This window comes from Erythrobacter litoralis, assembly GCF_029760855.1.
Lineage (GTDB): Bacteria > Pseudomonadota > Alphaproteobacteria > Sphingomonadales > Sphingomonadaceae > Qipengyuania > Qipengyuania litoralis_A.
Genome location: NZ_SOSI01000002.1, coordinates 229,140 through 285,849, shown reverse-complemented (window position 1 = coordinate 285,849; position 56,710 = coordinate 229,140). Strand labels below are relative to the sequence as shown.

Sequence of the window (56,710 nt, the reverse complement as noted above, 5' to 3'; positions counted from 1 at the left end):
ACCGATGGTCGGGGGTACCTGACCGGTGAAAACGTCTACATGTATCGCGATGTCGGAGGGCGAAGCTGGGACCGGTTCGGCTCGGTGCAAGTCGATGGCGTCACAAGAAACGTCCGTCCTGTGGCTGTTGATGCTGGCCGAAACGTTGCTTACGGGTTCGACGAAATCGACGGATTTAAGGCTGCGATTGAAATACCGTTGGACAGTTCTCAGACGGCCAAAGTCGTGATGGCGCGCGACGATGTTGACGTTGATCAACTTATTCACATCGGGCGACAAAGGCGCGTGGTCGGAGCCACTTACGCTACTGAAAAGCGGTCCATCGAATATTTCGATCCAGAACTACAGGCGTTGGCGCGAGGATTAAGCAATGCTTTGCCGGAAAAGCCACTGGTCAATATCGTCGGTGCGAGTGCCGACGAAAGTCAGCTGCTGCTTATAGCGTCTAGCGACACTGATCCTGGGATGACTTACCTTTACGATAAGTCATCACGGCAACTCGAACCGCTACTGCCGATCCGTGAACTTCTGTCTCATCGCGAGATGGGCGAGATGACGCCTGTAACCTACACGGCTTCGGATGGAACTCGGATCCCTGCATATCTCACCTTGCCGCCCGGATCTGACGGGAAAGGTTTGCCTGCTGTCGTACTTCCCCACGGGGGGCCCGCCGCCCGCGACGAATGGGGATTTGACTGGTTGCCACAGTTCTTCGCTGCGAGAGGATATGCGGTTTTGCAACCAAACTATCGCGGTTCGGCTGGCTATGGAGAAGATTGGTACGGACGCAACGGATATCAGGCCTGGGAAACTGCTATTGGCGACGTAAACGACGCCGGCAGGTGGCTTATCTCGCAAGGGATCGCCTTACCGAATAAGATTGCGATCGCAGGATGGTCTTACGGCGGATATGCCGCCCTCCAATCACAGGTGATTGATCCAAACCTCTTTAAGGCGGTTGTTGCGATTGCGCCGGTTACCGATCTCGAGCTTCTTCGTGACGATGCCCGACGCTATACCAGTTTCGAATTGCGGGACCGTCAACTTGGGCAGGGGCCTCATATTGCCGCGGGCAGTCCGCGTCGGCACGCCGGTAACTTCAAGGCGCCGGTTGCGTTATTTCACGGCGATTTGGATCTGAATGTCGACGTGCGCCATTCGCGTCTGATGGAAAAAGCCCTTCGCGATGCGGGAAAGCAAGTTCGCTTAACGGAATTCGATGGCTTGCAGCACGATCTCGGTGATAGCCGCGCACGAAGCGAGATGCTTCTGGAGATCGACCGCTTTTTAAACGAGGCTCTTGAACAACAGTAATAAAAAGGGCGGCGTTGTGAACGCCGCCCTTCTTGCTCGTTTGTGAATTCTTAACGCGAGTAGAACTCGTGAATTCTTAACGCGAGTAGAACTCGACGACCAAGTTCGGTTCCATCGTGACCGGATAGGGCACTTCGTCGAGCTTCGGTACGCGCGTGAAGGTGATTTTGTCCGTGCCATCGGGCGAGACGTAATCGGGAATGTCGCGCTCGGGCAGGCTCTGGGCTTCGATGACCAGCGCCATGTCCTTCGCCTTGCTGCCGAGGCTGACGACGTCGCCGACCTTAACACGGGCCGAAGCCACATTGGTCTTCACGCCGTTGAGATAGATATGGCCGTGCGAGACGATCTGGCGCGCGGCGAAGATCGTCGGCGCGAACTTGGCGCGATAAACGACCATGTCGAGCCGCTGCTCGAGCAAGCCGATCAGGTTCTGGCCGGTATCGCCTTTCATGCGTGACGCTTCGGCGTAGGTGCGCTTAAACTGCTTCTCGGTCACATCGCCATAATAGCCCTTGAGCTTCTGTTTGGCGCGAAGCTGCAGTCCGAAGTCGGACATCTTACCTTTACGACGCTGGCCGTGCTGGCCGGGCCCGTAAGAGCGCTTGTTGACCGGGGAATTCGGGCGACCCCAGATGTTCTCGCCCATCCGGCGGTCGAGTTTGTACTTGGCGCTTTTGCGCTTCGACATAAGTCGTATCCTTCGATTTGCTGAGCTATCCCATCGATAGCCATTCAACCCGGCATCGCACCGCAGACCGTGTCGGTCGGCGCGGCCACTGCTTCACCGGGGTGCAGGGCCCATTCGCGAAGGCGCGCACATAGCGGATTTCGCCCAAGCGTCAAGCGTTACGGGCGGTGGTGCAGAATGCTCGTATGAGATCGGAATCCTTAATGCCCGGCGCGGTTTCCACGCCCGACGACGTATCAATCAGCGGGGGCCTTGCCTGCGCGATGGCATCCCGTACATTTCTGGTGGTCAGCCCTCCTGCAAGCCCCCATCCGGATCGACCGACCCACGGTGCCAGCAACGACCAATCGAAACGAAGGCCCATACCACCGGGCATGTTCGCGTCTTTCGGCGTTTTGGCATCGAACAGAATGAGGTCAGCAGTATCGCGATATTGCTCAGCCCGTGCGACATCCTGTGCGGCCGCTACGGAAATCGCCTTCCATACAGGAACGCCGTATCTCTCGCGTATCTCGGCCGTACGCCTTGGGCTTTCGGAGCCGTGCAACTGGATCGCGTCGAGCGAACCGGCAGCAATGGCATGACTCAACAGGTTATCGTCAGGATCGACGAAAAGACCGACCCGTCTAATTTTGGATCCCGCCCGTGCGCCAAGCATGCTCGACTCTGCGGTACCCACATTGCGGGGGGATGGGGGAAAAAATACGAACCCGACGAAATCCGCGCGCGCTTCGATAGCTGCATCGAGACTTTGGGGTGTCGAAATTCCGCAGATCTTGATCGAAGGGGATGGCACTTTGGAGTCCAACTATTTGAAAAGTGATGCCGAGTTTGGTAAGACGGAAAGTATGAAAACGTTTGTAGATAAAATTCGCGAAGGCTCGTCCGGCGAGCTTACCCTGGCAATTTTCTTCGCTGCGGTCATGCTTTTTACAGCCGGTATTATGATTGGTCGAGCAATCGGGTCCGTCTTTTAGGCTCCATCACAGGGTCGCTTCGATTTCCCTAGCGGCGGACGCTGGATCGTCGGCGCGGGAGATCGGGCGACCGATTACGAGAACGCTCGCGCCATCGTCACGCGCTTGCCGCGGCGTGGTTACGCGTTTCTGATCGCCGGGACTTCCGCCGCCGAGGCGAAGTCCCGGAACCACGAAAAAGCCGTGCCTCCATTGGTCGTGCACCGCTTTGACCTCCTGACCCGAGCAGACGATGCCGTCCAGTCCGGAACGGTCCGCAAGTTCCGCAAGGCGCAACACCTGGTCGTGCGTAGAGCCAACGACGCCCGTAGCCGTAAGATCGCGTTCGTCCATGCTGGTAAGCGTAGTCACTGCGACCACCTTGGTATGCTCGCCGGCTGCCGCTTTGGCGTCTTCCATCATGGCCCTGCCGCCGCTGGCGTGAACGGTCACGATGGAGGGCTCGAGCGTACCGATCGCGCGCATCGCTCCGGCTACGGTATTGGGGATATCGTGCAGCTTAAGATCGAGGAAGATAGGCAGCTTCGCTTCGTGCGCGAGTTCGAGAACGCCATGGTGACCGTGGGCGCAAAAGAATTCCAGCCCCAGCTTGATACCGCCGATATGCGCGCGAACCTTGTTCGCAAGCGTCACGGCATCCGGCAGCCGCGGCAAATCCAGCGCCAGAAATACCGGATTGCTCATGGCCGGGTGATCGGTTCGGGATCGATCGGGCTGCGCGGCTCGTCGGGCCGCGTCGGATGCTCGCTGGGAGCGTAGCGTTCCGAAGTTGATGGGCGGGCGGCGGCAGCCTCTTCCTCACGCTGCGTATTAAGCCGGCTTGTAGCCGCTTCGAGCGCGGAATTGCGGCGCTGGAGGCGCCATCTCACGCTGCGGTGATAAAGCCAGGTTGGAACGAGGCCGATCAGGAAAGCGACGATGACGAGCGCCGGCACCCTCGTGTCCCAGACGATGCCGGGCCAGATGCGAACGTCGATTTCCTTGTCCCAGTTGCCGAACGAGAAGGCGAGCATGCCCACCAGCAGCAAGATCCAAAGTATCGTCCGCACGATCTGCATTGCTTATGCTCCCACCAAAGTTGCCGACGAATGCTAGGCGCGAGCCCGCTTCACGGCAAGCGGCCTAGGGAAACACGCGTTCGAAAACGGTGTCGACCTGCTTGAAGTGATATTCCAGATCGAACTTGTCTTCGAGCTCGGCCTCGCTCAGCGCCGCCATCACCTCCTCATCCTGCTTTAAAAGATCGAGCAATCGTAAGCGGCCGTCCGATTCCCACACCTTCATCGCATTGCGCTGAACGAGCCGGTATGCATCCTCGCGGCTAACGCCGTTCTGCGTCAGGGCTAGCAGGACGCGCTGCGAATGAATGAGGCCGCCCATCCGGTCCATGTTCGCCCGCATCCGCTTGGGATAGACCAGCAGTTTATCGACCACTCCGGTTAGGCGTGCGAGCGCGAAATCGAGCGTTATGGTCGCATCCGGTCCGATGAACCGTTCGACGCTCGAATGGCTGATATCCCGCTCGTGCCACAACGCCACGTTCTCAAGTGCGGGTAGGGCATAAGCGCGGATCATGCGCGCCTGACCGGTCAGATTCTCGGTCAGGATCGGATTGCGCTTGTGGGGCATGGCGCTCGAACCCTTTTGGCCGGGCGAGAAGTACTCTTCCGCTTCCAGAACTTCGGTGCGTTGCAAATGACGGATTTCGACGGCGAGCCGTTCGATACTGCCGGCGATCACCGCGAGCGTGGCGAAATACATCGCGTGCCGGTCGCGCGGGATGACCTGGGTGGAAACGGGTTCGGGCTTCAACCCCATCTTTTCCGCAACATACTCTTCTACCGAGGGATCGATATTCGCAAAGGTCCCGACGGCGCCGCTGATGGCGCAGGTCGCAATTTCGTCGCGCGCGGCGAGAAGGCGCATCTTGCAGCGGTCGAACTCGGCATAGGCCTGCGCTAGCTTCAATCCGAAAGTCACGGGTTCCGCATGGATACCGTGGCTGCGCCCGATGGTCGGTGTGTACTTGTGTTCTTTCGCCCGGCGCTCGATGGCGGCCAGCAGGGCATCAAGGTCTTCAAGCAGGAGGTCCGTCGACCGAGCGAGCTGAACGGCAAGTGTGGTGTCCAGCACATCGGAACTGGTCATGCCCTGGTGCATGAACCGCGCTTCTTCCCCGACGTTTTCCGCAACCCAGGTCAAGAAGGCTATCACATCGTGCTTGGTGACCGCTTCGATGGCGTCGATCGCCTCCACTTCGATCTTCGGCTCGGTCGCCCACCACTTCCACAGCGCATCCGCCGCGCTTTCCGGCACCACGCCGAGTTCGCCCAGCTTTTGCGTCGCATGCGCTTCGATCTCGAACCAGATGCGATATTTCGACTCGGGCTCCCATATCGCGGTCATGGCGGGGCGGGCGTAGCGAGGGACCATCGAATTTTCCTTCGGGGCAAACGGTCGGGGTGTGGAATGGGCCGCCGCTAGGCAAAGGGTAGGGAATTCGCAAGCATCGTAACCCAGGGCCAGCGGTGGTTCGCCGTCCCGTGCTGCGACGAAACGCTTATTTCCAGCGGCAGAACGTTGTTTCGCTTCGGCTTTTGAAGTAACTTCGCTGGAAACGATGAGGACCTGCCTGTGAACGTCAGAGTGTTTCTTTCCGCTGCGCCTATTGCGCTCGTTTCGACCGCAGCCTTTGCGGGCGAGGATGTTCGCTATGAAACGGCGCCCGCATGGGTCGTGCCAGCGGATATCGATACGGCAATGGAGAACCGGGAAGAACTGGTCATCTACGATCGGCAGATCAGGTTCGAGAACGGCGTCGTCCATCGCTATAACGACATCGCTTACGACCTTCGCAATCCGGAAATGCTTTCCAAGTTCGGGACGCTGCAACTCGGATGGATGCCGGACAAAGGCGATCTGATCGTTCACAAGCTCGAACTCCTGCGCGACGGCGAGACGATCGATCTTCTGGCACAGGGCGTCACGCCGGAAGTCATCCGCCGCGAAACGGAATTGGAGCGGCGATCCCTCGACGGCGCGCTGACCGCGCTGGTCAAAGTGCCGGGCGCAAAAATCGGCGATGTCCTTCGCTTCGCTGTGACTACTACCACGCGAGACCAGGCTCTCGACGGCGAGGTTCAGGCGATCGAGGGGTATTTCGAAGAGCCTGGCCGAGTGGGTTTTGGGCGGCTGCGCATGTCGTGGCCTGCCGATAGCGACATTCACTTTACCAGCATCGGCGATGTGGACCTGCCCGATCCGGTGACCGAAAACGGATTTACCGCCGTCGACGTCAGCATGCCCATCGTAAAGCAGGACGAAATGCCTAAGGACGCCCCGGGCCGCTTTCGGATGCAGCCCATGTTGATGGCGGGAAGCTTTTCTACCTGGGAAGACGTCGCAGCCGTCATGGCTCCGCATTATGCGACCGAGAATACAATTGTTGCGGGCAGTCCTCTCGCGAAAGAAGTCGCGCGGATCGAGAAGGTCGGATCGAACGATCTGGAACGTGCCGCCCTGGCGCTGCAAAGCGTGCAGGAAGAAATCAACTATCTGATGAACGGGATGAATGGTGGGAATTATCTCCCGCAGACACCCGCGGATACGTGGGAGCTGCGCTATGGCGACTGTAAGGCGAAGAGCATGCTGCTCCTCTCCATGCTCCACGAACTCGGGATCGAGGCCGACGCCGTTCTGGTGAAAACCGACAACGGCGACTCGGTTTCGCGATGGCAACCTTTGCCCGGCGCGTTCGACCATGTGATCGTGCGAGCTTCGATCGAAGGAAAGGATTACTGGCTCGACGGCACCAGCAGCGGGGCGCGCCTCGCGACGATCGACGAGGTTCCGGGCTTCGCCTACGGCCTTCCAATCGCGGAAAAGGGGGCCGAACTCGTCAAGCTGGAGCAGCGGTGGCCGTCGACACCTGATCGCACGATGTGGATCGTGTACGATTATTCCCGTGGCGTGGATATGCCCGGACTGGTCGAATTCAACGTCGAAACGCGCGGTTCGCTAGCGTCCTGGATGCAATCGAAGGTGACCGAAACCGAACTGCGCAGCCGCATCGGCTATGCGCAGCAGTATTTCGAGAACTTCATCGACGCTGTCTTTTACGATGCCGAATTCGGGTTCGATCAGGCGAAGGGCATCGGCACGCTGAAAGCCAAAGGGCTGGTGCTCGAACCGTTCGCCCTCGAACGCAACATGGCAAGCCTGCCGATCTATACCGCTTCGACCAATTGGGAGCTGGACGCTGATCGTTCGCGTGCGGCATGGCGCGAAATTCCGTACGCGCTTGGCGGACCGATGACCAAGCAATACGAAGTCACCTACCTGCTTCCCGATGGGACGAAGGCGAGCGAATTGCGCGGTGAGCCCGATCTCGAGGATCAAGTGGTTGCGGGAACGCGTTTCTGGCGCGATCTGGAGATGAACGGCGATCGGATCGTCGTGAAGGATTTCGCGAGTTACATTCCCGGAGAGATCGCACCGCAGGATATTGCCCCTGCGAAATCCGCCATGCGAACGCTGGCTAGCAAGGATCCGGTTCTTCGCCTGACCGATCCCGTGCGTAGCTGGGAACTGAGCGACGCCGAAATGCGGAAGCGGGCAGAGGGCCTGCTCGCTCCAGCGAACGCTCTGGTGGCGATGGCGGAGGATGAGGCTGCAATGCCTGCGTTCCGCGCGTATCTGCACATGACAGCACGCGATAACGCCTCCGCGCTCGCGGACGCCGAACGTGCAATCGATCAATCGGCATCGGCCGAAACCCACCAGTTGAAGGCCGATATCCTCTCCCGCATGGGTCGATATGAAGAGGCGGCGGAGGCCGCCGAAGCTGCCTTCGCCTTGAACAATGATCTCGCATCCGGGATCTATTATGCGACGTTGCTCGCGAACGCCGGACACGATGCCGAGGCGCTCGAGGTTTTGGACCAATACGATCTCGGCGGTGACGACGGAGCCGACATTGCCATGATCTTCGCTGAAATCGCGGGAAATACTCCGCGCGCCGACGAAGCGTGGGAACGGCTCGCAATTGTCGAGGCCGACCGGCCGGGCGATGGAAGCGTTCTCAATTCCCAATGCTGGTTCATGGCCACATGGTCGTACAATCTCGACGAGGGCGCCGAGGTCTGCGATCGGGCCGTGAAGGCTGGCGATTACGGACCGGCGGTGCTCGATAGCCGTGCCCTCATGTACCACCGTCTCGGCCGCGACGAAGATGCGCTGAAGGACATCGAAAGCGCGCTTCGGAAAAGTCCCGGCATGGCAGCCAGCATGTATCTGCGTGGTATTATCCAGACGAAGAACGGCAAAGCCGCAGAAGGCCGTCGCGATATCGAGCAGGCTTTGCGGATCGAACCGACCTTGGCCAAGCGGTATGAGAAATACGGTCTTACGATGAAGTGACGGTGCCGGGCGAAGGGCTCAGATCAGTCCTTTCGCCCGCAACGACACATGTAAGCCGCGGCCCACGATCACATGGTCGTGCACCGTCACGCCGAGCAGCCTTCCGGCTTCCGCGATGCGGTTGGTGATGGCGATGTCGGCCCGGCTCGGCTCCGGATCGCCGCTCGGATGGTTGTGAACGAGGATGAGCGCGCTGGCCCCGATATCGAAGGCACGGCGAATGACTTCGCGCGGATGGATCGCCGCTTCGTCGACCGAACCCTCTGCCGCCAGGTGGTCGAGGATCAGGCGGTTGCGCGTATCTAGATACAGTACGCGTACCCGCTCGTGCTTGAGATGAGCCATGTCGATCGCAAGATAGTCGAGCAGCGCCTGCCAGCTTCCGAGCACCGGTTGGTCCTGCACCGCGCCGCGCGCCATGCGCCGCGCAGCCAGCGATACGGCATAAAGCGATGCCGCACTCGCTTCGCCCATGCCTTTCACCTGTGTGAGGGCGGCAGGCTCGGCATTCAGTACCGCCGCGAACGATCCGAAATGCGCGATCAGCCGCTTCGCCAGGGGCTTCGTGTCCCCCTGCCGGATGGCAGCAAACAGCAAATATTCTAGCAGTTCGTAATCTGCGAGCGCCTCCGCGCCGCCGCTCAGAAGGCGTTGCCGCAGCCGTTCGCGGTGGCCCGCGCCGGGATGGGCGGAAAGTTGCCCGGATTGTCCTGACACGGTACTGTTTTCTCCTCCCGAACGGTTAAGCGCATTGCCTTTGAGAGGCGACTTGCGCAAGGGCGCGGATAGGATGGACGGGACCGATATCAGCGTCGAGCAAAAGCCCTTTGCCGCTGCCGGCGAGGATGAGCCCCGCCGCCGCCCCCGCTGGCGCAAGAAGCGCTGGGCATTTCCCGGTATCGCCTTCCTTGTTCTGTTGATCGTTTTCCTGATCGCATGGGCAAATCGCACCTCGATCGCCACCGATCTGATCGAGGACCAGCTCGCCGCTTACGATATCCCTGCAACTTACACGGTCGAAAGGATCGGTCCGCGCACACAGATCATTGGCGATGTCGTCGTCGGCGATCCCGAGAGTCCCGATTTTACATCGCGACGTGCGATCGTAAGGCTGCAACATCGGTTCGGTTTGCCGTCGATCGGATCGGTCGAACTCGTCGAGCCGCGTATATTCGGACGACTGGTTGATGGTCGCGTCAGCTTTGGCGCTTTGGATTCGCTGATCTACCAGGAGACCACGGGACCAGGCGGACTGCCCGGTATCGACCTCGCCATCCGAGATGGACGAGGACGGATCGCAAGCGAATTCGGTACGATCGGCTTCAAGGTAGACGGGCAGGGCAATCTCTCTGACGGCTTTTCCGGCATACTTGCGGCGACCATGCCGCAATTCGCATTGAACGGGTGCTTCAGCGAAAGCCTAACGGCATACGGCACGATCGAAAGCAACGGCGGAACGCCGAAGTTCAGCGGCCCGGTGCGGGCACGCGGATTATTCTGCGACGGGCAGGGCGCGGTCGCAGCGCTCGATGCCGACGTCGATCTCGAAAGCGAGGCGGACTTCAGCCTGCCGAAATTGGTCGCGAGGCTCGATGCGAGCGATGTCGAACTGGCGAATGCTTCGATCGATGGCCTCACGGGAACGGTTCGCGGGCAATACGGCAATGGCAGCTGGACTACGCGCTACAGCTTGGCCTCGCGCGGTCTTGCTACCCCGCAGCTGTTGATGGCTGCAGCAGCACTGGAAGGCTCTGCACGGTCCTTGCCCGGAGACCGCGTAGACGTCGCGGTCGAAGTCGACGGAGGCGGCCTGCGCCTCGGCGAACAACCGATACGGATCCTGCGCGAGGGCGAACGCGTATCGCGGGGAACTTTGGTGGCGCCGCTGATGGCACAACTCGCCGAAGCGCTGCGCCGGCAGACGCGCGGAAGCTCCTTGCTTGGCGAAGCGCGTTTCCGATCGTCTCCCAAAGGCTACAATGTCATCGTTCCGCGGGCGGAAATCACCGGTGGATCGGGCGAGCGCATTCTCTCGTTATCGCGAGTGGAACTGGCATCCTCCGATGGCGCACGGCCGACCGTTTCCGGAAATCTCGCCCTCGCCGGTACGAACCTTCCCCGCGTGACCGGGCGGATGGAGAGGGCGGCGGACGGATCGAGCGTCTTTCGCATCGCGATGCAACGCTATTCCGCAGGCGGCTCCGAACTGGCAATCCCCGATCTGGTGCTGCGCCAATCGCCGAGCGGACTGCTGCGGTTCGCCGGGAATGCCAGAGCGAGCGGGCCGCTGCCGGGCGGCTCGGTCGACGCGCTGGAACTCCCGCTTGACGGGCGCCTGTCGACGGGGGGCGCCTTCTCCTTGTGGAACAGCTGTATCCGCCCCCGCTTCAGCAGTCTGACCTATGCCAATGTGAGCTTGGAAGGGCAGACCGTGACGCTATGCCCTGCGCCGGGCAGGCCGATACTCGCCTACGGGAATGACGGATTGCGACTTGCGGCAGGTGCACCATCCCTGGACCTTGCGGGAAAGCTTGGGGAAACTCCTATCCTGCTCAGTACTGGTGCTGTCGGTTTCGCCTATCCCGGCGTCCTGCGTGCAGCGGAAGTCGATGTGGCCCTCGGCCCGCCGACTCGTCCGACACGGTTCCAGCTCTCGAACCTCGATGCCCGGCTCGGAGAAGCACTGGGAGGCACATTCGCAGGCGCCGATGTGACGCTGCCGGGCGTACCGCTCGATATTTACGAGGCGACCGGCGAGTGGACCTATGCCGGCGGGAAACTCAGCCTGTCCGATGGCGCGTTCCGCTTGCTAGACCGACAGGAGCCGGACCGTTTCAAGCCCTTGATCGCGCGTAAGGCCGAACTGTCCTTGCTCGATAACATCATTACTGCAGCCGCCGCGCTGCGCGATCCGCTGAGCGATCGTGTGGTGACCGACGTCGACATCCGGCACGATCTTTCGACCGGCGCGGGCTTTGCAAATCTCGTTGTTCCCGGCATCCTGTTCGACGAGGATCTGCAACCTGAACAGCTTTCACGCCTTGCGCTCGGCGTCGTGGCGAATGTTCGCGGCCTGGTCACGGGCAGGGGGCGGATCGACTGGTCGTCAAGCGGTGAGGTTACGAGCACAGGCAACTTCTCATCGGACGACCTCGATTTCGCCGCAGCGTTCGGCCCTGTCCAAGGCGCTAGCGGAACCATCGCGTTTTCCGACCTCCTGGGCTTGACCACTGCGCCGAACCAAAGGTTGCAAGTTGCCTCGATCAATCCCGGCATCGAAGTTCTCGGCGGTGAAGTTGCATTCGCGTTGCGGAACGGCGAGGTGCTGGCCGTCGAAGGCGGCTCATGGCCGTTCATGGGCGGGCAGCTGATACTACGTGAAACCGATCTCAACATCGGCGTAAGCGAGCAGCGCCGCTACACATTCGAGATCGTCGGGCTGGAAGCCTCGCAATTTGTCGCTCAGCTCGATCTCGAGAACATCTCGGCGACCGGTACCTTCGACGGCACGATCCCGATCGTCTTCGACCAGAGCGGGGACGGGCGGATCGAGGGTGGATTGCTCGTATCGCGGGAACCTGGCGGCAACGTCTCCTACGTGGGCGAATTGACCTACGAAGACCTTTCACCCATCGCCAATTTCTCTTTCGATGCGCTGCGCAGCCTTGATTACACGCAGATGACCGTCGGCATGGATGGGCCACTCACTGGCGAGATCGTGACGCGTGTGCGGTTCGACGGCGTGAGCCAGGGGGAGGGAGCAAGGCGCAACTTCATCACCCGCCGGCTCGCCGCCCTGCCGCTCCAATTCCGTATCAATCTGCGCGCGCCGTTCTACAAGCTGATCTCGTCGCTCAAATCGCTCTACGATCCGTCCGCCGTGCGCGACCCGCGAGCACTTGGCCTGCTTTCCGACGACGGAACGCGTCTGTTGCGGCAGGAAGTGACGGCCGAGGAGATGGAAGAGCAAATCGAGCAGGATGACCTCGTACCAGATGAGGAACCCGCCATTCAGTCAGAAGAAAGCGAAGGGGCGCTATGAAAATACCTATAACTTTTGGCAGAGGTGTGTGCGTTCTGCCGATCGCGATCGGGCTTGCAGGCTGCATCACCGTCAATGCTCCTGAAGAGCCCATCGTGATCGAACTCAACGTCAACATTCGCCAGGAAGTGATCTATCGGCTCGCCGAGGATGCGGGCACAACCATTGAAGAGAACGCGGACATATTCTGATGACTATGAACAGGGAAAACTCGAAGGCCTTCCGCCACGCTGTGATGGCGGCCATTGCTGCCCTTGCGATTACTGGAATGGCATCGCCGGCCTCGGCGCAGCGCGATCCGGCTTATGCGGAAGCGCGCGCATCGGGTCAGGTGGGCGAAAAAATGGACGGCTATCTCGGCATCGTCGGCGCAGAAACGCCTGCACTTCGCCGGATCGTGAACGATATCAATATCAAGCGCCGCGCTGTCTACTCGAAGCGCGCGCAGGCGAACAACGCGACCTTGGAGGAATATGCGCTTACGGCCGGATGCCAAGCCATTCTGGCGACGTCTCCTGGCGAGAAATATCAAGCGCCCGACGGCAGTTGGAAAACCCGCGGCAGCGGTGCGCCATTGCGCGACAGTCGCTGCCCCTGATCGTGTTCTTCGAAGGGGGCACGTTTTTCCGCAAGTTTCCGCGCTTACCGTTAGCCTCATCGTGTTGACTCGCTAGAACGCGGCTTCTAAGGGGGCGGCGCCCTTTGCGGACTGTTCCGCGTCCATACCGCGCACCCTTCGAAATGGAGCATGGCATGAGCGAGGAAAAGCCCGCACGGGAAACCATCGAGGAGGATGCGCGGATCGATGCGCTCGAGCGACGGCTTGCCGCCGCGCAGGAGCGGGAAGATCAACGCAACCGGTCGAAGTCGAAGGAATCCGATGCGGATTATCGCGCTGGAAACCGCGTTTTGGCCGATCTTCTCGGAGGTGTCCTGGGCGGTGCGGTCATCGGTTATGCCATCGGCTATTTCACCGATACCAATCCATGGGGTTTGTTGGTGGGGCTGTTCCTTGGGATCATCGTCGCCTTCAGAAACATATTTCGCGCTGCCGGAAACAGCTCCGGCAAGTAGAATTCCGGCCGATCGGGCCGCCAGGAATTGAGTAGGGACGGAACCGGACGTGGCAGCTGAAGCCAAAGTCGACCCGATGCACCAGTTCACGATCGAACCGCTTGCCGGTTCGCAGAACTGGGAGCTGGCAGGCTACAACATCGCCTTCACCAACAGTGCGCTGTGGATGCTCATCACCACCGTGGTGCTGTTCGCATTCGTGCTCGGCGGCATGAAGCGCGAGCTGGTGCCCGGACGTTGGCAGATGACGGTGGAGACCTTTACCGGCTTCATTGACCAGATGCTGGAAGCCAATATCGGCAAGGCTGGGCGCAAATACGTACCTTATGTCTTCAGCCTTTTCATGTTCATCCTGTTCGCCAACCTGCTCGGCCTGATGCCGCTCGGCGTCGTCGGGCTGCACCCCTTCACGTTTACCAGCCACTTCACCGTGACCGGCGTGCTGGCGATCATGAGCTTTTCGATCGTGCTGGCGGTCGGCTTCATCAAGCACGGCTTGCACTTCTTCTCGCTCTTCCTCCCGCATGGCACCCCGTGGTGGATGGCACCGGTAATCGCACCTATCGAATTCATTTCGTTCATGGTGCGCCCGTTCAGTCTCGGCCTCCGCCTGTTCGTGGCGATGATGGCCGGACACGTCCTTCTGGAAGTGTTGTCGAGCTTCGTGATTTCCGGCGGAAATGCCGGACCCCTGTTCGCGGTCGGCATCGGGATTCCCAGCATGGTTCTGATGATCGGGATCTGCGCGCTGGAATTGCTGGTCGCAGGCATCCAGGCGTACGTTTTCGCGTTGCTGACGGCGCTTTACATCAACGACGCTGAAAACCTTCACTGATTTTTGTTATAATTTAGCCATTTACCCAAAGGAGTTACTACAATGGACGCAGAAGCCGCAAAGCTGCTCGGAGCCGGTCTCGCCGCTATCGGAGCCGGTCTCGCCTCGATCGGCGTGGGCAACGTTTTCGCCAAGTTCCTCGAAGGCGCCCTGCGCAATCCGGGTGCGGCGGACGGCCAGCAGGGTCGCCTCTTCATCGGCTTCGCCGGTGCCGAGCTTCTCGGTCTGCTCGCCTTCGTTATCGCCGCGCTGCTGATCTTCCAGTAAGCAAGGCTTTCACTGTCGCCGTGCATCGCAAAGTGATGCGCGGCGATGGCCACCCTTTCCTCCGAGCCGCAGAGCGTTTCCGATGCCTCAGATCGCGCAATTGTCAGAAACCTTTTCCAGCCAGATATTCTGGTTGCTGGTTTTCTTCGGCATCACCTTTTTCGTGATCGGGCGCGGCATGGTCCCCAAGATCATGCAGACGGTAACCGATCGTGATAGCCAGATCAGTGCCGACCTCACGGCGGCGAAGGCTGCACGCGATGCGGCGGACGAGCAGGAAGAGGCGTGGCGTCGTCGCGAGAACGAAAATCGCGAAGCCGCGCAGGCCGTAATTGCGACGGCGAAGGACGACGCGGCAAAGCGTTCGGAAGAACGTCTCGCCGCGGCTCAGGAAGGGTTCGACCGGGATGTTGCCGCTGCGGAAACCCGGATAGAAACGGCGCGTAGCGAGGCCTTAGCCGAGCTCGAAGCCGTGGCAGCGGAAGCTGCGCAGGATATCGTGGCGAAGGTCGCGAATATCCAGGTTGCGCCACCTGCTGCGCATCGCGCCGTACAGGAGGCGCTGGCTCATGGCTAACGCGACACCCCCGGAAGTCTTCGCAACCGAACCGGCTGAAGTTTTCATCGAAGAAGGGCACGGTGGCGCGCCGGTCCATGTCGAACCCGAATTGCTCGGCTTTGCGCCCTTCCAGTGGGTTTCGGTGGCGATGCTCCTGCTGATCCTCATTGCCGTGTTCGGGGCGAAGGTTCACAAGTCCATTGCGGGCGGCCTCGACGGGAAAATACAGGCGATCAAGGACCAGCTCGACGAAGCCAAACAGCTTCGCGCCGAGGCGGAAACGCTTCGGGAGGAATATGCGGCCAAGATCAAGAATGCGGAAGCCGATGCCGAAGCCATGCTTGCATCGGCGAAGAACGAGGCCGACGCGATCCTCGAAAAAGCCGATGCCGACAGCCGCGCAATGGTCGCCCGCCGACAATGCATGGCGGAAGATAAGATCGCCGCAGCCGAGCGTGAAGCCGTGCAGGACGTTCGCAATCGCGCCGCGCGTGCTGCGACGGCCGCAAGCCGCAAACTGATCGCGGAGAATTACGGCGCTGACGCGGATCGGGCACTGGCCGATAAGGTTATTGCAAACATCTGATTTCTGTGCCGCAGAGGGCGGCTCAGGGCTCGAGTACGATCTTCCCGAAAAGATCGCCTGCCGCCATCTCGTCGAATGCATTGCGCCATTCCGCAATGGGCAAAACGCGGTGCACATGCGGGCGAATGGCGCCATTCTCGACAAGGCGATCGAGCGCTCGTGCGATCTCGACGGCTCGTTCGGGAAAACGTCGGGCGTACTCGCCCGCACGGACGCCCACGATCGAAAAGCCTTTAATCAGGGGAATGTTGACGCTGATCGTCGGGATACGTCCAGCGACGAAGCCGACGACCAGTATCTTGCCGCCGAATGCGACACAGCGCGTACTCTCATCGAACACGTCGCCACCGACTGGATCGAAGACGAGATCGCACAGCCGGTCGTCGGTCAGGCGCGCGATTTTCTCCCGGAAACGGCCTGTGTTTTTCATAGCGTGATCCGCTTCCGACAAAGCCGCCAGCGTCTCCAATTTGTCAGAACTATGCGTTGTAGCGATCACGGTAGCGCCTAAGGCTTTGGCAAGGTCGCACGCCGCGAGGCCGACGCCTCCGCTCGCCCCGTGGATCAGCACTGTCTGGCCCGCTTTCAATTGTCCAAGCTCGAACAGTGCGACGTAGGCTGTGTGGTATGCGACACCGAAGGCAGCGGCTTCCGCGAAGTTCAGACCTTCGGGGATACGGCGAACCGCTGAGGGGTCGAGAGCAATGCGTTCGGCGAAGGCGCCCGTCTTTGCGCCGCCCATGACCCGGTCGCCCTTTATAAAGCCGCAATCGGGTGGGGCTTCGACAATTTCGCCTGCCATTTCCATGCCGGCGATGAACGGTACCGCAGGTTTGAACTGATAGGCGCCGCGCGTCATCAAGAGATCGGGGTAATTGAGCGACGCTGCACGGACTCGTACGATGAGATCTGACGGCTTTGGCTCCGGTTCCTGGATCTCCTGATACTCGACACCCGAAAGGTCGTCGGACAGTCGATCAACGACGACGGCTTTCAACGGCTAACTCCTTCACCCTGAGACGTCAGAATGCATCCTTCGCCATGCGCAACGTGGCGAAAGTATCCGCTGGCGTCTCGCCGCCCCAACGGTCGCGCAGGCCGGCATCGTCCGCCCGCAAGAACGGATTGGTGGCCAGTTCGCGATCGAGCTTGGTCGGAACGGTTGGTTCGCCGCGCTCGCGCTTCTCATCCACCTCGGCGGCGTATTGCTGAAGGGCGACGTTATCAGGATCGGCGTGTAGCGCGAATTTCGCATTGGCCTGCGTGTATTCATGCGCGCAATAGAGCGTGGTTTCCGGCGGCAGATTGCGGATCCGGTTGAGACTGTCCCAGAACTGCTGCGGCTTGCCTTCGAACATCCGGCCGCAGCCGAGGGCGAAGACGCTGTCGCCGACGAAGGCAATGCCGTCCTGCGGAAAATGATAGGCAATGTGTCCGTTCGTGTGTCCGGACACATCGATAACCTGCGCTTCGTGCCGACCTATCGAAACCGTATCGCCATTCCCGACCTCGCGGTCGATCACCGAAAGCTTCTCGACTTCCTTCGGCGCGACCACCTTGGCACTGGTCGCCTCGACTATGGTTTTGTTGCCCCCGGCATGATCGGGATGCCAGTGGGTGTTCCAGATTTGGGTGATCCGCCAGCCCTTAACATTGGCCTGCTTCACGTATTCTTCGCCGTCGGGCGTATCGATCGCCGCGGTCTCGCCGCTATCGGGATCGTGGAGGAGGAAGCCGTAATTGTCGGACAGGCAGGGGAACTGATGAACTTTAAGCATGCCACCAACCTAGGCGTGGCAACCGCAAACGGAAAGGCCCGCCGGCTCGAACGAGCGGGCGGGCCTTTCGCAATGTCCCTTGATGAGGGGTGGGCGGCTTATTCGCCGTCCTTCTTCTTCAGCGCTTCGCCGAGAATGTCGCCGAGCGAGGCACCCGAATCGGACGAACCGAACTGGGCCACCGCTTCCTTCTCCTCGGCGATCTGACGCGCCTTGATCGAGAAAGTCGGCTTCTTCGAACGATCGAAGCCTGTGACCATCGCATCGACCTTCTGGCCGGGCTGGAACCGGTCCGAACGCTGTTCGTCGCGGTCGCGTCCGAGGTCGCTGCGCTTTACGAACCCGGTCGCGCCGTCTTCGCCGACCTGCACTTCAAGCCCGCCATCGCGCACTTCGAGGACGGTAACGGTGACGACCTGGTTCTTGCGAACCGAGCCAGCTGCACCCGCTTCGGTCGGCGCGCCTTTTTCGAGCTGCTTCATGCCGAGGCTGATACGCTCTTTGTCGACATCGACATCGAGCACGACGGCTTCGACCTGCTCGCCCTTGCGGTGCAGGGCGAGAGCGTCTTCACCCGAAATGCCCCACGCGATGTCCGACATGTGGACCATGCCGTCCACATCGCCCGGCAGACCGACGAAGAGACCGAATTCGGTGGCGTTCTTGACTTCGCCTTCGACTTTGGTGCCGACCGGATGCGCATCCGCGAATTCTTCCCAGGGATTGCGCTGGGCCTGCTTCAGGCCGAGCGAGATACGGCGCTTGTCGCTGTCGACTTCCAGCACCATCACTTCGACTTCCTGGCTGGTCGAGACGATCTTGCCCGGATGGACGTTCTTCTTGGTCCAGCTCATTTCGGACACGTGGACAAGGCCTTCGATGCCCGGCTCGAGTTCCACGAATGCACCGTATTCGGTGATGTTCGTAACCGTACCCGTCAGCTTCATGCCGACCGGATACTTGGCCGAAACGCCGTCCCACGGATCGCTTTCGAGCTGCTTCATGCCGAGGCTGATGCGCTGCGTATCTTCGTTGATACGGATGATTTGGACGGTCACGGTGGAGCCGATTTCGATCATTTCGCTGGGATGGTTGACGCGCTTGTAGCTCATGTCGGTAACATGGAGCAGGCCGTCGATGCCGCCCAGATCGACGAAGGCGCCGTAATCCGTGATGTTCTTCACCACGCCGTCGATTACCTGGCCTTCGGTCAGATCGTTGATCAGCTCGCTGCGCTGTTCGGCGCGCGTTTCTTCAAGCACGGCGCGGCGCGAGACGACGATGTTGCCGCGGCGGCGATCCATCTTCAGGATTTGGAAGGGCTGCGGCATGTCCATCAGCGGGGTGACGTCGCGCACGGGGCGGATGTCGACTTGGCTGCCGGGGAGGAAGGCCACGGCGCCGTCGAGATCGACAGTGAAGCCGCCCTTGACGCGGCCGAAGATGCGGCCTTCGACGCGCTTGCCTTCGCCGAATTCGTTTTCGAGCTTGTCCCATGCGGCTTCGCGGCGGGCACGGTCGCGGCTGAGCATGGCTTCGCCGTCGGCGTTCTCGATCCGGTCGACGAACACTTCAACTTCGGAGCCGACCGTGAGACCGTGCTCGTCGTCGACGCGCATGAATTCCTTGAGATCGATCCGGCCTTCGCTTTTCAGGCCGACATCGACATGAGCCATGCCGTTTTCGATGGAAGTGACAGTGCCCTTGACTACGCGGCCTTCGAAACCGCCATCGTCCGCATTGCCGAGCTGCTCGTCGAGCATTTTCGCGAAATCATCGCGCGTGGGATTGGCTGCAGTTGCCATGTATGGTGTAATCCTAACGTTCGTTTTGCTACCGGCCACCGGTTTTTCCGAGGTCTTATTCCGCTTCCATGCACCATTGCATGGGGTGTGCGGGGCAAGAGGCCGACATTCCCCCCGGGCCGTATGCCGCGATGGGAGTCCGCCATTCATCGCCGATCAGCGCGAGGTGTCGCCGATGGGCGAGCCTCTGCACAAATCCGGCCATGTCGAGCGAACCGCCGCCCCTTAGGCTCGAAATCGCAAAATAGCAATCGATTCCGAAAAGCAGAGAGGGCCGATGTCCTTTCAGACAACGGCCCTCTCCTTCGTCGGTATCCGAAACGGATTACATCGTTTCGGCGGTCTCCGTATTCATGTTCGGATCTTCAGCCGAATTTTCGTCCTTCCAGATGCGCATTGCATCCACGCTGACGTCGGCCATCAGACCTTCGGCGTTGAAGACATAAAGCTGCGTATCCGTGCCGGTCGCCTCGGCGGCGGCGTTTGCATCGGCATTTGCGATGACGAGGGCGGATTCAGCACCGATGCTCCATTCGCCGTCATCCTGCACGTCCTGAAGCGCGGCGTCGTCGCGAATGCGGAAAACATAGGATGCGGCCGATACGCCAGCCTGCAGGCCGATGCTCGCTTCGCCCATATTGTAATAGTCGACGATCTGGCCGTTCTGAACGAGGGCGCCTTCGCCGCCTTCACCGCCGACGCCCAGTGCGACCGAGGTCACATCGGGAAATACGAGATAGGCGGTCGAGGTTTCGCCGCAGGTCGGCTCGACTTGTTGGCACTGCTGGAGCGCCGCCATGACCTTCTGATCAAGATCGGCGTTGTCGCTCATCGCGCCCGTTTCTTCGGGCGTGGCTTCTGCGTTGGTTTCTTCGGCCTGCTGCGAGCAAGCGGCAAGAGCGCCGGCGAGAATAAGCGCGGAAATGCGTTTCATCATAATTCCCCTGTTGTGGTTTTTGTAATTAGGTGGATGGCCCCTTAACATGTTGGTGACAAAGGCGTTCCGACATACTGTTCCGGCTATTGCTTCGCAGCAATCTCTTGAACCACTTCGATAGCCGCTTCGATCGCCTGATCGCGGCCGAATGCCGTCGTATCGAGGATATACGCGTCTGGTGCCGGTTTGAGAGGTGAATCGGCGCGTTCCATATCGCGCACATCGCGCCGCGCGATATCCTTCTCGATTTCCTGCAGGGTTACCACGATCCCGCGTTCGCGCATTTCGGCGTGGCGTCGGCGGGCTCGGGCTTCCACGCTCGCGGTAACGAACAGTTTGACCGTCGCATCGGGCGCGATGACCGTGCCTATATCGCGCCCGTCGAGCACCGCCCCGCCGGGGCGTGTGGCAAACGCGCGCTGGCGATCGAACAAGGCTTCTCGTACGGCCGGATGGACGGAAGCGCGGCTTGCGAAGCCTCCCGTCTCTTCATTTCTCAGGGCAGGATCTTCGAGGAGGCTGTCAGGGAAGGCAGTGGCGGCCAAGGCGGTTTCAGCATCGTCGGGATTGCCGCCTTTCATTGCTACCTGGCGTCCGACCGCACGGTAGAGCAAGCCAGTGTCGAGATGGGGCAGGCCGAAACGCGTTGCGAGCGCCTTGGCAATCGTGCCTTTTCCCGAGGCGGTTGGCCCGTCGACTGCAATGATCATGCCTCACGCTCCTGTCCCTTGCGACCCGTCCTTATAGCTTTGACGAGGCCATAGATCGCAATAGCAGCCCAGAAGCCTTCGAGGACTAGGCTCGGCCAGTTCGTATGCACGAGCAGGGATACAGTGAGCAGGGCGGCGCCTGCGAGATTGGTGCCGTGGAGAACGAACGGGTTGGGCCGCTCGCTGAAGGTCAGATACGCATATGCAGCGATAATGCAGGCGGTGCCGATAAAGCCGACATAGCTGGCCCAATCCAGTTCAGTCACCGCTTGCCTCCGAAATCAGACTCACGAAGTTCGGAAAGCTCGTCGCGATCGGATCGGTGCCGTCGATTTCGACCCCGTTCTCGCTGGCGAGGCCCGCCACCGCCATGCTCATGGCAATGCGGTGGTCGAGATGCGTTGTCACCGGTCCTCCGCCAGACAGAGGTCTGCTGCTATTTCCTTCGATGATCAGTCCGTCCTCACGTTCTTCCACCCTTGCTCCCGCCTTTCTCAGCGCGGCAGCCATTGCCGAGAGGCGGTCGCTTTCCTTGACGCGCAACTCTTCGAGACCGGAGGTATTCGTCGTACCTTCCGCCAGCGCAGCGGCCACGAACAGCACGGGAAACTCGTCGATCATGCTCGGCGCGAGGGAAGGGTCAATTTCGGTGCCTTGCAGTCGTGCATGCCGCACCCGCAGATCGGCGACCGGTTCGCCGCCGACCTCGCAATGGTCGAGATATTCGATCTGGGCGCCCATCTGTTCGAGGACCCGATAAATGCCGTTGCGGGTTTGGTTGAGCCCGACGTTCTCGATGACGAGATCGCTGCCCGGAACGATGCTGGCGGCGACCGCGAAGAATGCTGCGGAAGAGGGATCGCCCGGCACCACGATGTCGCAAGGCGAAAGATCGACCGGACCGGTAATCGAAATGTGGTTCTCGCCGTTCACCTCGGTCGTTTGCACATCCACCCCGAACCCGCGGAGCATTCGCTCAGTATGGTCGCGTGTCGGTATTGGCTCGATCACGGTCGTGGTGCCAGGCGTATTCAGCCCTGCGAGGAGGACCGCGCTCTTCACCTGCGCGCTTGCGACCGGAAGGCGGTAAGTAATTGGAACGGCAGGTTGCATCCCTTCCATCATCAAAGGCAAGGTTCCGCCCGGGGAGGGGGTGAAGCTAGCACCCATTGTCGACAACGGATCGATCACGCGGCCCATCGGGCGCTCGGACAGGCTAGCATCGCCGGTAAATGCCGCGTGTATTCCGTGGCTCGCAACTAGCCCCATCAACAACCGCGTGGACGTTCCTGAATTGCCCATGTCGAGCGCCTGCTCCGGCTGCAGGAGCGTCCCAACGCCGACGCCATCGACGATCCAATCATCGCCCTCACGTTCAATCGTCGCACCCATCTGCCGAAGCGCCCCAGCGGTCGCCAGCACGTCTTCGCCCTCGAGCAGACCGGAAATCCGGCTCCGTCCGACCGCCAGCGCGCCGAACATCAGCGCGCGGTGGCTGATCGACTTGTCGCCGGGTACGCGGATGCGGCCTTTCAATGGGCCGGACGGCATGAAGCGATGCGGGGTCAAGCGGCTCTCGTCTCGGTTTAAGGGGTGGGTCGGGCGCGGCGTCTTTGACAGTGGCAATACCATCTGGCAAGGCGCGCGGCGCTGTTGATTCCCGGACCTCGGGATCCCATCATTACAGACACCAGAATTCATCTCACCGCTGCTAGGGCGGCGGGGAAGCAAGGCAAGGATTACCAATGGTCAAACCGGAATGGGGCACGAAGCGCACCTGCCCGAAATGCGGCACCCGCTTCTACGATCTGAACAAGGACGACCCGGTCACGTGCATCGAGTGCGGCGAGGAATGGTCGCCTGAACCGGTGCTCAAGTCAAAGCAGCCGATCCCGTTCGAAGAAGAGAAAGAGAAGAAGGACAGCGAGGCCGATAGCGATCTCGCTGATGACGATCTCGACGATATCGACGACGACGAAGATTCGCCCGACAACGAAGTCGATCTCGGCGGCGACGACGATCTCGGCGTCGAAACCAAGAGCAAGGGCGACGACGACGATACCGACGAAAGCTGATTTTTCGCTTGCTTTGCGGATGGTGCCTGCATAAACGGCGCCTCCGCAAACGGGCACGCCTCCCAGGGCGTGCGCGCTGATGAAATGGCACGGGGCCTTAGCTCAGCTGGGAGAGCGCTACAATGGCATTGTAGAGGTCAGCGGTTCGATCCCGCTAGGCTCCACCATTTCGAATACTGCAGGGTTTGGCGGTAGCAAGTCGTGGCGACGGCTGCGGCTTGCTTCCACCACACCCGGGCTTCAGTTTGGGACCATAGGGGCATCGCCCCACGCTGGCTGACGAGGTTTCGTCCGCCGGCGTTTTTCGCGTTTATCCCGCATCATAGCGGCGGGAGGGAGTAGAACGGCCATGTTCGACAATTTGTCCGACCGGCTCGGCACAGTTTTCGACAAGCTCAAGGGCCGCGGTGCGCTGTCCGAAAGCGACGTGCGCGAAGCAATGCGCGAAGTGCGGATCGCGTTGCTCGAAGCCGATGTCGCGCTGCCTGTGGTGCGCCGTTTCATCGACGCGGTCACCGAAAAGGCGATCGGGCAGGATGTGCTGCGCTCGGTCACGCCGGGGCAGCAGGTGGTCAAGATCGTCAATGACGAATTGGTCGCCATGCTCGGCGGCGGCGATCCCGATGCGCCGCCGGAGGGGTTAAACCTCAACGCCAAGCCGCCCGTCGTTGTGATGATGGTCGGGCTGCAGGGTTCGGGTAAGACCACCACGACGGCCAAGCTGGCACGGATGCTGCGCGAAAAGCAGGGCAAGAAGGCGCTGATGGCATCGCTCGATGTCAATCGCCCCGCCGCGCAGGAACAGCTTGCAGTGCTCGGTGAGCAAACCAGCGTCGCGACCTTGCCGATCATTCCCGGCCAGCAGCCGGTCGACATCGCTCGCCGGGCGATGGAAGCGGCGCGCCTTCAATCGGCGGATGTGCTGCTGCTCGATACCGCCGGCCGTCTGCACGTCGACGAAGCTCTGATGGCCGAGATGAAGGCGATCGCGGGCGTATCCACGCCCACCGAAGTGTTGCTGGTGGTCGACAGCCTGACCGGGCAGGATGCGGTCAACGTCGCGCAGAGTTTCACCGGCGAGGTGCCGCTGACCGGCGTTGTTCTCACCCGGATGGACGGCGATGCCCGCGGCGGTGCGGCACTCTCCATGCGCTACGTCACGGGCAAGCCGATCAAGTTCGCCGGCACGGGCGAAAAGCTCGATGCGCTCGAAGTCTTCGATCCCAAGAGGGTCGCGGGCCGCATTCTCGGCATGGGCGATGTTGTCAGCCTGGTCGAACGTGCAGCCTCTACCATCAAGGAAGAAGAGGCTGAAGCGCTCGCCAGGAAAATGGCGAAGGGCGAGTTCGACCTCGACGACTTGCGCATGCAGCTTAAGCAGATGCAGAACATGGGCGGCATCGGCGCGCTAGCCGGCATGCTGCCCGGCATGAAGAAGGCCAAGGCGGCGATGCAGGCGAGCGGGATGGACGATAAGGTCCTGTTGCGGATGGATGCCATCATTTCTTCCATGACCGCAAAAGAGCGCAAACTGCCCAAGCTGCTCAACGCCAAGCGCAAAAAGCGTGTGGCGGCAGGGTCGGGTACGCAAGTTCAGGATGTGAACAAGGTGCTGAAGATGCACCAGGAAATGGCCAAGGCCATGAAGCAGATCAAGAAGATGGGCGGGCTGAAGGGCCTCGGCGCGATGTTCGGCAAGGGCGGGCTGGGTGCGGCGATGCCCGGACTTGGCGGGCCGGGGGGTCCGGGCCCCCTTGGCGGACTGCCGGGCATGGGCGGCGGCAAGGGGCCGTCGGTCGATCCCGATACGCTTCCGCCCGAGCTCCGCGACATGCTCGACAAGAAATAAATTCAAGTATTTAATCCAGAAAGGTAACACTACATGGCAATTGCACTTCGTCTCTCCCGCGGCGGCGCCAAGAAGCGCCCCTATTACCGTATCGTTGCAGCCGACAACCGCAGCCCGCGCGATGGCAAATATCTCGAGCAGATCGGCACCTACAATCCGCTGCTCGCCAAGGACGATGAAAAGCGCGTTCAGCTGAACGAAGACCGCGCACGTCACTGGCTCTCGGTTGGCGCGCAGCCGTCGGACCGCGTGGCCCGCTTCCTCGATGCCGCCGGCATTCGCGAGCGTGCGGCCCGCAACAACCCGAAGAAGGGCGAACCGGGCGAAGCCGCCAAGGAACGCGCCGAGGAAAAGGCGACGAAGCAGGCCGAAGCGGAAGAAGCCGCGAAGGCTGCCGAGGAAGAAGCCAAGAACGCGACTTCGGAAACCACCACCGAAAGCAGCGAAGAGCCGGCCGAGGGCGGCGAAGCCGTGGTCGAGGAAGCGCTCGAAGAAAAGTCTGAAGGCTAAGCGCCTTTTATGTCGGACAAACCCGTCACGCTTGCCGCCATCGCCGGCGCGCACGGCGTGACGGGCGAAGTCCGGCTGAAGTTGCTGGGAGAGGGGCTCGAAGCGTTGAAGGCGCACAAGTCTTTCAACGATGGTAAGCTTACCATCAGTAATCTGCGGAGCGATAAGAAGGGCGGGGCAATCGCGCGGTTTACAGAGGTTTCCGACCGCACGGATGCCGAAGCCCTGCGCGGCACGACCCTGACGGTTCCGCGTAACGCCCTTCCCGAATTGGACGCGGACGAATTCTATTATTCGGACCTGCTTGATTTACCGGCTGAAACGGATGGTGGCGAACCTGTCGGCCGCGTCTGCGCCATCGAGCATTTCGGCGCGACCGAGATCGTCGAGATCGAGAAGCCGGACGGCAAGCGCTTCATGGTGCCGCTAACGAAGCAGGCGGTTCCGGAATGGGATGAGAACCGCCTAGTTCTAAATGCGGATTTCGTCGATTAGCGCCGGAGTGGCCGCTGCTCGGCCAAACGGTTGCGGATCGCGGTAGCCGCTACTCCGGCCTGACCCATCGCGTGGCTGATCTGGTCGAGGCCCACTACCACGTCGCCCGCGGCAAACAGACCGGGCACGCTCGTTTCCAGATGGTCGCCGACTTTGATGCAGCCTTCTTCGGTCGTTTTCGCGCCGCATGCCTGCGCCAGTTCCGAGCGGATGGTGGATCCCAGCGCCGGATAGACGCTGTCGAATGCCATGCGCCCCTCCGCCGTATCGAATGCCAGTTGCTTGCCTTCGAGGGCGAAGCCGCCACATGGCCCGGCGATGCGGACAATACCGGCCTCGTCGAGCTTGGCTGAGCAGGTGTCGTCGAGGTCGTGATCGCCATGCGGACTGACCAGGGCGAGGTCGCTCGTGTAGCCGCGAAGGAATTGGGCTTCCGAAGTGCCATGATCGCCGGTTCCGAGGACCGCCACCTTTTTGTCGGTTACTTCGTAGCCGTCGCAAATCGGGCAATAGCGAAGCAGGCCGGCCGCCAAAGCCTGCTGGTGCACGGCATCGTCTATGCCCTTGGGTCGGTGGTTGACGACACCGGTAGCGAGCAAGACGGTGTGTGCGTAAAACGTTTCGTTACCGCAGGTTACGAAAAATGCCTCACCATCCTTCGAAAGGTCGGTGACCTTTTTCGGCTCGCGCATCGCCCCGTATCTGGCCGCCTGTTCGCGCATCCGTTCGAGAAGTTCGTTGCCGTTGATGCCGTCCGGAAACCCCGCGTGATTGTGACTGGTCGGAATCCAGCTTGCGCGGCTCGTCCCGCAATCGAAGATGCGAATGGAAAGATGGAACCGGGCGAGGTAGATGGCGGCAGTCAGCCCGGCGGGACCGGCGCCGATGATGATGCAGTCGTCGGGTGCGCCGGTCATGGTAGGGGAACGCATAGGATAGCGTTCTGTTGCAGCCTGCGGTAGGCGCTTGATATGTTCGCTTTGGTAGCCATCGCCTTCGGTATAGCAATCGGAATAGGGCTTATCTCTCTACTTATCGCGATGATATTTTCTTCTGTCATTGGTCATTTTCGACCCGATATGCCTACCACGCGGGTTTCGCATATAGCTTCAGGATTCATCCCCGTTTCTCTCTCTTTACTTGGTTTAGCAAGTCTAGTCATAGTTGGAGATCCGGTAAGTGGTCCGGCCGCTCAAGGTATGCTCGTGGCATTCGTGATCTGCTGCGGACTTTTGTTTATCGTTTGGCCAATCAACAACAAATTGGTTTCTGTATTTTTGCGGAACCGTGACACGTGACCTTCGCCGCCACCATCCTCACCCTCTATCCTGAAATGTTCCCCGGGCCGCTCGGCGTATCGCTGGCGGGGCGGGCGCTGGAGCGGGGGGACTGGTCGTGCGAGGCGGTCCAGCTGCGGGACTTTGCGACCGACAGGCACCGTACGGTCGACGATACGCCGGCGGGCGGGGGCGCGGGCATGGTGCTCAAGGCCGATGTGCTGGGGCATGCTGTCGAGCAGGTAAAAACCTCTATTCCCAATATGGATGCGGGGGCAGGGCCAAGACCTATCCTCGCCATGACGCCCCGCGGCAAACCCATCACCCAGGCGCGCATTCGTGAGATTGCCGCCGGCCCCGGCGTCGCCATTCTGTGCGGGCGGTTCGAGGGCTACGACGAGCGGATTTTCGACGCCTACCCAGAGATCGAGCAGGTCAGCCTTGCCGACATCGTCCTTTCCGGCGGAGAGCCAGCGGCGCTGGCCATTCTCGATGCTTGCATTCGGCTCATTCCCGGCGTAATGGGCGCGCCTTCAAGCGGGCACGAGGAGTCGTTCGAGGACGGCCTGCTCGAGTACCCGCAATACACCCGACCTCAGGAATGGGAAGGGCGCACGATCCCCGAAGTGCTGCGATCGGGGGATCATGCGAAAATCGCTGCTTGGCGCAAGGCAAGAAGCGAAGACGACACACGGTTACGCAGGCCGGACCTTTGGGAGCGCCATGTCGGCGCTCGGGACCAGTCTGCCTCTGGCGCGCAGCATGAAACGAAGGAACCGGACCAGTGAACCTGATCCAGACACTCGAAGCCGAGGCGATCGAAAACCTCGGCAAGGACATCCCCGAATTTCGCGCGGGCGACACCGTGCGCGTCGGCGTGAAGGTCATCGAAGGCAATCGCGAGCGTGTGCAGAACTTCGAAGGCGTAGTAATCGCCCGCTCGAACCGTGGCATGGGCAGCAACTTCACCGTGCGCAAGATGAGCTTCGGCGAAGGCGTGGAACGCGTGTTCCCGCTTTACAGCCCAATCGTGGACAGCATCACCGTGGTCCGCCGCGGCATCGTGCGCCGCGCGAAGCTCTACTACCTGCGCGGCCGGACCGGCAAGCGCGCGCGGATCGCCGAACGCAGGGACAACGCCCCCAAGGCGTAAGCCTGCCGTTACAGCGCTGGAATATGAAAGGGGCGGTCCTGGTATCGGGGCCGCCCTTCTTGCGTCGGGATCGTAAGAGACTGCCTTCTACACCTCGGTTTTCGTTCCGCCGAACCAGTGAGCCGTATCGGCCCGGTCGGAACTCAGCCATAGTCCTTTGCCCACGGTAGCGATTTCGCTAAATTCGGGCTTAAGCTGAAATGTAGGCATAGTTGCGTTCGCGAAGGTTGCTTTCCACTGCTGTGCTTGCGAGGAATTCGATCATACGAACGGCCCGAACGCATGGGCATCTTCCTGGAGAGATCATGAGGTCGCTAACCCTTCTCGCTGCGCTGGCTCTTGGCACGTTGCTATCCTCGCCTGCTTTTGCCGACCGGCAGCTTGATCAAACGGAAAGCGCCGCCATGGACTTGACCTTCGAACGCGTCTTCGCCTCCCCTTCGCTCGACGGCCCGACACCCCGGCAGGCAAAGCTTTCGCCCGACGGCCGCTATCTCACCGTGCTGCGCAACCGGGTGGATGACCGCGAGCGCTACGACTTGTGGGCATACGATCGGCAGGCGAGCGAATGGTCGATGTTGGTCGACAGCGAGAAGCTCGGCTCGGGCCGCGAATTGTCCGAAGCGGAGAAGATGCAGCGGGAGCGGGCCCGGGTCGGCAGCCTCAAGGGAATCATCGCTTATCAATGGGCGCAGGACGGTTCGGGTGTGCTCGTACCGCTCGACGGCGACCTCTATCTCGTGCGGCTTGGCGGCGAAGTGGTGCGGCTGACCGATACGGAAGAGAGCGAACTCAATCCTGCGCTCAGTAACAGGGGGCGGTATGTTTCATTCGTGCGCGATGGGAGGTTATTCGTCGGCGAGATCGGCGCCGAAGCACAACCCGTCACACCGCAGGAAGAGAGCGACGCGATCCGCTGGGGCGAGGCGGAGTTCGTCGCGCAAGAGGAAATGGACCGCCTCACCGGGTACTGGTGGGGGCCGGACGATCGCCGTATAGCCGTCGAGCGGTTCGACGAAAGCGGCGTCGGCATCGTGACCCGCGCAGCTATCGGCGCGACCGGGACCAAGGTGTTCGAGCAGCGCTATCCCGTTGCAGGAAGCCCGAACGCTTTAGTCGAACTGTATGTCATGGACCCGGACGGCCGGAACCGCGTGAAGGTCGATCTGGGCGATGATGCGGACATTTATCTAGCCAGGGTCGATTGGGCACCGGACGGCAGCGCCGTGTATGTGCAACGTGAGAACCGGCAACAGACCAAGCTCGACATGCTGAAGGTCGATCCTGCGACCGGCGAGAGCGAAGTGCTCTTCACTGAGAACGCGGCACCGGATTACTGGATCAATCTGTCCAACAATTACAAATGGCTGGATGACGGGTCTCTCATCTGGTGGTCGGAACGCGACGGCTTCGGCCATCTGTATCGCTATGGCGACGGAGAATGGACCCAGCTCACCGAAGGAGATTGGGTCGTCACCAGCCTCGTCGGTTTGGACCAGCAGGTGGGCAAGGTGTTTTTCCAGGCGACGAAGGACGATGTGCTGGCACAGCAGGTCTATTCGCTCGATCTCGCAAATCCTTCTCAAATCAGCTTACTGACCGATCCCGGCTTCGCCAATTCGGCCAGCATGGACGGCAAGGGGCAGACCTTGCTCATCAGCCGTTCCAATGACGACACGCCGCCGCAAAGCTATATCGCGGATCAGCAAGGCAATCGTCTGGCATGGATCGAAGAGAACGCGCTCGACAGCGAGCATCCCTATTCGCCGTTTCTCGCGAGCCATCAGCCGACGCGATATGGTACGATCGAAGCCGAGGACGGCACGCCGCTCCATTGGGAAATGGTCACGCCCGAACTAGAAACGGGCAAGCGCTATCCGGTGTTTTTCTATCATTACGGCGGGCCCGGCCCTCAGATCGTCACCAAGGGTTGGGACGGCCCGCTGCGGCAGGCGATAGTCGACAAGGGCTATATCTGGTTCGCACTCGACAATCGCGGCAGCGCCAATCGCGGCGTCGCATTCGAACAGCCGATTTACCGCGCGATGGGCGGCGTCGAGGTACGCGACCAGAAGGCGGGGGCGGAGTATCTGAAAACCCTGCCCTTCGTCGATCCAGGCAAAATCGCGATCGATGGATGGTCCTATGGCGGCTATATGACGCTCAAGATGCTGGAAGCCGACCCTGGTCTTTATGCTGCAGGTATCAGTGGAGCGCCCGTGACCAAATGGGAGCTTTACGATACCCACTATACCGAACGGTTCATGGGTACGCCTAAGGCCGACGCGGCGGCCTATGCCAAAAGCGACGCCATCGCCGATGCGCCGAAGATCGCCGATCCGCTACTGCTCATCCACGGCATGGCAGACGACAACGTCGTGTTCGAGAATGCGACGGAGGTCATCGCAAAGATGCAGGAGGCAAACGTGTCGTTCGAGATGATGCTTTATCCCGGCTACACGCACCGCGTCTCGGGCGAGAACATCTCGCCTCACCGCTATAACACGGTGTTCCGCTTCCTCGAACGGAACGGGGTGACGCCCCCTGAGTAACGCTTCACCTGCGTCAAGCCGGATTGGCGTTGCGTGATGATGACCTGCGCTTATCTGGGGCGGGCGTAGAAATCGGAGAATGGCATTGGGTTATCGGGTAGTGGTCGTCGGCGCGACGGGAAATGTCGGGCGCGAGGTGATGCAGATCCTCGCCGAGCGCGAGTTTCCCGTGGACGAGGTGGCGGCGGTCGCCAGTTCGCGCAGCCATGGCACCGAGGTCGAGTACGGTGACAGCGGCAAGATGCTCAAATGCAAGAACATCGAGCATTTCGACTGGTCGGGATGGGATATCGCCCTCTTCGCGGCAGGCAGCGGCCCTGCCAAGGAATATGCCCCGAAGGCGGCGGCGGCAGGTTGCGTCGTGATCGACAATTCCTCGCTCTACCGCATGGAGCCGGACGTTCCGCTGATCGTACCGGAGGTCAATCCGCAGGCGATCCACGGTTATTCCAAGCGCAACATTATCGCCAATCCCAACTGCTCGACCGCGCAGCTCGTCGTCGCGCTGAAGCCGCTGCACGATGCGGCGACGATCAAGCGCGTGGTCGTCAGCACCTATCAATCGGTTTCTGGCGCGGGCAAAGCCGGGATGGACGAGCTGTTTCAGCAGAGCCGCGCGATCTTCGTCGGCGACCCGCTGGAGCCGGTGAAGTTCAGCAAGCAGATCGCATTCAACGTCATTCCGCACATCGACGTCTTCCTTGACGATGGCTCGACCAAGGAGGAATGGAAGATGGTGGTCGAGACGAAGAAAATTCTCGATCCCAAGATCAAGCTTTCGGCCACCTGTGTCCGCGTACCCGTGTTCGTCGGGCATTCCGAGGCGGTGAACATCGAATTCGAGAACGAGATTTCGGCCGAGCAGGCGCAGGATATTCTGCGGGAGGCGCCCGGCTGCATGCTCGTCGATAAGCGGGAGGACGGGGGTTACATCACGCCGGTCGAAGCCGCGGGCGACAGCGCGACCTATATCAGCCGCGTGCGCGAAGATCCTACGGTCGATAACGGCCTCGTCCTTTGGTGCGTGAGCGATAACCTGCGCAAGGGAGCGGCCCTTAATGCGGTACAGATCGCCGAGCTTCTGGGTCGCGAGTGCTTGAAGAGGGGCTGATGCGCTCCTTCGTTACCGGTTTGGGGCTGATCCTCTGCCTGTCGGCTTGCGGCGGCGAAACAGAGGAGCAGGGCGCTGCCGTAGTGGCGACGCCGACCGAGCGGGTGACGCCGACTCCAGATGCGGCGTCTCGCGGCAAAAGCGCGGTGTCGCTGGCTCTTCGCTCCGACGGCGTCACGATCATCGAAGCCGGGTCGGGGTCGCGGAAAACGAACACCATAATCTTCGGCGCAGACGAGGTGGAGGTGATCTCTGCCATGTCCGAGGTTCTCGGTCGGCCCCGCACGGGTAGCGATGCGGAATGCGGAGCGGGCGCTGTAAGCTTTGCGGATTTCGGCTCTCTGCAAGTCAATCTTCGGGACGGGCATTTCGTCGGATACGTAGCCACGATGGCCGACGGCACGCAGTTCGCGGGTGTCGGTGGCGAAGACCTGTCGAACGCAACGTTTGAGGGATTGCGAAACCGAGCTGATGCCGAACCGGTCGAATCGACGCTCGATGGAGAGATCGCGTTTTCGGGGAGCGATGGCGGACGGCTCGGCGGTTTCGTCGAGGGCGCGGGAGAAAGCGCACCGCTGCAATCGGTCTTCGCAGGGACGACCTGTTTCTATCGCTAACCCCCGAGACGGGGTGACGAAGCGCCGGTCGATTGGCATGGATGCATGATGACACTCGCCGCAGATCTCTATTTCAGTTTCCGCTCGCCTTACAGCTACCTCGCGATCGGACGTTATTGCGCCTTAGCTGAAACCCACAATGTGGATATCAATCTTCGTCCCGTATGGCCGCTTGCGATCCGTGAGCCGGATTTCTTCGAGCGCAATCACCCCAACTGGTTGGGCTATACCATGCGCGACATGCGCCGCGTCGCGGAGTTTTACGATATCCCCTTCGGTCCACCTCGACCGGACCCGATCGTGCAGGATGTCACCACCCGCAAGATTGCAGCGGATCAGCCATACATACGCCGCGTCACGCGCCTGGGCCAAGCGGCTTCGCGCAGGAAGCGCGGTCTCGTATTCGCGCAGGAAGCGGGTCGGATGATTTGGGGTGGGCAGCACGATTGGCACGAAGGCGGCCACCTCGAACGCGCGCTAATAGCGGCGGGGCTCGATCCTGAAGAAATCGTCGCGGAAATCGAGAGCGAGGACGACGCCCTCGATGCGGAAATTGCTGCAAACCAGCAAGCACTGGAGAAGGCGGGCCATTGGGGAGTTCCGACACTTGTGTTCGACGGCGAACCCTTCTTCGGACAGGACCGGATCGAGATGGCAAATTGGCGAATGGAGCAGAATGGATTGCGGGCATGATGACAACCGAACATTTCGAAAGCTTCGACGGAACGCGGCTTGCGCTTCATCGGATGGGCGAGGGCGCGCCATTCGTACTCCTCCACGGGCTGTTCTCGAGCGCTGAGATGAACTGGATCAAATTCGGCCACGCCGAACGGATCGCCGCGATGGGCTATGAGGTCCTGATGCTCGATTTTCGCGTTCACGGCGACAGCGAAGCGCCGCAGGATCGAGGTCGCTATCCCGAGAACGTCCTCGTGCGGGACGTTGCTGCGCTGATCAATTATCTCGGTTTGGACAAATATGATTTGGGCGGCTTCTCGCTAGGTGCCCGAACTTCCTTGCATACGGTCGCCAATGGCGTTCTTGAGCCACGGCGACTGGTCACCGGCGGCATGGGCACGGCGGGCCTCGGCGAGTGGGCGAAGCGCAGCGCGTTCTTCAAGCGAGTGATCGACGACTTCGACAGCATCGAACGCGGCGATCCTGCGTATTTTTCTATGCAGTTTCTGAAATCCCAAGGCACGGACCGGGTGGCTGCGCGCCACCTTCTCGACACCATGCCCGATCTCGATCTCGCCAAACTGGCGAACGTCACCATGCCGACACTGGTCGTCTGCGGAGACGAAGACCGTGACAATGGAAGCGCGGAGGAACTTGCTCGCCTTCTTCCACGGGCCGATTATGTCGAGGTGCCCGGAACTCATATGGGCAGTGTGACCAAACCCGAACTCGGCATTGCGATCGCGGACTGGCTCGGTCGCCCCGCTTGATCGACGGTGCGTTTCGGTGCAATTCGTTCGCAAGCGCAACCGGATCGCACGCTTGAGGAAACGCACCATGACATTGTTCCGCACTTCGCTCGCCGCTCTTGCTATCGCATCGGCGACCCCCGCCTTCGCCGACCATCACATGGAAACCGGCGACGCCGTTGCCGCCCGATATCCGATGACGCCGCAGGGCGCAGCCGATTGGGTGGCATCGGTCGAACAGGAGATGCGGGATTTCTCGGTCGAATATTCGCGCGTTTCGTGGATCAATGCCACCTACATCACGCCCGATAGCGATGCGCTCGCAGCTAAATACGGCGCTGAGTACACCGAGATGGCGGTGCGCTACGCGAACGAGGCCGCGAAGTATTCGAAAGTCGAAGGGCTCGATCCGGTAGTTGCGCGCAAGCTCGATATGTTGCGCAATGGGATCGTCATGCCCGCCCCGGCACGTGACGGTGCGGCGACGGAATTGAACGAGATTTCGACGAGCCTCAACAGCCAGTACGGCAAGGGCAAGGGCACCCTGAACGGCGAGGAGATCTCCGGTTCCGACATCGAGGCGGAGATGGGCAATCTCGAACGTACGCCCGCGGAATACCAAGAAATGTGGACCAGCTGGCATGACAATGTCGGTGCGCCGATGCGCGAGGATTACCAGCGCATGATCGCCATCGCCAACGACGGATCGAAGGAATTGGGCTTCGCCGATCTCGGCGCCATGTGGCGCTCCAACTACGACATGGATCCAGACCAGTTCGCAGCCGAGACCGAGCGGATGTGGCAGGAGGTCAAGCCGCTCTACATGGCGCTTCACACCTATGTGCGAGGCAAGCTGAATGCCAAATACGGCGATACGGTGCAGCCTGCGAATGGACCTATCCGTGCGGACCTACTCGGCAATATGTGGGCGCAGGAATGGGGCAATATCTATCCGCTCGTGGCGCCCGAAGGGGCAGGCGATATTGGCTACGACCTGACCGAGCTCATCGAGACGAACGGCATGGACGAGGTGCAGATGGTTCGGACCGGCGAGCAATTCTTCTCTTCGCTCGGTTTCGCGCCACTTCCCGAAACGTTCTGGGAGCGCAGCCAGTTCACCAAACCGGAAGACCGTGAGGTAGTTTGTCACGCCAGTGCGTGGGACGTGGACAATATCGACGATCTACGCATCAAAATGTGCATCAAGCGCAATGCCGACGACTTCGTGACCATCCACCACGAACTCGGCCACAACTATTATCAGCGCGCTTACAACGAGCAGGATTTTCTTCATCTTAACGGTGCGAATGACGGTTTCCACGAAGCGATCGGCGATATGATCGCGCTCTCGATCACACCGGAATACCTTACCCAGATTGACCTGCTCGAACCTTCGCAGGTGCCGAGCGCAGACAAGGACATCGGCCTGCTTCTACGCCAGGCGATGGACAAGGTCGCTTTCCTGCCCTTCGGCCTGATGGTGGACCGCTATCGCTGGAGCCTGTTCGATGGATCGATCCCGTCAGATCAACTCAACAAGGGCTGGAACGACCTCCGGCTCGAATATCAGGGCATCGTGCCGCCGGTTGCGCGTGACGAAAGCGGCTTCGATGCGGGCGCGAAATATCACGTCCCCGGCAACGTGCCCTACACGCGGTACTTCCTTGCCCGCATCCTGCAGTTCCAGTTCTTCAAGGCGGCCTGCGACCAAGCCGGGTGGGAAGGGCCGCTTCACCGCTGCTCGTTCTACGGTAATGAGGAGGTCGGCAAAAATCTGAATGCCATGCTCGAAATGGGCGCCAGCAAACCGTGGCCGGATGCGCTCGAAGCCTTTACCGGCAGTCGCGAGATGAGCGGTGCGGCGATGGTCGAGTATTTCGCACCGCTGATGGCGTGGCTCGAAGAGCAGAACGCGGGGCAGCCGGAAGGATGGTGAAGGCTTCCAAGGCAGCCCTGCTTGCCGCGATAGGTCTTGCGGGCTGCGCGCCGGTAGCGACGGAGACACGTTCTGCAATAGAAGCCGAGTCCGACGAGGGCGCATTGTTCGTTGCCGGCAAGTTCGGCAATACGCTCGCGCGCGTCGATCTCGGCAGTGGCCAGGAAACCGCGCGCGTCGATAGCTGCGCCAATCCGCACGAATTGGCGGTGTCACCCGATAGCGAGTACGTCGCGCTTGCGTGCTACGGAGGAACGAGCGTCGATATCTTCCGGACCGCCGATCTGGTGCGCGTCGCGAGCGTCGATCTTGGTTCGGGTGCTGCACCTCATGGCATCGTATGGCACCGGAACGGTTCCATTTATTCGACCGCCGAAGGACGCAACTCGGTATTCATGATCCGCGACCCCTTATCCGAGATGCGCGAAACCTTCGAATACGGAACGGGTAAGGAAGGCAGCCACATGCTCGCTGTTTCGCCTGACGGCCGGACGGCATGGACAACGGATCTGAAATCGAAGACCGTAACCCGCATCGATATGCTTACGAAGCGCGCGCCCTTCTCCACGACCGTCGGTATCGAGCCGGAAGGCATCGCGCTCAGCGAAGACGGTAATACGCTATGGGTCACCGCTCGCGGGTCCGACATGGCCTATGCCCTCGATCCGCAATCTTTGGAGAAGATCAAGGATGTGCCGGTCGGCCGTTTTCCTTTGCGGATCGCACTGCGCTCCCAAGGCGATGTTGCGATCACGTCCAATCTCGCCGACGGTGCCCTGTCGGTCATCGATACGGATACCGGTGCGGTCATCCGGACGATAGCCGTGTCGTCGCCGGAGGAAGCGGAGAGCCGACAGCAAGTTACGATAGCTTGGTCGCCGGACGGCCGGCGCATTTACGTCGCCGAAACCGGGACCGACACCATCGCCGAGGTGGACTTCGAAAAAGGCGAGGTGTTGAGACGCTTCTCGGCAGGCGACGGCGGCGATGGTCTGGCGGTGGTACAGTGACGCGGCGCAAACCCCTTCCGGTGGTAGGCTGGCGCGAACTGGTGCATTTGCCCGAGCTTGGCCTTCACGCCGTTCCCGCGAAGATCGACACCGGAGCGCGTACGACGTCGCTGCACGGTACTGTCCTCGAACAGTTTGAGCGCGACGGGCAGAAATACGTGCGCTTCGCCGTCGATTTCGATCGGCAGCACGTCCGCCAGATTTGCGAAGCGGTCAATGTCGACAAGCGCACCATCACGAGCTCAAACGGAGAGCGGCAAACGCGGTTCATCGTCAAAACGCCGCTGCGCATTGGCGACGTCGAGCATCGTGCCGAAATCAGCCTCGCGGATCGTAGCGACATGCGCTTTCCCATGCTGATCGGCAGGTCTTACTTGCGCCGCAGGTTCTTCGTGGATAGCGGCCACTCCTGGTTGCAGACTCCGGAAAATCCGGTCGTCGAAGGACATAAACCGTAAGGATTTCCCGTATGCAGATCGCGATGCTGGCACGTAATGCCAACCTCTATTCGCATCAGCGATTGAAGGACGCGGCGGAAGAACGCGGACACCAACTCGATATCCTGAACACCCTGCGCTGTACGGTCCATATCGCAAGTCATCGCCCGCAAGTTTTTTACAATGGCGAACCGGCGCTGGGTTACGATGCGATCATTCCACGCATCGGCGCGTCGATCACAAATTACGGACTCGCCATTCTTCGCCAGTTCGAGATGCGCGGCTGCTGGCCGCTCAACGAAAGCGTCGCCATCGGGCGCAGCCGCGACAAGCTGCGCAGCATGCAGATCCTCGCGAAATACGGACTTGGCCTGCCGCTGACCGCTTTCGCACACGATCCCAAACAGACCGAGGAAATCATCAAGGCGGTGAACGGGCCGCCGGTGGTCATCAAGCTGCTGGAAGGGACGCAAGGCATCGGCGTGGTGCTTGCCGAAACCATGAGCAGCGCCAAATCGGTAATCGAGGCCTTCCGCGGTGCGAACGTGAATATCCTCGTGCAGGAATTCATCAAGGAAGCTGGCGGCACCGATATCCGCGCACTCGTCGTCGGCGGCAAGGTCGTCGCGGCGATGAAGCGCACCGGGGCACCCGATGACTTTCGTAGCAATCTCCATCGTGGTGGCAGCGCGCAGGTCATCAAGATCACGCCGGAAGAGCGTTCCACGGCCGTTCGGGCTGCAAAGCACATGGGACTCAACGTCTGCGGCGTCGATATGCTACGCAGCAATCACGGCCCGGTAATTATGGAGGTGAATTCGTCACCGGGCCTCGAAGGCATTGAGAAGGCGACCGGCAAGGATATTGCCGGTCAGATTATCGAATTTATCGTGGCCAAAGCGAAAGACGGGAAAACGAAAACAAAAGGCAGGGGATAATGGTTCGTCTCATTTTACGAGGTTTTGCACTTGGTACTTTAGCTCTCGCCTCCCCGATTTTCGCACAATCCGCCGAAGACGACTCCGAACTATTTTCGGAAGATGAGCAGTTCCTTCGGATCGGCACGGACGATGAAAACATCACCTTCGCACCTTTCGTGCAGTTGGACGCAGGCTATTCGGACACAAACCGCACGTCCAACGACACCGATGCAAGGATCCGTTTGGCACGTCTCTATGTCTTCGCCACCAAGGGTGATTTTAGCGGCACGTTCGCCTATGACTTCAAGAGTGATTTGTTACGCTACGCTTTCGGAGCGTACCAGATCGATGATAGTTTCAAGGTGCAAGTCGGGCAGCAGGACGAACCGTTTTCGTTGCAAGATTATTCCGGCAGTCGCTTCCTGCCCTTTGCCGAGGCGGGGCGAAGCGCAGCTCTAATCCCTGGCGACAATGTTGGCATCGTCGCGCGCTATTCGGGCAACAACTATTCGCTCGCTGGCGGGGTGTTCGGCGGCGACCTTAATAATGGGCTGGCGGAAGGCGGTGTCGCGATAACAGGCCGTGCGACCTTCGCACCCGTTTACGAACAAAGCCGTATCGAACGGGGCGGCGATGCCACGCAAGACGGGTTGGGAACGCAAAGGGTCGAAGATCTCCTACACTTCGGTGCCGGTGTCTCAGCGCGTTTCGATATCGACGACCCGCTGAATTTTACTTCGAATGCCAACAGTTCGATCCTAACGCGTTCCCTCGCGACGCAGCCGGAGCTTCCCTCGGCCAACAGCCTGCTGCGGCTTAATCTCGAAGCGGCCCGCTCGGTTGGCTCCTTTTCGCTTCAAAGCGAATTCACCGCGGCCCGCATCGACACGGATCAAGTAGAAGGCACGGCCCATGCGGGCTATCTGTATGCGAGCTACTTCCTCACAGGCGAACGGCGTGGTTATTCGCGAGGGTCGGGCACCTTCGGGCGGGTCATTCCCATCAATCCCATCGACGAAGGAGGTTTCGGTGCGATCGAGGTCGGGGCGAGAGCCGACTACCTTGATCTTTCCGACCTTGAGGCCGCAGCAGGCGCCGAATGGGGCCTGACGGGTGTGGTGAACGCTTATCTGACCAAGCGTATAACCCTGACCGCCGACTATAGCTTCTCGAAGGTTACGGCTGGCGCGAATGACGGGTTAGAGGCGCACGCAATCACCGGCCGGGTCCAGTTCGCCTATTGAGCCTTACCGGAACGGCGGTTCGTTGAAGGCTCTCAACTTACGGCTGTGAAGTTTTGGGCCCTCCTCGCGCAATAGGCGGCAGGTCGTCACGCCGATCTGCAAGTGCGCAGCGATGGCTTCTTCGTAGAACTTGTTCGCCTGTCCCGGGAGCTTGATCTCGCCATGGAGTGGCTTGTCGCTGACGCACAGCAATGTGCCATAAGGTACGCGGAAGCGATAGCCCTGCGCGGCAATAGTCGCGCTTTCCATATCAATACCCACCGCGCGGCTGAGAGACAGGCGGCGGGCGGATTGCGTGTAGCGAAGCTCCCAGTTGCGGTCGTCGGTCGTCACGACGGTGCCGGTGCGCAGCCGTTTCTTGAGGTCGCTGCCGTGCTCCCCCGACACTTCCTCCGCTGCGGCGGCGAGAGCCTGTTGCACCTCGGCGATAGCGGGAAGGGGTATTTCGGGAGGTAAAACCGGATCGAGCACGTGGTCGTCGCGGAGATAGGCGTGAGCCAAAACGTAGTCACCGATCTTCTGCGTCGGTCTCAACCCCCCGCAGTGCCCGATCATCAGCCACGCTTCGGGGCGCAGGACCGCAAGATGGTCGCAGATTGTTTTCGCATTCGACGGACCCACACCGATATTGACCAGCGTTATGCCACCGCGCCCTTCGCCAACGAGATGGTAAGCCGGCATCTGGTGTCGCCGCCATGCCGTATCGCTTAATTGGCTGCGGGCATTGTCGGTCTTTTCAGTTAGCCACATGCCGCCGGCACCGGCGAGGGCCGAGCATCCGTCATTCCCGAGTTGCCTGCCAGCCCAATCCACGAATTCATCGACGTAGCGGTGGTAGTTGGTGAAAAGGATGAAGCGCTGAAAATGCTGGGGATCGGTGCCGGTGTAGTGCGCCAGGCGCGCGAGGCTGAAGTCGGTTCGCAGGCCATCGAACAGCGAGAGCGGGATCGGATCGTCGGGGTTGTCGAGCTCGATCCCGTCGGCCAGTTCGTCACCAATATCAGCCAGTTCGGTCGAAGGAAAATAGCGGGCGATCTCGTTCGGATCGACACCGGCGAGTTCGGCACCTGCCTGCCCGTCGAGGACATAAGGAAACGGTATTTCCTGTGTCGATGAGCCGACTTCGATCTCGATCTCGTAATTGCTTTGGATGAGTTCGATCTGTTCGCGCAGATAGTCGCGGAAGAGGGCGGGGCGCGTGACCGTGGTTGTGTACAAGCCTGCTGCATTCAATCGTCCGAATGCGCGTCGCCGGCCGGTGGGCTCTTCACCGCCGCGATAGCGTAAGCGCAGTTCGGGATAGGCGTAGCTGCCGTCTTTTCGCCGTTCGGCGGTCGGCACTTCGCGTTCGCGGCCATAGGCGATTACGTCATCGCGGAGGCGGCGGACGGCGGCTTCGTAGACGCTTTCCAGTTTGTCGAGGATTTGATCGATCGTTTCCAAGAGGTCGCTTTCCTTCGCCTGCAATTCTGTAGGGCATGTCCTATTACATGCTGCCGCCGCTTACAAAAAGGGCGCGGGAGCCGAAGCCACCGCGCCCTTTTTCAATCGGTTAAGAAGGCTCAGCCCTGATCGTGGCCCGGCGCAGTCGCGTCGATGAGCGCCTCGCGGCGGCTCGTACCTTCTTCGGTGCTTACGCCGTCTTCCAGCATGTCAGCCGGAATTTCGCCCGGCTCGAGCGTCGGATCGACGGTTTCGGTGAAGCCCGAACCGCCTTCGGCCGACTGTTCGTCCTCGAACATCTGCGCCATGACGTCGACGCCCTGGCTCTGGAGTTCGGCTTCGTCGTCCGAACGGGCGACGTTGGCCTTGACCGTGATCGAGACTTCGGGGTGAAGGTCGACGCGGACATCGTGCATCCCGATATTCTTGATCGGGTTGCCCATGATGACCTGCTTCTTGTCGATCTCGTGACCCTTGTCGGCCAGCGCGGCGACGATGTCGCGCACGTTGACGGAACCGTAAAGCTGGCCGGTGTTCGACGAGGCGCGGATCAGGACGACTTCGACGCCGTCGATCTTCTCGCCGGACTTCTCGGCTTCGCCGCGGCGTTCCGCGTTTTCCTGCTCGAGCCGCTCGCGATTGGCTTCGAAGACCTTCTTGTTCGAATCGTTGGCGCGAAGGGCCTTCTTCTGCGGCAGCAGGAAGTTGCGCGCATAGCCGTCCTTCACGGTGACGACGTCACCGATCGAGCCGAGCTTTTCAATGCGCTGAAGGAGAATGATATCCATGGGGTCTTCTCCTTACTTCACGATGTACGGCAGGAGGCCGATGTGGCGCGCACGCTTGATGGCCTTGGCCAGTTCGCGTTGCTTCTTTGCGCTGACGGCGGTGATACGCGACGGGACGATCTTGCCACGCTCGGACATGAAGCCCTGCAGCAGGCGGACATCCTTGTAGTCGATCTTCGGCGCGTTCTTGCCCGAGAACGGGCAGGTCTTGCGGCGGCGGAAAAACGGACGGGCCATCAGTTACGCTCCTCGCGGTCGCGGCGCTTCTTGGAATCGCGCTCGTTCTTGCGCATCATCGCGCTGGGGCCTTCCTCGTGCTCGTCGACGCGGATGGTCATGTAGCGGATGACGTCTTCGTTGATGCGGGTCTGGCGCTCCAGTTCCTCGACGACCGAGCCGGGACCGTCGATGGCGAGCATCACGAAATGCGCCTTGCGGTTGCGGTCGATCTTGTAGGCGAGGTTCTTGAGGCCCCAGGTCTCCGTCTTGGTGACCTTGCCGTCATTCGCTTCGATAATCTCGGTGGCAGTCGTGGCGAGCTGATCGACTTGAGATTGGCTCAAGTCCTGACGCGCCAGGAAAACATGCTCGTATAGAGCCATGCCCTGTATCCTTTCACTTCGTGGCCGATCGCTGGCTTATCCGCGGGATTGCGGGGCCCCTCCGGCTTTCTTGGGTTCCCCGCACGGGGCAGGGAAGCGGCGCACATAGCTGGGTAGACAGGAAATGCAAGGCTTGTCGGCGCGGATAAGGCGGGGCAGGGGGCGGGAACAAGGAGATCGATATGCCCGGCGGTTTGGTAGCATTGTTGGACGATGTCGCGGTAATCGCGCGTACGGCGGCCGCGTCGGTGGACGATATCGGCGTCGCCGCGAGCAGGGCGGGCACCAAAACCGCCGGCGTGGTGATCGACGATGCGGCGGTGACGCCGAGCTATGTGACCGGGCTATCGCCGGCGCGCGAACTGCCGATCATCTGGAAGATCACACTCGGCAGCCTCAAGAACAAACTGTTGATCCTGCTTCCGGGTGCTCTGTTGCTGAGCGAGTTCTTGCCCGCAGCCATCGTGTTCATCCTTATGGCTGGCGGTGCGTATCTTTCCTACGAAGGGGCGGAGAAGGTTCTCGAGAAGCTGGGCGGGAAAAAGCACGGCGAGACGCTGGACGATGAAATCAAGGATCCCGTGGCGTTCGAGAAGCAGCGTGTTTCCGGAGCGATCCGCACCGACCTTATCCTGTCTGCCGAGATCATGGCGATCACCCTGAACGAGGTCGCCGCCGAAACGCTGATAACGCGCGCTGCCGTGCTCGCGATTGTCGGCGTTCTTGTAACGGTCGTTGTTTACGGGGCCGTGGCGATCATCGTGAAGATGGACGATGTCGGCCTGCATCTCGCCGAAAAATCTTCGCAGGCCGCGCAATCATTCGGGCGGTTTCTGCTGAAGGCGGTGCCCTATATCCTGAAGGGCCTCTCCTTCATCGGCACTATCGCGATGCTGTGGGTCGGCGGAGGAATCATCCTGCACGGATTGGCCGAACTGGGAATTGCTGGTCCGGAGCATTGGATCGAAGGCATACAGCACGGCGTCTCCGAAGTTGCCGGTGCGGCCGGCGGCATATTGGGATGGCTCACCTTCGCCGGAGGATCGGCTATCGTCGGCCTGTTACTGGGCGGTGTGCTGGTGTTTGTCCTGCACAATATTTTTGGGTTCGGACACGGCGACAAGGACGAAGCGGCGGCGCACTAGGACAGGCGTTCGTAAATTCCGCGGGCGAAATCCGACAGGGTATCGTCCCGCGCCCCCATAATTACGATCCGGTCGCCCGGACCCGCGAGGTTGACGATGCGATCCTCCACGGCCTTGCGGGTCGGAATGTATTCGGCGTGGCCCCCGGCCTGTTCGATCAGGCGCACGATCCGTTCGCTCCCCTCACTGCGATCCACCGTGCCGCCGAAATAGACCGGATCGCACATCAGCACCAGGTCGCTGTCCGTAAGTTCTTCGGCGAAAGTCTGCGCCAGCTCTTCGCCCATCTGCCGCAGCGGACCGTACCCATGCGGCTGAAAGAAGGTGAGCACCCGACCCGGATGGGCGCGAAGAGTACGCAGGGTCGCGGCGCATTTCTCCGGGTTATGACCGAAATCGTCGATGACGGTTATGGCGGCGTGGTTCGTGCCGACCACGTCGAAGCGTCGCGCCAATCCCTCGAACGAGCCCAACGCTTCGACCGCCGCCGCGACGGGTACGCCCGCCGCTGCCGCGCCCGCGATTGCTGCCAGCGCGTTCGACAGATTGTGCCGACCCGGCATGTTCAAGCGCAAGGCATGTTCGCTCTTGTCGTGCCGGTCGACTATCATCGCCGCCTGCCGCACCGGCCCTTCGGCTATGCTGCCGGGCACGATTCCGATCTGCGCCTTCTCCTGCTCGAGCGCGAACGTGATGACCTCGTTCGCCCGGGGAAGCAGCGCCAGCGCCTCCTCGTCGTCTGCATTCACTACCGCGATGCGGCAGCGCGAGAGATAGTCCCCGAACAGCTGCCGCAGTTCCTCCATGCTCTTATGATCGAGGCTGACATTGAGCAGTACGCCGACGGCCGGTTTGTATAGCGCTATCGAACCGTCGCTCTCGTCGACCTCGCTGACGAACAGGCTCTGAGAGCCGATCACGCTGCTGGCATAGGGCCGTTCGGGCGAGACGAAGTTCTTCATCACCGCGCCGTTCATGATGGTCGGCTCGCGCCCGGTCTGCTGCAGGATCCAGCCCAGCATCCCGGTGACGGTCGATTTGCCGCTGGTGCCCGCGACTGCAATTCCAGCACCGCTGGTGTTGAAGAGGATCGAATTCAGCTCGGCGCGGGTGAGGCGCAAACATTCCAGTTCGTTGGCGCGCGCGATCTCGGGCACGCTGTCCTCGATGGCGGCGGAGGCGACAACGATCTGCTCTCCGCTCACAATGCCGCTCCCGTCCTGTGGATGGAGTTCGAAGCCCTGCCGCTCGAGTGCGGCGAACTTTTCCGGCGAGCGCCCCTGATCGAAACTGCGATCCGATCCGGCGACCTTGGCGCCGCGGCCTTTGAGGATCTGGGCGAGGGGGAGCATCCCCGATCCGCCGATGCCGACGAAGAAGAACGGGCGGGACAGAAGCTGGTCGGGGCTGGGAAATTCGCTCATCGGCCATTGGCTATGGCTTTGCCTGCGCTATGACAACCCGCATGAGTTCGACTGTGCCACGCCCCCTGCGCCGCATCGCCATTTGCGCACCCGCAACGCCGCTGAAACGAAAGCATGCGCACGCGGTCGAGGTGTTGGCAAAGGCCGAGTTCCCGGATGTTTCGCTGCATTTTCATCCGCAATGTTTCGAGGAGGAGGGGCATTTCGCCGGACCGGATGCGCGCAGGCTCGAAGCGTTGCTCGAATGCACCAATGATGCGGCCTTCGATGCGGTGTGGTTCGCCAAGGGCGGATACGGTTCGAACCGGATCGCAGCCGAAATCGTGGCAGGTCTGGATGAGAACGGGCGGCGAAAAACCTATCTCGGCTATTCCGATTGCGGGACGCTGCTCGGAGCGTTGTACAAGGCGGGGGCGGGCTTGCCGGTCCACGCGCCGATGCCGATCGATATCAAGCGCAAGGGCGGCGAGGCGGCAATAAGGCGCGTATTGGCTTGGTTGGGCGGTGAGGACGAAGGGGTTGAGCCGAGCCTCAGCGAGAGGCCTGCGGCGGCGTTCAACCTGTATACGCTGGCCATGCTGGTCGGCACCGACTTCATGCCCTCTCTGGCGGGGCACGAGCTTCTGGTGGAGGAAGTCGGCGAATACGAATACGCGGTGGACCGTCTGTTTTTCCACGTGACGCAGCATCTCGGCGATGTCGCCGGCATTCGGCTCGGCGAAGTCACGCATGTTCCGGAAAACGACCGGCCATTCGGCGTCGGCATCGAGGATATCGCCCGGTATTGGTGCGAAAAAAGCGGCATTCCCTATCTCGGCCGTGCCGAGATCGGCCATTCGGCTGCCAACAGGATCGTCCCCTTCGGCCTTGAGACGCGTCGCCCTGCGGCCTAAGCGCGCCTCCGAGGAGACAGACATGACAGCATTCATCTTTCCCGGACAGGGAAGCCAGAAGGTCGGCATGGGCAAAGACCTTGCCGACGCCAGCGCCCACGCCCGCGAAGTGTTCGAGGAGGTGGACGAAGCGCTCAACCAGAAGCTCACCGCCCTCATGCATCAGGGCACCGAGGCAGAACTCACGCTGACCTCCAATGCACAGCCCGCGATTATGGCAAATTCGATCGCGACGCTTCGAGTTTTGGAAAAGGAATTCGGCGTCGTTCTCGCCGAGAAGGCGGAATGCGTCGCGGGCCATTCGCTCGGCGAATACAGCGCGCTGTGCGCCGCCGGGGCATTCTCGCTTACTGAAACCGCCAAACTGCTGCGGCTGCGAGGCATCGCGATGCAGGACGCCGTGCCGATCGGGGTGGGTGCGATGGCGGCGCTGCTCGGTGCGGATATCGACAAGGCGAGCGCCTTGGCCGACGCCGCCGCACAGGGGCAAGTGTGCGAGGTCGCGAACGACAACGACCCGACGCAGGTCGTCATTTCCGGTCACGCCGAGGCGATCGAGCGGGCGATCGAAATGGCCAAGGACCACGGCATCAAGCGCGGCATCAAGCTGCCGGTGTCCGCACCCTTCCATTGCTCGCTCATGCAACCGGCGGCGCAGCGCATGAAAATGGCGCTCGGCAATACGCCGCCCTCCGCCTTTACCGTGCCCCTCTATGCAAATGTCACCGCCGCCCGCGTCACCGACCCGGCGGAGGAACAGGATTTGCTGGTCGAACAGGTCACCGGCCGGGTCCGCTGGCGCGAAAGCGTTCTCGCCATGCGCGAGGCGAACGTCGAACGCTTTGTCGAGATCGGCGGCAAGGTGCTCGGACCGATGGTCGGTCGGATCGACAAGGATGCCGAAACGATGAGCTTGGTCACGATGGCCGACCTCGAGAATTTCGCGAAGGAGAACGCATGATGTTCAGCCTTGAAGGAAAGACCGCTCTGGTTACCGGCGCGAGCGGTGGTATCGGTTCCTCGATCGCCTATGCACTGGCACGGCAGGGCGCGCGGTTGGCGCTCTCTGGCTCCAACCCCGAAAAATTGCGCATTTTCCGCGAGCAGTTGAACGACGAGGTCGGCGGTGATCATGTCGAGATCACTTGCGACCTTTCCGATGCGAAGCAGGTGGAAGAGCTGATCCCCGCCACGGTCGATACGCTCGGCGGCATGAGCATCCTCGTCAATAATGCCGGAATTACGCGCGACAATCTCGCCATGCGGATGAAGGACGAGGAATGGGACCAGGTCATGCGCGTCAATCTCGAAGCGAGCTTTCGCCTTATGCGCGGCGCCGCACGGCCAATGATGAAGGCAAGAGGCGGACGGATCATTTCGATCACCAGCGTCGTCGGGCACACCGGTAACCCTGGCCAGATGAACTACGTGGCGGCGAAAGCCGGCCTTTCCGGTATGTCGAAGAGCCTCGCGCAGGAGCTTGCCAGCCGTAATATTACGGTGAATTGCGTCGCTCCCGGTTTCATCCGCACGGCGATGACCGATGCGCTTAACGACGACCAGAAAAGCGCTATCAACGGCCGTATCCCGATGGGCCGGATGGGCGAGGGCGACGAGATCGGCGCCGCGGTGGCCTATCTCGCCAGCGACGAAGCAGCCTATGTCACCGGACAGACGCTCCACGTGAACGGCGGCATGGCGATGATAGGCTGAACGGGCACGGGCGCGGGCGGTTATCCCCAAGGAATCCCCACCTGCGCCCTGCCACTCTTGCGAGAGGGAGAGCGACCGCTAAGGTCGCGAGCGAAATTCCGGCGCTGGGGGGCGATTCCGGCCCGTGGCGCGCATAAGGGACGATAAAGAACCATGAAGGCCACCATCGAACGCGCGACCTTGCTGCGCTGTCTCAGCCATGTGCAATCGGTCGTGGAGCGGCGCAATACGATCCCGATCCTCTCCAACGTGCTGATCGAGGCGGACGGCGAAAACGCTTTGAAAGTCATGGCAACCGATCTCGATCTTCAGGTGGTCGAGCATATGGATGCCGCCAGTGTCGAGAACCCCGGATCGGTCACCGTCTCCGCGCATTTGCTGTTCGACATCGCCCGCAAACTGCCCGACGGCAGCCAGGTAAGCCTGGAAACCGCGGAAAACCGCATGACGGTGAAAGCTGGGCGCAGCCGCTTTTCGCTGCCGACCCTGCCGCGGGACGATTTCCCCGTAATCGTCGAGGGGGACCTGCCTACGAGTTTCGAGCTGCCCGCGCGCACGCTTGCCGAACTGATCGACCGCACCCGGTTCGCCATCTCGACCGAGGAAACGCGGTATTATCTCAACGGCATCTTCTTCCACGTTTCCGACGAGGACGAGCCGGTACTGAAGGCCGCCGCGACCGATGGCCACCGCCTCGCGCGGTTCACCTTGCCGCGGCCCGAGGGCGCAGACGGCATGCCCGACGTGATCGTGCCGCGAAAGGCGATCGCCGAACTGCGCAAGTTACTGGACGAGGCGATGGACGGCAATGTCCAGATCGACCTTTCGGCCAGCAAGGTTCGCTTCACGCTCGGCGGCGAGGGCGGCGTGGTCCTCACCAGCAAGCTTATCGATGGCACCTTCCCCGATTATTCCCGTGTCATCCCGACCGGGAACGACAAGCTGCTCAAGCTCGATCCGAAGAGCTTCTTCCAGGGCGTCGACCGCGTGGCTACGATCGCCACGGAAAAGACCCGTGCGGTGAAGATGGGTCTCGACAAGGACAAGGTGACGCTGACCGTCACCAGCCCAGACAACGGCACCGCTGCCGAGGAATTGCCTGCAGAATATAGCGCGGAAGGCTTTGAGATCGGCTTCAACGCCGGTTATCTGAAAGACATTCTTAGCCAGATCGACAGCGATACGGTGGAAATCCATCTCGCTGATGCCGGTGCGCCGACGCTCATCCGCAAGGACGATAATGCGCCGGCGCTGTATGTGCTGATGCCGATGCGGGTCTGACCGCTCGGTTTAAATATCGACGCCGATCTTGCCAAAGTGCTCGCCGCTTTCCTGATGTCGGAACGCGTCGGCCAGGCGTTCGAGCGGGAAGCTGTCGCTGATGACAGGCTGAATGCCGTTCGCCTCGATGGCGTCGATCATGTCGAGTTGCATCGCCCGGCTTCCGACCGTCAGACCTTGCAGGCGGACATTCTTGCCCATCAGCTTGGCGGTCTGGACTTTGCCCGCGCGCCCGGTGAGCACACCGATCAAGGCAATGTGCCCGCCGACCCGCACGGCATCAAGCGACTGGTTCAAAGTGCCCGGCCCCCCGATCTCGACGATGGAGTCGACACCGGCGCCGCCGGTCAGTTTGCTCACTTCTTTCCCCCATTCGGGCGTGCTCTCGTAATTCAGCGTGTGGTCCGCTCCCATCTCTTTCAGCCGTTCGATCTTCTCGTCCGACGAACTGGTCGCGATGACATAAGCCCCCGCCGCCTTGGCGAACTGCAGCGCGAAAATGGAAACGCCGCCCGTGCCCTGGACGAGAACGGTGTCGCCCGGCTTGAGGTTGTCGTCCACGAATAGTGCGCGCCAAGCGGTCACGCCCGCGCAGGTCAGCGTGGCGGCCTGGCTAAGGGAATAGTCCTTCGGCGCGCGTGTGAGACCCATCTGGGGCACGTTCACGATCTCGCGAGCGTAGCCGTCTATTCCATCTCCGGGAACGCCGCTGAACGAAGTGGTCGGCGGGCTGCCGTCGATCCAGTCGGGAAAAAAGGTCGAGACGACATGGTCACCCTCTTTGAACAGCGTGACGCCGGGACCGACCGCTAAAACTTCGCCCGCTCCGTCTGACATCGGAATGCGGCCCGTAGCAGCGGGGATCATGCCGGTAACCACGGCATAGTCATGAAAGTTGAGCGAACTGGCGCGGACGCGCACCTGAACTTCGCCGGGACCGGGGGCGGGCGGGGCGTCGGTTTCGAACGGTTCGAGACTGTCGAGCGTCGCAGGCTCGCCGATGCGGACGGCTTTCATAAGGGTATCTCCGATTGCAGTTTACCCTATCAACCGCACAGCCGCCGCGCTTGTTTCCCTATTCGCCAAGAAAGGCGCGAAGGCGTGCCAGCGTTTCGTCGAGATGCGTTAGCAGAACCAAGTGTCCAGCGCCGTGAATGGTTGCCAACTCTGCCGATGGGATCGCCGTTGCCAGCATCTCCGCATTTGCAGGGGGCACGATCTGGTCTTCGTCGCCCGTAACGACCAAGGTCGGCGTCTTGACGAAGGGCAGAAAGGGCAAGCTGTTCCACCCCGTCATCGCCAGCACTTGATAAAGAAAGCCGCGTGAAGTGGGTGCGGTCAATCGGCTGGTGAAATTCGGGTGTGAGCCGGGGCGGGGCGTAGTCTTGCCGTAAAGCGAAAGCATGTTTTCGTTGAGATATTGTGCATCGGCAAACCGCTGTGACAGGATCATCCGGGCGAACACCGAAAGGTCGCCCGGCACCATGAAGATGCCTGGGAAGCTGCTCGAGAGGACGAGACGGCGAACCCGTTCGCAGTGTTGAAGGACGAATTGCTGCGCGAGCGCGCCGCCCCAGGAGAAGCCCATGACGTCGACCGTCTCGATACCGAGATCATCGAGAATTCGGCTTGTTGCCCATGCCATCGTGACGGGATTGTAGGGTAGGACAGGGTCGGGGCTTCGGCCGATACCGGGCATATCGAACGTGACGAACGCACGCTCTTCAAGCTGCTCGGCCAATGGTGCGATCGCTTCGATATTCGCACCGATCCCGTTGAAGAACAGAAGCGGCGGGAGGTCGGAGCGTTGCTCCAGCCGCCAGCAGGCAACGCGGATGGTATGCCCGCCCGCTTGAATCATACTGATGGGGGGGTTGGATGGCTCAATGTCGGAAAGTTTCATGAATTCTTGAGTATCGCTTTTGAACTGTGCGACCGATTTACGTCGGCGAGGTCAGGCGGAAGGACCGCCCCGTGCCGCGATCATCTGTTCGATGTCCACGAATTTTTCGCGCGGTGCCCCTTCGCGGGCCGCGGCCGCTTCCGCTTTCTCGATTTCCTGCCAGTCGCGGAAGGTCACGATGTCGAGCCCGCGTTCCTTCGCCAGCACATCGAAGCCCGCCCGCCCCGGCTTGTCGCCGCTATTGCCGATATCCGTCGCGACCCGTTCCATCACGCCGTATCCGTCGGGTCGGTTGGTGCCGATTGTTCCTGTGGGACCCCGCTTCGCCCATCCGACGCAATACAAACCATCGGTAATGCGTCCGTTTTCGTTAGTGAAGCGCCCGGCCTGCTCGTCGAAGGGAACGCCGGGAATGGGCATACTTCGATAGCCGATACAGGTGACGACGATATCGGCGGGCACGATATAAGTCCGACCTGTACCGACGGCGCGTTCGCCCTCGAGACGGGTTTCTTCGACCTCCACACCCGAAACCGCCCCGTTCGTTTCGACAAGGCGGACGGGATTGGCGAAGAAGTCGAAATGGATGCTGATAGGCTTGTCTGCGACCGTTTCGGCGAACTCCCGCAGCAGGGCGACCGATTTGCGCTGACCCGGCTCGAGCGTTTCGTCTTCGGACGGCGGCGGAAGATCACTGCTGTCCACCTGCGGCGTCGCCCGTTCGAGATGCAGAAGTTCGCCCAGTTCTTTCGGAGTCATCTGAATCTCATGCGGCCCACGTCGCCCGAGGATCGTGATGCGTTCGAGGTTGCTCACCGCCAACCGGTCGAACGCGTGGCCGACGATGTCCGAACCTGCGAATTCGGCAGAAGTCTTCGAAAGTATACGCGCGACGTCGAGCGCAACATTGCCGACGCCGATAACGACGGCATTCTTACCCGCCAGGTCCGGTTCGAGTTCGGCAAAGGCCGGGTGACCGTTGTACCAACCCACAAATGCCGCGCTGCCGAACACATTGGAAAGGTGTGTCCCTTCGATGGGCAACGTCCGATCCGCCGGAGCGCCGGTCGCAAGGATTAGAGCATCGTACAGCGATTGAAGCTCGGCTATCTCGATGTCCCGACCGATGGTAATATTGCCGATGAAGCGAACGTTGTCGGCCAGCGCCGTCTTTTCGTAGCGGCGCGATACCGCCTTGATGGACTGGTGATCGGGTGCGACCCCGGTTCGGATCAAACCGAAAGGCACCGGAAGCCGATCGAAGATATCGATCCGGACCTCATCCCCCCAAGTCTTCGCCGCCGCCTCCGCGGTATAATATCCCGCTGGACCCGAGCCTACGATCGCGATGTGTCGCATGGCGTCTGCTCCCAATTCTTTCGTTAGGACATCATGATGCAGCGCAGACCCCGCCGGGGCAAGGGCGTTGCCGCCCGCGCGCTCTCCAATGGTTAGCGGTTTGGTAAGCTGTCGCGCTTATCCCGCGATGAAGGAAGGACCCTTGCTGGGCTTTTGGAAAGGGACAGAACGCGAATATGGCCGGATTTTTCTCCCGCGGTCTGCGTGCGGTGAAGAATAGCAGCGAGAGCGATCCTGCTGCATTCTCTCCGATCGGGCAGTCGGACCATATGCGCCGGGTCGAACTGCTCGACAGTTTCGAGAAGGCCGGGCTCGGGTGGTTCTGGGCGACCGATAGTTTGGGCCGGCTTATCTATCTGTCCGATACCGCGCCCGAAAAGCTCGGCTGGAATGTCGATGAGGTCTTGGGCAAGCCGCTCGGCGATCTCTTTATGGCAGAACAATCTGACGATCCGGACCGGCCCGAGCGGCCGCTGGCCTTCCTCCTCAGCGCACGCAATTCGATCACGCAGCTTCCGGTGAAGCTGGCGGGAACGCGCGAGGAAATCTGGTGGGAAATTGCCGGGAAGCCGGAATTCGATGCGAAAGGAGAATTCGCTGGGTATCGCGGCAGCGCGAAGGATATCACTGCCACTCGCGAAACCCAACGCGACGCCGAGCGGCTCGCACAATACGACTCGCTGACCGGATTGGCCAATCGCCACCGCATCACGAAACGCCTTACCTCGACGTTGAAAGCTTATCGCAATTCAAAGCGCACCTGTGCCTTGATGATGCTCGATCTCGACCGTTTCAAGCAGGTGAACGACACGCTCGGCCATCCTGCGGGCGACGAGTTGTTGAAGCAGGTCGCCGCGCGGCTCGATCGTATCATCGGCAATAAGGGAGAAATCAGCCGGCTCGGCGGGGACGAATTCCTCATCATGCTGCCCGATATCGACGACCGTGGGCAATTGGGCGATATCGGCTCCCGCCTAATTCAGATGATTTCGCAGCCCTATTCGATCAACGGATCGCGGGCAATCATCGGCACTTCGGTCGGGATGGCCATCGCGCCCTATGACGGGCTCGACACTGACGAGCTGATCAAAGCTGCCGACCTCGCTCTTTATGCCGCCAAGGGCGGAGGGCGAGGGCAATACCGGTTCTATTCCAGCGACCTGAAGGACGGCGCGAAGCTTCGCCGTCAGACCGAGGAGGATTTGCGCGACGCCCTCGTCAAGGACGAGCTGCGCATGTTCTACCAGCCGATCATCGATGCGAAAACGCACAAATTGAAGGCGCTCGAAGCGCTCATGCGTTGGGATCACCCGGAGCGAGGCAACGTTCCTCCAAGCCAGTTCATTCCAGTGGCCGAGGACATCGGCATCATTAAGCAGATCGGCGATTGGGCGCTACACGAGGTCTGCCGACAGGCGCAGGAATGGCCGCTGGAGTTACGCGTCGCCGTCAATGTGTCTGCGGTGCAATTCGCCCATGACGACTTTCCGCAGGTCGTCCAGCGCGCCTTACAGGCATCTGGGCTCGATCCGCGGCGTCTGGAGCTCGAAATTACCGAAAGCGTGTTCATGGGTGACAATGGTCGAACCCAGCGCATGTTCGAGGAGTTGAAAAACCTCGGTATCCGCCTCGCGCTCGACGATTTCGGTACGGGTTACTCGTCCTTGAGCTACCTGCGCACGGCGCCGTTCGACAAGATCAAGATCGACCAGAGCTTCGTTCGCGGTGCGACCGAAGAGGGCAACAACAACGCTGCGATCATGAGTGCGATCGTCGGTCTTGCCGAAGCGCTCGACATGGAAACGGTCGCCGAGGGCGTCGAAACGCACGACGAATTGCAACTCGTCAAAAATCGCGGCGCCAGCAGCGTTCAGGGTTATATCTTCTCCCGCGCTATTGCCCATGACGAGGTACTCGAGCGACTGGCGCGCGGCGATCTCGAATACGAACCCCGCGGCCCGGCAAAATATCGTGCCGAACGCAAGACCGTATTCCGCCGGGTGGGCTTGATCCACGAGGATCATCGTTACCGCGTAGTCCTTCGCAACATCTCGAAAACCGGCGCGATGATCGAGGGTTTGCTGGACGTTCCGCTTGGTACCGACGTTGTGCTCGATCTCGGTGGAGGGCAGTTGGCGGTAGCGACCGTACGCCGCTCGTTCGCGCACTCTCAGGGACTTGAATTCGAAATACCCCTCATCAGCGACGGGGCTGAAGGTTTCTGCACCCGGCATCGGGTGTCCCCGTACGAAATCGAAGCTGCGGGGAAGCCGCTTTCGGCCCTGCCGCAAGATGCCTACAGCTTGATTGCGGGCAATTCGGCCGGACAATCGCCCCGCAGGTTCATGCAGGTCGATCCGCACCCACCGCGTTGAGCGGCCCGGTACGGGCAAGTTTTAACTCCAAACTAACCATTCGACCCTAAGCCTTTGCAAAGGCAAGAAGCTGCCGGGAAGGATTGAAGCGGGGATGGGGGCAATGCCCTTCTCGGAACTGTTCAAGGGCCGCAAGGCTGCAGACGGAGGTGACGGAAGCCGCCTTTCCGCCTTTGCCGCAGCCGACAAGCTGTCTATCGTGGAGCAGCTCGAGGAAACGGGTGTCATCTCCTTCTGGGCAAGCGACGCCTCGGGCGGTTTGAAATATCTAAGCCCTGCTATTGAAAACGAGTTAGGCGACAATGCTGCGCGCCTCGCCGGACAGCCTGTTCAAAAGGTGTTTGTACCGCTCGCCGACGACAGCGAGTCCCGGTCGCTGGGTCTCAAGCTCGGCACTCGTAAAAGCTTCACCGGGGTCGTCGTCAAACTGGAAGCGCGGGGGATCGATCTCGTACTCAGGCTATCGGGCCGTCCAGCTTTCGATGCGGAAGGCGAATTTCTCGGCTTTCGTGGCAGCGCCGCCGACATCACCGAAGAATTCCGCAGTGAGGAAGAAGCCAATCGCCTCGCGAAATACGATTCGCTGACGGGCCTTTCCAACCGGCACCGGATGGAACAGCGCATCGATGCCACGCTGCACGCCTTTCGCAATGCAGAACGTTCGGCGGCATTGATGATGCTCGATCTCGACCGGTTCAAACAGGTCAACGACACGCTCGGCCACGCGGCGGGCGACCAGCTTCTACAGCAGGTCGCCGAACGTCTTCGGGGGGCCTTGGCAGGCAGGGGCGAAATCGCCCGGCTCGGCGGCGACGAATTCCAGGTCCTCATTCCGGACATGGACGATCGCGGCGAGCTCGGGGAAATCGCGAAGAAGATCATTGCGATGCTTTCCCAGCCCTATTCGGTCGAGGAAGGTCGTGCGACTATCGGATGTTCGGTCGGGATCGCAATCGCGCCCTATGACGGCATAGAGCGAGACGACCTTTGCCGGGCGGCGGACTTGGCGCTTTACGCATCCAAGAATGGCGGACGCGGTCAGTTCCGCTTTTACGCTGCCGACCTCGAGCACGAGGCAAACCTGCGAAAGCGAATGGAGGACGACCTCGCACAAGCGATCGAGGAAGGTCACTTCACGCTCGAATACCAGCCAGTGGTCGAATTGGCCTCGAACCGCGTTGTCGCCTTAGAAGCGCAATTCTGTTGGCAGGACGACGAACGCGGCCGGGTTCCGGCCGAGACGTTCCTGCCCATTGCCGAGGGAAGCCGCCTGATCATTCCGGTTGGAGAGTGGGGTCTTCGCAAAGCGCTCGAAGATGCGAAACGGTGGCCCGACGCACTCCGTTTGGTAATGACCGTCAGCCCCGTTCAGTTCGAGGCGATCGGCTTTGCGGAACTGATCGAGTCCGCGCTTGAAGAAAGCGGCATAGATCCGGCGCGACTCGAATTGCAATTGCCCGAGACAGTGCTGCTCGGGGATGCGGCGAAAGTCGAAAAGGTTCTCGCGGCGTTGTTTAAGCTGGGTGTGCGGTTGACTCTCGATCGTTTCGGTACGGGTCTGTCGTCGATCAGCTATCTGCGCCGGGCACCGCTCAACACTTTGAAGATCGGCGCGAATTTCTTCGAACCGATGCTGGGCAACGAGCTTGGGGACATGGAAATGGTCCGTGCCGTCGTTGCGCTTGCGGATGCAATGGGCATGGAGACGGCGGCAAGCGGCGTTCACGCGATGGCCTTGATGCGCGAGTTGAAGGACATCGGTATCGATCAGGTCCAAGGCTTCGTTTTTGCCGAGGCTTTGCCCGGAGAAGCGGTCGATCAGGAAATTGCGAGCGGCGACTGGCACATCGCACCGAGTGAAGCAGGCAGCCAGCGGGCCAATCGGCGCACTGTTTTCAGGCGGGTCGGCCTCATTCACGAGGACTATTATTACGAAGTCACCTTGCGCAACCTTTCGCGCACAGGCGCAATGATCCAGGGCTTGGAGGATGTGCCGACCGGAACGAACTTCGTTCTGGACTTCGGCGGCGGGCAGCTTGCCGTTTGTACGGTAAAACGTTCGATGGACGATACGCAGGGCCTCGAGTTCGAAAGCGAGCTGGTCGACGATGGTGCAGGGGGGTTGTGTACCCGCCACCGGGTTTCGCCTTATGAATTGGCGTCGGCAGGTGTTCCGCT

At 60.8% G+C, this 56,710-nt stretch carries 57 protein-coding genes and 1 tRNA gene (2 of these 58 only partly in view); 36 read left to right on the top strand and 22 right to left on the bottom strand.

All coding sequences use genetic code 11. The features are described 5' to 3' along the window. Positions 1-1,314 carry the 3' portion of an alpha/beta hydrolase family protein gene (locus E3U23_RS04275; RefSeq protein ID WP_279349961.1) on the top strand. The gene continues 675 nt to the left of window position 1, outside the view, so the window shows 1,314 of its 1,989 coding nt (coding positions 676-1,989); its start codon lies beyond the left edge, outside the window; its stop codon occupies positions 1,312-1,314. Positions 1,315-1,390: 76 nt separating this feature from the next. Here E3U23_RS04275 and rpsD read toward each other — a convergent pair whose 3' ends face one another. Beyond that, positions 1,391-2,005: a 30S ribosomal protein S4 gene (rpsD, locus tag E3U23_RS04270; protein WP_279349960.1), complete on the bottom strand. Its 615-nt coding sequence runs from the start codon at positions 2,003-2,005 to the stop codon at positions 1,391-1,393. A gap of 151 nt (positions 2,006-2,156) precedes the next feature. Further along, complete coding sequence (locus E3U23_RS04265; RefSeq protein WP_347710011.1) at positions 2,157-2,741, bottom strand: phosphoribosylanthranilate isomerase; 585 nt, start codon at positions 2,739-2,741, stop codon at positions 2,157-2,159. On the opposite strand from E3U23_RS04265, the gene E3U23_RS04260 reads away from it, so the two are divergent. After that, complete coding sequence (locus E3U23_RS04260) at positions 2,662-2,982, top strand: hypothetical protein (RefSeq protein ID WP_279350266.1); 321 nt, start codon at positions 2,662-2,664, stop codon at positions 2,980-2,982. The two genes, E3U23_RS04265 and E3U23_RS04260, sit on opposite strands and share 80 nt — an antisense overlap. Positions 2,983-2,988: 6 nt before the next feature. On the opposite strand, the gene pyrF is transcribed toward E3U23_RS04260, so the two are convergent. From pyrF to purB, 3 genes are all read right to left on the bottom strand, one after another. Beyond that, positions 2,989-3,666: an orotidine-5'-phosphate decarboxylase gene (gene pyrF / locus E3U23_RS04255; RefSeq protein WP_279349959.1), complete on the bottom strand. Its 678-nt coding sequence runs from the start codon at positions 3,664-3,666 to the stop codon at positions 2,989-2,991. Continuing rightward, positions 3,663-4,040 (bottom strand): hypothetical protein, encoded by a 378-nt coding sequence (locus E3U23_RS04250; protein ID WP_279349958.1) that lies wholly within the window; start codon positions 4,038-4,040, stop codon positions 3,663-3,665. Before E3U23_RS04250 ends, pyrF begins: the two co-directional genes overlap by 4 nt. A gap of 64 nt (positions 4,041-4,104) precedes the next feature. Beyond that, entirely contained in the window at positions 4,105-5,415 is a 1,311-nt protein-coding gene (gene purB, locus E3U23_RS04245; protein ID WP_279349957.1) for an adenylosuccinate lyase, read from the bottom strand. Between the two features lie 201 nt (positions 5,416-5,616). Here purB and E3U23_RS04240 point away from each other — a divergent pair, with 201 nt between their 5' ends. Continuing rightward, a complete protein-coding gene (locus E3U23_RS04240; protein ID WP_279349956.1) occupies positions 5,617-8,400 on the top strand; it encodes a DUF3857 domain-containing protein in 2,784 nt (927 codons plus the stop codon). Positions 8,401-8,418: 18 nt separating this feature from the next. Here the strand turns inward: E3U23_RS04240 and radC are convergent, their stop codons facing one another. After that, positions 8,419-9,117, bottom strand: coding sequence for a RadC family protein (radC, locus tag E3U23_RS04235; protein ID WP_279349955.1), 699 nt, complete (start codon positions 9,115-9,117; stop codon positions 8,419-8,421). A gap of 73 nt (positions 9,118-9,190) precedes the next feature. Between radC and E3U23_RS04230 the strand changes: the two genes are divergently transcribed. From E3U23_RS04230 to E3U23_RS04195, 8 genes are all read left to right on the top strand, one after another. Then, positions 9,191-12,442 (top strand): intermembrane phospholipid transport protein YdbH family protein, encoded by a 3,252-nt coding sequence (locus E3U23_RS04230; protein ID WP_279349954.1) that lies wholly within the window; start codon positions 9,191-9,193, stop codon positions 12,440-12,442. Continuing rightward, the gene (locus E3U23_RS04225) at positions 12,439-12,633 is read left to right on the top strand and encodes a YnbE family lipoprotein (protein WP_279349953.1); all 195 of its coding nucleotides are present in this window, start codon (positions 12,439-12,441) and stop codon (positions 12,631-12,633) included. Before E3U23_RS04230 ends, E3U23_RS04225 begins: the two co-directional genes overlap by 4 nt. 77 nt (positions 12,634-12,710) lie before the next feature. Beyond that, complete coding sequence (locus E3U23_RS04220; RefSeq protein WP_279349952.1) at positions 12,711-13,040, top strand: YdbL family protein; 330 nt, start codon at positions 12,711-12,713, stop codon at positions 13,038-13,040. Between the two features lie 155 nt (positions 13,041-13,195). Beyond that, positions 13,196-13,516, top strand: coding sequence for an AtpZ/AtpI family protein (locus E3U23_RS04215; RefSeq protein WP_279349951.1), 321 nt, complete (start codon positions 13,196-13,198; stop codon positions 13,514-13,516). 49 nt (positions 13,517-13,565) lie between these two features. Further along, positions 13,566-14,351, top strand: coding sequence for a F0F1 ATP synthase subunit A (locus E3U23_RS04210; RefSeq protein WP_279349950.1), 786 nt, complete (start codon positions 13,566-13,568; stop codon positions 14,349-14,351). A 42-nt stretch (positions 14,352-14,393) separates the two neighbouring features. Then, complete coding sequence (locus E3U23_RS04205; protein ID WP_279349949.1) at positions 14,394-14,618, top strand: F0F1 ATP synthase subunit C; 225 nt, start codon at positions 14,394-14,396, stop codon at positions 14,616-14,618. 82 nt (positions 14,619-14,700) lie between these two features. After that, entirely contained in the window at positions 14,701-15,195 is a 495-nt protein-coding gene (locus E3U23_RS04200) for an ATPase (protein ID WP_279349948.1), read from the top strand. Further along, positions 15,188-15,763, top strand: a complete 576-nt coding sequence (locus tag E3U23_RS04195) for a hypothetical protein (RefSeq protein WP_279349947.1) — start codon at positions 15,188-15,190, stop codon at positions 15,761-15,763. Before E3U23_RS04200 ends, E3U23_RS04195 begins: the two co-directional genes overlap by 8 nt. Positions 15,764-15,785: 22 nt before the next feature. On the opposite strand, the gene E3U23_RS04190 is transcribed toward E3U23_RS04195, so the two are convergent. The 7 genes from E3U23_RS04190 to aroA form a co-directional block, all read right to left on the bottom strand. After that, positions 15,786-16,760, bottom strand: a complete 975-nt coding sequence (locus E3U23_RS04190; protein WP_279349946.1) for an NADPH:quinone oxidoreductase family protein — start codon at positions 16,758-16,760, stop codon at positions 15,786-15,788. 25 nt (positions 16,761-16,785) lie between these two features. Next, positions 16,786-17,541 (bottom strand): hydroxyacylglutathione hydrolase, encoded by a 756-nt coding sequence (gloB, locus tag E3U23_RS04185; RefSeq protein ID WP_279349945.1) that lies wholly within the window; start codon positions 17,539-17,541, stop codon positions 16,786-16,788. 98 nt (positions 17,542-17,639) lie between these two features. After that, a complete protein-coding gene (gene rpsA / locus E3U23_RS04180; RefSeq protein ID WP_279349944.1) occupies positions 17,640-19,346 on the bottom strand; it encodes a 30S ribosomal protein S1 in 1,707 nt (568 codons plus the stop codon). A gap of 325 nt (positions 19,347-19,671) precedes the next feature. Then, positions 19,672-20,280: a YSC84-related protein gene (locus E3U23_RS04175; RefSeq protein ID WP_279349943.1), complete on the bottom strand. Its 609-nt coding sequence runs from the start codon at positions 20,278-20,280 to the stop codon at positions 19,672-19,674. Between the two features lie 86 nt (positions 20,281-20,366). Continuing rightward, positions 20,367-20,993, bottom strand: a complete 627-nt coding sequence (locus tag E3U23_RS04170) for a (d)CMP kinase (protein ID WP_279349942.1) — start codon at positions 20,991-20,993, stop codon at positions 20,367-20,369. Further along, positions 20,990-21,259: a CBU_0592 family membrane protein gene (locus E3U23_RS04165; RefSeq protein ID WP_279349941.1), complete on the bottom strand. Its 270-nt coding sequence runs from the start codon at positions 21,257-21,259 to the stop codon at positions 20,990-20,992. The genes E3U23_RS04170 and E3U23_RS04165 overlap by 4 nt, the downstream gene beginning before the upstream one ends. Then, a complete protein-coding gene (gene aroA / locus E3U23_RS04160) occupies positions 21,252-22,544 on the bottom strand; it encodes a 3-phosphoshikimate 1-carboxyvinyltransferase (RefSeq protein WP_279349940.1) in 1,293 nt (430 codons plus the stop codon). Before aroA ends, E3U23_RS04165 begins: the two co-directional genes overlap by 8 nt. A gap of 194 nt (positions 22,545-22,738) precedes the next feature. Between aroA and E3U23_RS04155 the strand changes: the two genes are divergently transcribed. From E3U23_RS04155 to rimM, 5 genes are all read left to right on the top strand, one after another. Next, a complete protein-coding gene (locus tag E3U23_RS04155) occupies positions 22,739-23,068 on the top strand; it encodes a TIGR02300 family protein (RefSeq protein WP_279349939.1) in 330 nt (109 codons plus the stop codon). A 91-nt stretch (positions 23,069-23,159) separates the two neighbouring features. After that, positions 23,160-23,235, top strand: a tRNA-Ala gene (locus E3U23_RS04150). Positions 23,236-23,417: 182 nt separating this feature from the next. Beyond that, positions 23,418-24,917: a signal recognition particle protein gene (gene ffh / locus E3U23_RS04145; protein WP_279349938.1), complete on the top strand. Its 1,500-nt coding sequence runs from the start codon at positions 23,418-23,420 to the stop codon at positions 24,915-24,917. A gap of 33 nt (positions 24,918-24,950) precedes the next feature. After that, positions 24,951-25,427 (top strand): 30S ribosomal protein S16, encoded by a 477-nt coding sequence (gene rpsP, locus E3U23_RS04140; RefSeq protein WP_279349937.1) that lies wholly within the window; start codon positions 24,951-24,953, stop codon positions 25,425-25,427. A gap of 9 nt (positions 25,428-25,436) precedes the next feature. Then, positions 25,437-25,922 carry a ribosome maturation factor RimM gene (rimM, locus tag E3U23_RS04135; protein ID WP_279349936.1) on the top strand — a complete coding sequence of 162 codons (486 nt, stop codon included), beginning with the start codon at positions 25,437-25,439 and terminating at the stop codon, positions 25,920-25,922. On the opposite strand, the gene E3U23_RS04130 is transcribed toward rimM, so the two are convergent. Further along, positions 25,919-26,839 (bottom strand): NAD(P)/FAD-dependent oxidoreductase, encoded by a 921-nt coding sequence (locus tag E3U23_RS04130; RefSeq protein WP_279349935.1) that lies wholly within the window; start codon positions 26,837-26,839, stop codon positions 25,919-25,921. The two genes, rimM and E3U23_RS04130, sit on opposite strands and share 4 nt — an antisense overlap. A 54-nt stretch (positions 26,840-26,893) precedes the next feature. Here E3U23_RS04130 and E3U23_RS04125 point away from each other — a divergent pair, with 54 nt between their 5' ends. The 13 genes from E3U23_RS04125 (at position 26,894) to E3U23_RS04065 (ending at position 39,606) form a co-directional block, all read left to right on the top strand. Next, entirely contained in the window at positions 26,894-27,220 is a 327-nt protein-coding gene (locus E3U23_RS04125; protein ID WP_279349934.1) for a hypothetical protein, read from the top strand. After that, a complete protein-coding gene (trmD, locus tag E3U23_RS04120; protein ID WP_279349933.1) occupies positions 27,217-27,987 on the top strand; it encodes a tRNA (guanosine(37)-N1)-methyltransferase TrmD in 771 nt (256 codons plus the stop codon). The genes E3U23_RS04125 and trmD overlap by 4 nt, the downstream gene beginning before the upstream one ends. After that, complete coding sequence (rplS, locus tag E3U23_RS04115; protein ID WP_279349932.1) at positions 27,984-28,352, top strand: 50S ribosomal protein L19; 369 nt, start codon at positions 27,984-27,986, stop codon at positions 28,350-28,352. Before trmD ends, rplS begins: the two co-directional genes overlap by 4 nt. Before the next feature lie 305 nt (positions 28,353-28,657). Beyond that, positions 28,658-30,904 (top strand): S9 family peptidase, encoded by a 2,247-nt coding sequence (locus E3U23_RS04110; RefSeq protein ID WP_279349931.1) that lies wholly within the window; start codon positions 28,658-28,660, stop codon positions 30,902-30,904. 85 nt (positions 30,905-30,989) lie between these two features. Beyond that, positions 30,990-32,015, top strand: coding sequence for an aspartate-semialdehyde dehydrogenase (locus E3U23_RS04105; protein WP_279350248.1), 1,026 nt, complete (start codon positions 30,990-30,992; stop codon positions 32,013-32,015). Next, positions 32,015-32,632 (top strand): hypothetical protein, encoded by a 618-nt coding sequence (locus E3U23_RS04100; RefSeq protein ID WP_279349930.1) that lies wholly within the window; start codon positions 32,015-32,017, stop codon positions 32,630-32,632. Before E3U23_RS04105 ends, E3U23_RS04100 begins: the two co-directional genes overlap by 1 nt. 48 nt (positions 32,633-32,680) lie before the next feature. Further along, positions 32,681-33,325 carry a 2-hydroxychromene-2-carboxylate isomerase gene (locus tag E3U23_RS04095; protein WP_279350247.1) on the top strand — a complete coding sequence of 215 codons (645 nt, stop codon included), beginning with the start codon at positions 32,681-32,683 and terminating at the stop codon, positions 33,323-33,325. Continuing rightward, positions 33,325-34,080: an alpha/beta fold hydrolase gene (locus E3U23_RS04090; RefSeq protein WP_279350246.1), complete on the top strand. Its 756-nt coding sequence runs from the start codon at positions 33,325-33,327 to the stop codon at positions 34,078-34,080. The genes E3U23_RS04095 and E3U23_RS04090 overlap by 1 nt, the downstream gene beginning before the upstream one ends. Before the next feature lie 67 nt (positions 34,081-34,147). Further along, positions 34,148-35,995, top strand: coding sequence for a M2 family metallopeptidase (locus E3U23_RS04085; protein ID WP_279349929.1), 1,848 nt, complete (start codon positions 34,148-34,150; stop codon positions 35,993-35,995). Beyond that, a complete protein-coding gene (locus E3U23_RS04080; protein WP_279349928.1) occupies positions 35,989-37,005 on the top strand; it encodes a YncE family protein in 1,017 nt (338 codons plus the stop codon). Before E3U23_RS04085 ends, E3U23_RS04080 begins: the two co-directional genes overlap by 7 nt. Continuing rightward, positions 37,002-37,463, top strand: a complete 462-nt coding sequence (locus E3U23_RS04075) for an ATP-dependent zinc protease family protein (protein WP_279349927.1) — start codon at positions 37,002-37,004, stop codon at positions 37,461-37,463. The genes E3U23_RS04080 and E3U23_RS04075 overlap by 4 nt, the downstream gene beginning before the upstream one ends. An 11-nt stretch (positions 37,464-37,474) precedes the next feature. Beyond that, entirely contained in the window at positions 37,475-38,380 is a 906-nt protein-coding gene (gene rimK / locus E3U23_RS04070) for a 30S ribosomal protein S6--L-glutamate ligase (RefSeq protein WP_279349926.1), read from the top strand. Beyond that, entirely contained in the window at positions 38,380-39,606 is a 1,227-nt protein-coding gene (locus E3U23_RS04065; RefSeq protein WP_279349925.1) for an OprO/OprP family phosphate-selective porin, read from the top strand. The genes rimK and E3U23_RS04065 overlap by 1 nt, the downstream gene beginning before the upstream one ends. Positions 39,607-39,609: 3 nt before the next feature. Here E3U23_RS04065 and E3U23_RS04060 read toward each other — a convergent pair whose 3' ends face one another. The 4 genes from E3U23_RS04060 to rpsF all read right to left on the bottom strand — a co-directional run bounded on the left by E3U23_RS04060 (position 39,610) and on the right by rpsF (position 42,439). Beyond that, complete coding sequence (locus E3U23_RS04060; protein ID WP_279349924.1) at positions 39,610-41,073, bottom strand: AMP nucleosidase; 1,464 nt, start codon at positions 41,071-41,073, stop codon at positions 39,610-39,612. Between the two features lie 95 nt (positions 41,074-41,168). After that, positions 41,169-41,837, bottom strand: a complete 669-nt coding sequence (rplI, locus tag E3U23_RS04055; RefSeq protein ID WP_279349923.1) for a 50S ribosomal protein L9 — start codon at positions 41,835-41,837, stop codon at positions 41,169-41,171. Between the two features lie 12 nt (positions 41,838-41,849). After that, on the bottom strand, positions 41,850-42,074 hold the full coding sequence (gene rpsR / locus E3U23_RS04050) for a 30S ribosomal protein S18 (protein ID WP_279349922.1): 225 nt from the start codon (positions 42,072-42,074) through the stop codon (positions 41,850-41,852). After that, entirely contained in the window at positions 42,074-42,439 is a 366-nt protein-coding gene (gene rpsF / locus E3U23_RS04045) for a 30S ribosomal protein S6 (RefSeq protein WP_279349921.1), read from the bottom strand. The genes rpsR and rpsF overlap by 1 nt, the downstream gene beginning before the upstream one ends. Positions 42,440-42,621: 182 nt before the next feature. Here rpsF and E3U23_RS04040 point away from each other — a divergent pair, with 182 nt between their 5' ends. Further along, entirely contained in the window at positions 42,622-43,584 is a 963-nt protein-coding gene (locus tag E3U23_RS04040) for a DUF808 domain-containing protein (protein WP_279349920.1), read from the top strand. On the opposite strand, the gene E3U23_RS04035 is transcribed toward E3U23_RS04040, so the two are convergent. After that, positions 43,581-45,008, bottom strand: a complete 1,428-nt coding sequence (locus E3U23_RS04035) for a glutamate ligase domain-containing protein (protein ID WP_279349919.1) — start codon at positions 45,006-45,008, stop codon at positions 43,581-43,583. The two genes, E3U23_RS04040 and E3U23_RS04035, sit on opposite strands and share 4 nt — an antisense overlap. A gap of 65 nt (positions 45,009-45,073) precedes the next feature. Here E3U23_RS04035 and E3U23_RS04030 point away from each other — a divergent pair, with 65 nt between their 5' ends. The 4 genes from E3U23_RS04030 (at position 45,074) to dnaN (ending at position 48,895) form a co-directional block, all read left to right on the top strand. Beyond that, the gene (locus tag E3U23_RS04030) at positions 45,074-45,901 is read left to right on the top strand and encodes an LD-carboxypeptidase (protein WP_431732663.1); all 828 of its coding nucleotides are present in this window, start codon (positions 45,074-45,076) and stop codon (positions 45,899-45,901) included. A gap of 22 nt (positions 45,902-45,923) precedes the next feature. Then, entirely contained in the window at positions 45,924-46,862 is a 939-nt protein-coding gene (gene fabD / locus E3U23_RS04025) for an ACP S-malonyltransferase (RefSeq protein ID WP_279349917.1), read from the top strand. Further along, a complete protein-coding gene (gene fabG, locus E3U23_RS04020; protein WP_279350245.1) occupies positions 46,862-47,614 on the top strand; it encodes a 3-oxoacyl-[acyl-carrier-protein] reductase in 753 nt (250 codons plus the stop codon). The genes fabD and fabG overlap by 1 nt, the downstream gene beginning before the upstream one ends. Before the next feature lie 153 nt (positions 47,615-47,767). Continuing rightward, positions 47,768-48,895: a DNA polymerase III subunit beta gene (gene dnaN / locus E3U23_RS04015; RefSeq protein ID WP_279349916.1), complete on the top strand. Its 1,128-nt coding sequence runs from the start codon at positions 47,768-47,770 to the stop codon at positions 48,893-48,895. 9 nt (positions 48,896-48,904) lie between these two features. Here the strand turns inward: dnaN and E3U23_RS04010 are convergent, their stop codons facing one another. From E3U23_RS04010 to E3U23_RS04000, 3 genes are all read right to left on the bottom strand, one after another. After that, entirely contained in the window at positions 48,905-49,912 is a 1,008-nt protein-coding gene (locus tag E3U23_RS04010) for a zinc-dependent alcohol dehydrogenase family protein (protein ID WP_279349915.1), read from the bottom strand. 58 nt (positions 49,913-49,970) lie between these two features. Beyond that, on the bottom strand, positions 49,971-50,756 hold the full coding sequence (locus E3U23_RS04005; protein WP_279349914.1) for an alpha/beta fold hydrolase: 786 nt from the start codon (positions 50,754-50,756) through the stop codon (positions 49,971-49,973). Positions 50,757-50,849: 93 nt separating this feature from the next. Further along, positions 50,850-52,157 carry an FAD-dependent oxidoreductase gene (locus tag E3U23_RS04000; RefSeq protein WP_279349913.1) on the bottom strand — a complete coding sequence of 436 codons (1,308 nt, stop codon included), beginning with the start codon at positions 52,155-52,157 and terminating at the stop codon, positions 50,850-50,852. A gap of 176 nt (positions 52,158-52,333) precedes the next feature. Here E3U23_RS04000 and E3U23_RS03995 point away from each other — a divergent pair, with 176 nt between their 5' ends. Continuing rightward, positions 52,334-54,532 carry a putative bifunctional diguanylate cyclase/phosphodiesterase gene (locus tag E3U23_RS03995; RefSeq protein ID WP_279349912.1) on the top strand — a complete coding sequence of 733 codons (2,199 nt, stop codon included), beginning with the start codon at positions 52,334-52,336 and terminating at the stop codon, positions 54,530-54,532. A 103-nt stretch (positions 54,533-54,635) separates the two neighbouring features. Next, on the top strand, positions 54,636-56,710 hold the 5' portion of the coding sequence (locus E3U23_RS03990; RefSeq protein ID WP_279349911.1) for a putative bifunctional diguanylate cyclase/phosphodiesterase. 121 nt of this gene lie beyond the right edge of the window; only the first 2,075 of its 2,196 coding nucleotides appear in the window; its start codon is at positions 54,636-54,638; the stop codon falls past the right edge of the window.

Coding starts and splice junctions, on each gene's coding strand:
- rpsD (WP_279349960.1), bottom strand. CDS start 2,005: ATGTCGAAGCGCAAAAGCGCCAAGTACAAACTCGACCGCCGGATGGGC.
- E3U23_RS04260 (WP_279350266.1), top strand. CDS start 2,662: ATGCTCGACTCTGCGGTACCCACATTGCGGGGGGATGGGGGAAAAAAT.
- pyrF (WP_279349959.1), bottom strand. CDS start 3,666: ATGAGCAATCCGGTATTTCTGGCGCTGGATTTGCCGCGGCTGCCGGAT.
- E3U23_RS04250 (WP_279349958.1), bottom strand. CDS start 4,040: ATGCAGATCGTGCGGACGATACTTTGGATCTTGCTGCTGGTGGGCATG.
- purB (WP_279349957.1), bottom strand. CDS start 5,415: ATGGTCCCTCGCTACGCCCGCCCCGCCATGACCGCGATATGGGAGCCC.
- E3U23_RS04230 (WP_279349954.1), top strand. CDS start 9,191: ATGGACGGGACCGATATCAGCGTCGAGCAAAAGCCCTTTGCCGCTGCC.
- E3U23_RS04225 (WP_279349953.1), top strand. CDS start 12,439: ATGAAAATACCTATAACTTTTGGCAGAGGTGTGTGCGTTCTGCCGATC.
- E3U23_RS04220 (WP_279349952.1), top strand. CDS start 12,711: ATGGCATCGCCGGCCTCGGCGCAGCGCGATCCGGCTTATGCGGAAGCG.
- E3U23_RS04215 (WP_279349951.1), top strand. CDS start 13,196: ATGAGCGAGGAAAAGCCCGCACGGGAAACCATCGAGGAGGATGCGCGG.
- E3U23_RS04205 (WP_279349949.1), top strand. CDS start 14,394: ATGGACGCAGAAGCCGCAAAGCTGCTCGGAGCCGGTCTCGCCGCTATC.
- E3U23_RS04200 (WP_279349948.1), top strand. CDS start 14,701: ATGCCTCAGATCGCGCAATTGTCAGAAACCTTTTCCAGCCAGATATTC.
- E3U23_RS04195 (WP_279349947.1), top strand. CDS start 15,188: ATGGCTAACGCGACACCCCCGGAAGTCTTCGCAACCGAACCGGCTGAA.
- gloB (WP_279349945.1), bottom strand. CDS start 17,541: ATGCTTAAAGTTCATCAGTTCCCCTGCCTGTCCGACAATTACGGCTTC.
- rpsA (WP_279349944.1), bottom strand. CDS start 19,346: ATGGCAACTGCAGCCAATCCCACGCGCGATGATTTCGCGAAAATGCTC.
- E3U23_RS04175 (WP_279349943.1), bottom strand. CDS start 20,280: ATGAAACGCATTTCCGCGCTTATTCTCGCCGGCGCTCTTGCCGCTTGC.
- E3U23_RS04170 (WP_279349942.1), bottom strand. CDS start 20,993: ATGATCATTGCAGTCGACGGGCCAACCGCCTCGGGAAAAGGCACGATT.
- aroA (WP_279349940.1), bottom strand. CDS start 22,544: ATGCCGTCCGGCCCATTGAAAGGCCGCATCCGCGTACCCGGCGACAAG.
- E3U23_RS04155 (WP_279349939.1), top strand. CDS start 22,739: ATGGTCAAACCGGAATGGGGCACGAAGCGCACCTGCCCGAAATGCGGC.
- ffh (WP_279349938.1), top strand. CDS start 23,418: ATGTTCGACAATTTGTCCGACCGGCTCGGCACAGTTTTCGACAAGCTC.
- rpsP (WP_279349937.1), top strand. CDS start 24,951: ATGGCAATTGCACTTCGTCTCTCCCGCGGCGGCGCCAAGAAGCGCCCC.
- rimM (WP_279349936.1), top strand. CDS start 25,437: ATGTCGGACAAACCCGTCACGCTTGCCGCCATCGCCGGCGCGCACGGC.
- E3U23_RS04130 (WP_279349935.1), bottom strand. CDS start 26,839: ATGACCGGCGCACCCGACGACTGCATCATCATCGGCGCCGGTCCCGCC.
- E3U23_RS04125 (WP_279349934.1), top strand. CDS start 26,894: ATGTTCGCTTTGGTAGCCATCGCCTTCGGTATAGCAATCGGAATAGGG.
- E3U23_RS04110 (WP_279349931.1), top strand. CDS start 28,658: ATGAGGTCGCTAACCCTTCTCGCTGCGCTGGCTCTTGGCACGTTGCTA.
- E3U23_RS04100 (WP_279349930.1), top strand. CDS start 32,015: ATGCGCTCCTTCGTTACCGGTTTGGGGCTGATCCTCTGCCTGTCGGCT.
- E3U23_RS04095 (WP_279350247.1), top strand. CDS start 32,681: ATGACACTCGCCGCAGATCTCTATTTCAGTTTCCGCTCGCCTTACAGC.
- E3U23_RS04090 (WP_279350246.1), top strand. CDS start 33,325: ATGACAACCGAACATTTCGAAAGCTTCGACGGAACGCGGCTTGCGCTT.
- E3U23_RS04085 (WP_279349929.1), top strand. CDS start 34,148: ATGACATTGTTCCGCACTTCGCTCGCCGCTCTTGCTATCGCATCGGCG.
- E3U23_RS04080 (WP_279349928.1), top strand. CDS start 35,989: ATGGTGAAGGCTTCCAAGGCAGCCCTGCTTGCCGCGATAGGTCTTGCG.
- rimK (WP_279349926.1), top strand. CDS start 37,475: ATGCAGATCGCGATGCTGGCACGTAATGCCAACCTCTATTCGCATCAG.
- E3U23_RS04065 (WP_279349925.1), top strand. CDS start 38,380: ATGGTTCGTCTCATTTTACGAGGTTTTGCACTTGGTACTTTAGCTCTC.
- rplI (WP_279349923.1), bottom strand. CDS start 41,837: ATGGATATCATTCTCCTTCAGCGCATTGAAAAGCTCGGCTCGATCGGT.
- rpsR (WP_279349922.1), bottom strand. CDS start 42,074: ATGGCCCGTCCGTTTTTCCGCCGCCGCAAGACCTGCCCGTTCTCGGGC.
- rpsF (WP_279349921.1), bottom strand. CDS start 42,439: ATGGCTCTATACGAGCATGTTTTCCTGGCGCGTCAGGACTTGAGCCAA.
- E3U23_RS04040 (WP_279349920.1), top strand. CDS start 42,622: ATGCCCGGCGGTTTGGTAGCATTGTTGGACGATGTCGCGGTAATCGCG.
- E3U23_RS04035 (WP_279349919.1), bottom strand. CDS start 45,008: ATGAGCGAATTTCCCAGCCCCGACCAGCTTCTGTCCCGCCCGTTCTTC.
- fabD (WP_279349917.1), top strand. CDS start 45,924: ATGACAGCATTCATCTTTCCCGGACAGGGAAGCCAGAAGGTCGGCATG.
- fabG (WP_279350245.1), top strand. CDS start 46,862: ATGTTCAGCCTTGAAGGAAAGACCGCTCTGGTTACCGGCGCGAGCGGT.
- dnaN (WP_279349916.1), top strand. CDS start 47,768: ATGAAGGCCACCATCGAACGCGCGACCTTGCTGCGCTGTCTCAGCCAT.
- E3U23_RS04010 (WP_279349915.1), bottom strand. CDS start 49,912: ATGAAAGCCGTCCGCATCGGCGAGCCTGCGACGCTCGACAGTCTCGAA.
- E3U23_RS04005 (WP_279349914.1), bottom strand. CDS start 50,756: ATGATTCAAGCGGGCGGGCATACCATCCGCGTTGCCTGCTGGCGGCTG.
- E3U23_RS04000 (WP_279349913.1), bottom strand. CDS start 52,157: ATGCGACACATCGCGATCGTAGGCTCGGGTCCAGCGGGATATTATACC.
- E3U23_RS03995 (WP_279349912.1), top strand. CDS start 52,334: ATGGCCGGATTTTTCTCCCGCGGTCTGCGTGCGGTGAAGAATAGCAGC.